The following is a 57,226-nucleotide window of genomic DNA, read 5'->3' on the forward strand; positions in this document are numbered from 1 at the left end:
TTTCGGTGGTCATTGCGGTTGGGGAACACCCGGTCCCATTCCGAACCCGGTAGTTAAGCCTTCCAGCGCCGATGGTACTGCACTCGTGAGGGTGTGGGAGAGTAGGACGCCGCCGAACATTCTTCCCTGAAAGGGCTTGTGGTTGGGGGCACATTGATTTGTGCTCCAAACCGCAAGCCCTTTCGGCGTGTCCACAGTAGGAGGAGCTAGTGTCCAGGTTCGGGGATCGACCCGGCGACCGTCAGCGTGGCCAGGGAGACCGACCGCGCCGATCCGAAGACGGTGGCCGTGCCCAGGGAAGCCACAAGCCGAGCACTGGTGGCGGCCGCGACGCCCGCGGGGGTGAACGGTCGACCGGTGGTGGTTACCCGCGCCGCGACGACCGACCGAGCTACGACAAGCCTCGCGGTTCCGACCGTCGAGATGACAACCGAGGCGAGCGTCCTCGCTACGACAAGCCCCGTGACGACCGTGGCGCTTCCCCGCGCCGGGACGACAATCGGGGTAGCGGTGCTCGCCGGGATTCCGGTGACCGCCCCCGCTATGACAAGCCTCGCGATGACCGCGGTGGCGAGCGCAGCAGTTACCCGCGTCGCGACGACCGCACCGGTGACCGGGGCGGGTTCCGGCGCGACGACAGCCGTGGTGAGCGCAGCAGCTATCCCCGCCGCGACGACCGCTCCAGCACTGACCGTTCCAGCAGTGACCGTGGTGGCTACCCGCGTCGTGATGACCGTGGTGGCGAGCGGACCAGTTACCCGCGTCGGGATGACCGGCCGTCTGGTGACCGTGGCGGTTACCAGCGCCGCGATGACCGGCCCAGTGGTGACCGTGGCGGGTTCCGCAAGGACGACCGTGGCGGTGAGCGCAGCAGCTACCCGCGCCGGGATGACCGGCCGAGCGGTGACCGTGGTGGGTTCCGCAAGGACGATCGCGGTGGCGAGCGCAGCAGCTACCCCCGTCGCGACGACCGTGGTGGCGAGCGCAGCAGCTACCCGCGTCGCGATGACCGGCCGTCTGGTGACCGTGGCGGTTACCAGCGCCGGGACGATCGACCGAGCGGTGACCGTGGCGGTTACCCGCGCCGCGATGACCGTGGTGGTGCGGGTGGCGGTGAGCGGCGCGAGTTCCGACCGCGTGACGACCGCTCCGGCACGGACCGCTCCAGCAGTCGCCCCAGCAGTGACCGTGGTGGCTACCCACGTCGCGACGATCGTGGTGGCGAGCGGACCAGTTACCCGCGTCGGGATGACCGGCCGTCTGGTGACCGTGGCGGTTACCAGCGCCGCGATGACCGGCCCAGTGGTGACCGTGGCGGGTTCCGCAAGGACGACCGTGGCGGTGAGCGCAGCAGCTACCCCCGTCGTGACGATCGTGGTGGTGCGGGTGGCGGTGAGCGGCGCGAGTTCCGACCGCGTGACGACCGCTCCGGCACGGACCGCTCCAGCAGCCGTCCCAGCAGTGACCGTGGTGGCTACCCGCGTCGGGATGACCGGCCCAGTGGTGACCGTGGCGGGTTCCGCAAGGACGACCGTGGTGGCGAGCGCAGCAGCTACCCCCGTCGGGACGACCGGCCCCGCTACGACAAGCCGGCTCACGACAAGCCGGCTCACGACCGTCGGGACGAGCGCAGCCGTGACCGGGCCGCGCGGTTCCAGGAGCGGACCGCGCAGACCGACGACCAGCAGGTCACCGAGGACACGTCGGCTGATGTCGAGGCGACCGCAGTCGACGCGGTTGACGTGGTCGACGTGGACACCCCTGACACCGACGGTCACGAGATCGCGGTCGCGCCGGTCACCGATGAGCCGGTGACGGCGGAGGCCGAGGCTGAGCAGGACGAGGCTGAGCAGGACGAGGCCGACGTCGAGGACGCGGAGGGCGAGGCGCCCGAGGTCGACACCGACGGTGCGGTTGAGAGCGCTGTTGAGGCTGTTGAGGCTGTCGAGAGTGCCGATGAAGCTGAGCCGGCCGTCGACCGGCCTGCGGCGGCTGCCGAGGCTGTAGACGCCGATGAGCGGGTGTTCACTCGTGCTCGCACGCCTGAGCTGCCCGACGACGCCGACATCTCCATCCTCGACCCCGAGGTGAAGCAGGAGCTGCGCGGCCTGCCCAAGGGCCTGGCCGACATCGTCGGTCGGCACCTGGCGGCGGCGGGGATGCTCATCGACAGCGAGCCGGAATTGGCGCTGGAGCACGCGCGGTACGCGCGGTCGAAGGCGGCACGGGTCGCGGTGGTTCGTGAGGCCGCTGGGTTGACCGCGTACCACGCCGGTGAGTGGGCCGAGGCGTTGTCCGAGCTGCGTGCCGCGCGGCGGATGTCGCACGGCACCGGGCACGTCGCGGTGATGGCCGACTGCGAGCGGGCGCTGGGGCGTCCGGAGCGGGCCATCGAGCTGGCGCGTGAGGCGCAGGTCGCGCTGCTGCCCCCGGACGAGGCGGTGGAGCTGCGGATCGTCGCGGCCGGCGCCCGTCGGGACATGGGGCAGTTGGAGGCGGCCGTGGTGGCGCTCCAGGGTGATGACCTGGACGCGAAGCGGCGTGAGCCGTGGAGTGCCCGCCTGTTCTACGCCTACGCGGACAACCTGGCCGCCGCCGGCCGCACCGAGGAAGCCGTCAAGTGGTTCCTCAACGCCGCGCAGGCCGACGACGACAACGAGACCGACGCCGCCGAGCGGGCGTTCGACCTCAGCCCGCAGGACTGAGACCCGCTAGACAGGACCGAAGTCACGTCTGAAGGCTCGGCACCACCCGGTGCCGAGCCTTCAGACTGTGTGTACCGGACACGATCGGAGACGCCTGTGCTGCTGGCCCGCTATGACGCCCTCCTCCTGGATCTCGACGGCACGGTCTACCGGGGCCGGGAAGTCGTGCCCGGCGCGGTCGAGGCCGTCGCCGCCGCCCGCGAACACGGCACCGGCATCCGGTTCGTCACCAACAACGCGTCCCGTTCGCCGGAGACCGTCGCGGAGCACCTGAACGAACTCGGCTTCCACGCCGCGCTGGACGAGGTGAGCACGAGCGCCCAGGCGGGCGCGGCGATGCTGCTGGACCTGGTGCCGCAGGGCTCGAACGTGCTGGTCCTCGGCACGGACGCGTTGGCCGAGCAGGTGCGGCTGCGAGGGTTCCAGCCGACCGACAGCGGTGACCACGCCCAAGCCGTCGTCCAAGGCCTGTCGCAGGACTTGGGGTGGCGTGAGCTGGCCGAGGCGTGTGTGGCGATCCGGAATGGCGCGCACTGGGTCGCGTGCAACGTGGACGCGACGCTGCCCACCGAACGCGGTCTGCTGCCCGGCAACGGTGCCCTCGTCGCCGCGCTGAAGACGGCGACCGGCGTGGAACCGCTGGTGGCGGGCAAGCCGGCGACGCCGCTGCTGGAGCAGGCCGCGAAGTCCGCCGGCGCGCAACGGCCGCTGGTCGTGGGCGATCGGCTGGACACCGACATCGCGGGCGCGGTCAACGCGGGCATGGACTCGTTGCTGGTACTCACGGGCGTGTCCACGGAGGCCGAGGCACGCGGCCTGCCCGAGGACCGGCGTCCGACGTACGTGGCCGCCGACCTGTCCGTGCTGCATCGGCTACCTTGAATCACGTGAGCTTCGAGGTTCCCCTCCCCGGCCCGCCGCGTGATCCCGTGGCCGGGATCGACGACGCCCTGGCCGGTCTCGACGGGCTGGATCAGCTCGACGTGGTCGAGCACGTGGCCCGGTTCGACGACGCGCACACCGCGTTGACGGCCGCGTTGTCCACCATCGACAAGGTCTGACCGGTGCCGCGCAGGGCACGGCTGGATGCCGAACTGGTCCGCCGCGGGCTGGCCAGGTCACGTGAGCACGCCACTCAACTCGTCGCCGAGGGCCGGGTGACCATCCGCGGCACGGTGGCCACGAAACCGGCCACCGCCGTCGAAACGGACACCGCGCTGGTCGTCCGCGACACCGACGACCCGAACTACGCCTCACGCGGCGCGCACAAGCTCGTCGGCGCGCTGGAGGCGTTCGACACGATCACCGTCAAGGGCAGGCGGTGCCTGGACGCGGGCGCGTCCACCGGCGGGTTCACCGACGTGCTGCTGCGCGAGGGCGCCCGGCAGGTCGTCGCGGCCGACGTCGGCCGGGGTTTGTTGGACTGGCGGTTGCGCACGGACGACCGGGTCGTGGTCAAGGACAAGACGAACGTCCGGTCGTTGACGCCCGAAGACATCGGTGGTCCGGTTGAACTCGTGGTGGCCGATCTTTCGTTTATCTCGTTGAGGCTGGTGCTTCCGGCGCTGGCCGCGTGCCTCGACGAGGAGGGCGATTTGCTGCCGATGGTGAAACCCCAGTTCGAGGTCGGTAAGGAACGTCTCGGTTCGGGCGGTGTGGTGCGGGACCCGGAACTGCGGGCCGAGGCAGTGCTGGACGTCGTCACGTCCGCGACCGGGCTCGGCCTGCGGCTGCACGGCGTCACCGCGAGCCCGTTGCCGGGACCGTCGGGCAATGTCGAGTTCTTCGTCTGGCTGCGTCGGGGCGAAGCCCTCGACGCCGCGGACGCCACCGCGCTCGTGCGCGCCGCCGTAGCGGAAGGACCGCAGTGACCAGGGAGATCCTGTTGGTCGTCCACACCGGACGGCGCAGCAACGTGCTGGTGGCCCAGGAAGTCGCGGCGCGGTTCTCGGCGGGTGGGGTGAAGCTGCGGGTGCTGGAGGACGAGGCGCCCGAGCTGGACCCGTCGTGCTTCACGCAGGTCGTGTTGGCCGACGAGAAGGCCGCCGAGGGCGCCGAGTTGGTGTTCGTGCTCGGCGGTGACGGCACGCTGCTGCGCGCGGCGGAGTTGGCGCGGGCGGCGGGTGTGCCGGTGCTCGGGGTGAACCTGGGCCGGGTCGGCTTCCTGGCCGAGGCCGACTCCGACGCGCTGTACGAGGCGATCACGCACGTCATCGACCGGGACTACGAGGTCGAGGAGCGGATGACGCTCGACATCACCGCGTCGGTGGACGGCGAGGTGCTGGAGGGCACGTGGGCGCTCAACGAGGCCAGCGTGGAGAAGAGCACCCGGGAACGCATCCTGGACGTCGTGGTGGAGGTGGACGGCCGGCCGGTGTCGGCGTTCGGCTGCGACGGAGTGCTGGTGGCGACTCCGACCGGGTCGACGGCGTACGCGTTCTCCGCCGGCGGGCCGGTGGTGTGGCCGGACGTGCAGGCGCTGCTGGTGGTGCCGAGCAACGCGCACGCGCTGTTCGCCCGGCCCCTGGTCGTGTCGCCGGCGTCCGTGGTGGCGTTGGAGGTCGATCCGGAGGGCCACCCGGCGGTGTTGTGCGCGGACGGTCGCCGCACGGTGAACCTGCCGCCGGGGGCGCGGGTCGAGGTCGTCGGCGGCAGCACCCCGTTGCGGCTGATCCGGTTGCGGCAGGGCCCGTTCACCGACCGGTTGGTGGAGAAGTTCGAGCTGCCGGTGCAGGGGTGGCGTGGTCCGGCCGCCGGATACCCGATCAGCTAGATCAACAGGAGAACACCCGCCCCCGAACACACGCTTTGTCCGCGTCGCCCAGTAGTGTTCGGCACGTGCTGGCCGAGATGCGCATCCAGGGCCTCGGTGTGATCGACGAGGCCACCCTTGAACTCGACGCCGGTTTCACCGTGGTGACGGGCGAGACCGGCGCGGGTAAGACGATGGTGGTGACCGGGCTCCACCTGTTGGGGGGTGGTCGCGCCGAAGCGTCCCGTGTGCGCAACGGTGCGGACAAAGCGGTGGTGGAGGGGCGGTTCCAGGCTCCCGCGGGCAGCCCGGCGGCGAAGGTCGCCGAGGAGGTCGGCGGTGAGCCGGACGACGACGGCAGCGTGATCGCGATCCGCACCGTCGGCGCCGACGGCCGCTCACGGGCCCACCTGGGCGGCCGGTCCGTGCCGGTGGGCGTGCTGGCCGAGCTGGCCGAGCAGCTGCTCGCGGTGCACGGCCAGAACGACCAGCTGCGGCTGCTGCGGCCCGGTGAGCAGCGGGCGGTGCTCGACCGGTTCGCCGGTGACGAAGTCGCCGACCCGTTGCGGTCGTACCGGAAGGTCCGCGACGAGTGGCTGCGGGTGGCGACGGAGCTGACCGAGCGGACCGCGCGGTCGCACGAGCTGGCCCGTGAGGCCGAGATGCTGCGGCACGGTCTGACCGAGATCACCTCGGTCGACCCGAAGCCGGGCGAGGACGAGGAGCTGGTCGCCGAGGCGCGCCGGCTCGCCGACGCCGACCAGTTGCGCGAGGCGGCGTCCGGCGCGCAGTACGCGGTGGCGGGCTCGCCGGACGGTGACCCGGACGTCCCCGGCGCGCTGGGGTTGATCGGCGAGGCGCGGCGGCGGCTGGTGGCTTCCGACGACCCGAAGCTGCGTGACCTGGAGTCCCGGCTGGTGGAGGCGGAGACGCTGCTGGCCGACGTGGGCGCGGAGATCGCGTCGTACCTGGAGCACCTGGACGCCGACCCGGCGCGGTTGGAGCAGGTGCTCGCCCGCCAGGCCGAGCTGAAGTCGTTGACCCGCAAGTACGCGGCGGACGTGGACGGCGTGATCGCGTGGGCGCAGGACGCGTCGTCGCGGCTGGCCGGGCTGGACACGTCGGACGAGGCGTTGGCGGCGTTGGCCGCGCGGCGCGACGAGCTGGCGGTGGAGCTGGCCGGGTACGCGCAGCGGGTGACCGCCGAGCGGTCCGCCGCGGCCGAGGAGCTGGGCCGGGCGGTGTCGGAGGAGTTGACGGGCCTGGCCATGCCGCACGCCACGGTCGAGGTCGTGGTGCGGCCACGGGTGGCCGAGGCGGGCGACGCGCAGGCGTTGCAGGTCGGCGGGCAGCGGCTGCACGCGGGCGCCAGCGGCGTGGACGACGTGGAGCTGCGGCTGATCGCGCACCCCGGCGCGCCCGCGCTGCCGGTGCACAAGGGCGCGTCCGGTGGTGAGCTGTCGCGGGTGATGCTGGCGCTGGAGGTGGTGCTGTCGCACTCCGACCCGGTGCCCACGCTGGTGTTCGACGAGGTCGACGCCGGTGTCGGCGGACGGGCGGCGGTGGAGGTCGGCCGGCGGCTGGCCCGGTTGGCGCGCAGCCACCAGGTCATCGTGGTCACGCACCTGCCGCAGGTCGCCGCGTTCGCCGACCGGCACCTGGTGGTGGACAAGACCGCGGACGGCGTGCTGACCCGCAGCGGTGTGCGGCGGCTGGACGAGTCGCAGCGGGTGGTGGAGCTGGCCCGGATGCTGGCGGGCATGGACTCGACCGACACGGGTCGCGCGCACGCCGAGGAGCTGCTGGCGGCGGCGAAGGCCGACAAGGAGAGCGTCCCTGTGGTGCGGCGCAAAGCGAAGAAGAAATGAGACGGCGGCTGCTCGGCGCGGCCTTGCTGGTGGTGGCCGGCGTCGCGGCCGTGGTCGGCACGTTCCTGCCGTTGTTCTGGGAGGGCAGCGACTTCGGACAGACCCGGCTCGGGTTCACCACGACGTCGTGGGAGATCACCACCGACAGCGATGAGCTGGACGTGGACCTCATGCTCGGGCAGAGCCCCCAGTTCGGGGTGCCGATCGTGGTGTCGGCGGTGCTGCTGGCGGTCGCGGCGGCGCTGGTGTTCCTGCCCGAGTCGCAGCGCCTGGCCGCCCGCTACACCGCGATCGCCGGGACGGGTCTGCTGGCCGGCGCGGTGTCGGCGACCGGCTCGGTCGTCGTGTCGGCGGTCGCCGACGTGTCTGCGACCGACCTCCGCAGCTTCACCCAGGAAGCCGGGGCAGGCATCCTGGTGCTGGGCGCGTCGGTGGTGGTCGCGGTGGTGGGTGTGGTGCTGCTGCACGCCCGGCGCGCGCAGCCGCTTCCCGACGGGCCGGTGGTGTACCGGGTGGACGACACCGGGGGCGACGACGACACGGACACCCCGCCGTTCGGGATTCCGGTCCAGGGCGTCGAGGTCGCGCAGATCCCGCAGACCGAGTACGAGCGGCCCTCCGACGCCTCGGGCAGCGACCGGTGACGCGGCTGGTCGGCGTGGTCGCGCTGGTGATCGGCGCGGCGCTGACCCTGGTCGGCACGTTCCTCCCGCTGTACACGCAGGTCTTCGAGTTCGGCGGCGTCATGTCCGGCGAGACGGTGGAGATGGGCCAGGACTCCTGGGGCGTCCTCGACTCGGAGCCGTGGCGCGAACGTGAGGCCCGGTACGGCGTGCCGATGGTCGTCGCGGTCGTCCTGATCGTGCTGGGGGCGGCGTTCACCGGCCGGATGTGGGGCAGGCTCGCCGCGATCAGCGGCGCGATGCTGCTGACCGGGAGCGTGTGGCTGGTCGGCCAGCAGCTGCTGGCCCTGTTCGCGCTCGGCGGCCCCGGCATCACGATCACCACCGAACTCGGGCTGGGCAGTTTCACGCTCGCCGCCGCGACCCTGGTCGTGCTGGTGGGCGCGCTGCTGGTGCAGGACTGGCCGCCGCGCGCGCCGAAGCCGGACCCCGGTGTGGCGGTGGTGTACCGGCTGGACGACGACGACACCGATACCCCGCCGTTCGGCTTCCCGGTCGTGCTGGAGGAGGAGCCACGGTGGCAGCCGGAGCGCGGTAGCGCCCCGGACACCGAGGAGAAGGCCCCGTGAGCCGCCGCGCGATCGCCGTCGTCAGCATCGGCGCGGGCGCGCTGTTCGTGGTGCTGGGGTCGTTGTTCCCGCTGTACGGGACGGAGATCTACACGCGGTTCGTGCCGCCGGGCGGGCAGCCGTCCGGCGCCCGCGGCACGATCGCGCTCACCGCGTGGGAGCTGATCCGGGACCCGGTGCCGCCGGCGGACGTGCGGGGCGACGGCGACAGCTTTCCCACCTACGGCCACAGCCTCGTCGTCGCTGCCGTTCTGGCCGCCATCGGTGCGGGTCTGCAACTGCGCTCGCCGCTGCTCGCGGCGATCGGCCGGTTCGGTGTGCTCGTCGGTTTCGGGCTGGTCGTCGGCACGCTGTGGACGGCGTTGGAGACGCTGCGACAGCTGTTGGGCGACGGCGGCTCGGTCAACGGCGGCTCGGAGCAGTTCGTCGGCACGGGCACGTGGATGATCGGCGGCGCGGTGCTGGTGATGTTGGTCGGTGTGGTGCTGGCGCAGGACTGGCCGGCACGGCTACCGCGGCCCACCGGCGTGTCGGTGTACCAGGTGGACGACGACGACACGCCGCCGTTCGGCATCGCCATCCCGGTCTCGGAGCTGGAGGTGCCCGCGACCGATCCCTCGACGCCCGTGCCGCCCGTGCCGCCCGCCGCCGAGCCCGAGCTGTCGGGCGACGATCGTCACCCTACCGGGGGTAATCCGTCCACTGTGGAGCCGTGACGGTACTGACCAGCCCGGACCACTCGGCGTGTTGGCCGCCTAACCTCGTGCGACGTGAGTCACCATCGGTTCATGAAGCTCTCCGGGTTGCTCGGCCGCACGAACCACGCACTGCCAGGCGTCACCGGCGTGGCGCGGGTCGATCGGCGCTCGGGTGACCTGCTGCGCCGGCTCAGTCCCGGTGACGTCGCGGTCCTCGACCACGTCGACATCGACCGCCGCACGGCCGAGGCCCTGGTGCACGCCGAGGTGGTGGGCGTGGTCAACGCCTCGCGGTCCATCTCCGGCCGGTTCCCGAACCTCGGCCCGGAGCTGCTGGTCGAGGCGGGCATCCCGCTGATCGACGACGTCGGCACGTCGGTGCTGCGGGAGCTCAAGGACGGCACGAAGGTGCGGCTGCACGAGGGCTCGGTGTTCGTCGGCGAACGGGAGGTGGCGCGCGGCGTCGAGCAAAATGCCGAGTCGATCGCCGACGCGATGATCGAGGCCAAGGCGGGCATGGCCGCGCAGTTGGAGGCGTTCTCCGCGAACACCATCGAGTTCCTGCGCCGGGAACGGGCGCTGATCCTCGACGGTGTCGGCGTGCCGGAGCTGTACGTGCCGATCCGCGACCGGCAGGTGCTGGTCGTCGCGGGCGGCCCCCGGCACGCCGAGGAGCTGCGCAGACTGCGCAAGTACATCCGCGAGCACCGGCCGGTGCTGATCGGCGTGGAGGCGGGCGCGGACACCCTGCACGACGCCGGGTTCAAGCCGGACATCATCGTCGGCGACCCGGACGGCATCGGCACCGAGACGCTGAAGTCCGGCTCCGAGGTCGTGGTGCCGGCCCAGGTCGACGGTCACGCGCCCGGCCTGGAGCGCATCCAGGACCTGGGCATCGGCGCGGTGACGTTCCCCGCGTCCGGCAACGCCGAGGACCTGGCGCTGCTGCTGGCCGACGTGCACGGCGCGACGCTCGTGGTGACCGTGGGCCTCCAGGCCGGGCTGCGGGAGTTCCTGGACCGCGGGAACGGTGGGTCCACCCCCTCGACGTTCCTCACCCGGCTCAAGCTGGGCAACAAGCTCGTGGACTCCCACGCGGTCGCGACGCTGTACCGCAGCCGGGTGTCGTTGGGCCTGATAGCGCTGTTGGTGTTGGCCGCGGTCGTGGCGATGGCGGCCGCGCTGGCGGTGTCCGGGGTCGGGCAGGTCTACGTGGACCTGGCCGCCGACGCGTTCCGATCCGTCGTCGACTGGTTCAAGGGGTTGTTCGCGTGATTTCGCTGCGCTACCACATCGTCTCCATCACCGCGGTGTTCCTGGCGCTGGCCGTCGGGGTGGTGATGGGCTCCACCGCGATCAGCGGCCGGCTGCTGTCCGGGCTCAGTGACGACAACAGCGCGCTGGGCCGGGAGGTGGCCGCACTGCAAGCGCAGCGCAACGGCCTGGACGCCCGGCTCGCCGACGCGGACCGGTTCGCCACCTCCGTCGGCCCGCTGGCCGTGAAGGGGCAGCTGGCCGAGCGGACCGTCGTGCTGGTGACCACCGCCGACGCCAAGCCGAACGACCGGGACGCGCTGGCCGAGCTGCTGCGCGCGGCCGGCGCCACGGTCACCGGCGAACTGCAGCTCACCGAGTCGTTCGCCGACCCGGACAAGGCCGACCAGCTGCTCAACCTGGTCGCCCGGCTCCAGCCCGCGGGCACCAAGCTGCCCACCGCCGCCGACCCCGGCACCCGGGCGGGCGGTCTGCTGGGCACGCTGCTGCTGCTCCGCAAGGACGACAACCAGCCGCAGGCCACCGCGGACGAGCTGGCGGCGGGGTTGGGCGGGCTGTCCAGCGCCGGGTTCGTCAAGCCGGGGGAGGGTCTGCGGCCCGCGCAGCTGGCCGTGGTGCTCACCGGCGGCGCGGTGGCCGGCGACTCGGCGGCCGACCGGGCGGCGGTGGTGGCGCGCTTCGCCACCCAGCTGGACCGGTCCGGCGCGGGCGCGGTGCTGGCGGGCGGTGACCGGTCGGCCGAGGGGACCGGCCCGGTCGGCGTCGTGCGGGCGGACACGGCGGCGACATCGGTGCTGTCCACCGTGGACAACCTCGACACCGCGGCCGGGCGCGTGGTGACCGTGCTGGCGCTGCGTGAGCAGGTGGAGGGCAAGGCCGGGCGGTACGGGGTGGCGGGCAACGCGGAGGCGCCCGCGCCGGGCACGGCGGGCTGACACGCGGGCCGACACGCGGGCTGGAACGCGGGCCGAAACCGGGTGTTTTCGCTCGGTTCCCGAGCCTGTGGACTCTTGTTCGGATGGCCCTAGGCCATCCGAGTGACACGCCACCGGACCCACCAGCGCGCTGGGTGACCGGTGGCGTGTTAGCGTTAGGGCCCGTGGACAGGGCGCTGAGCTGTGCGGAACCACCGCAGCCGGCCCCTAGCGGAAATCCAGACCACGGGGAGCCTCCTTGGTGCAGCAGGCACGTACGACCAAGCACGTTTTCGTCACCGGGGGTGTCGCGTCCTCCCTCGGCAAGGGGTTGACCGCGTCGAGCCTCGGTCAGCTGCTCACCGCTCGTGGTCTCCGGGTGACCATGCAGAAGCTGGATCCGTACCTCAACGTGGATCCGGGCACGATGAACCCGTTCCAGCACGGCGAGGTGTTCGTCACCGACGACGGCGCGGAGACCGACCTCGACATCGGGCACTACGAGCGGTTCCTGGCGCGCGACCTGTCAGGTGACGCGAACGTCACCACCGGGCAGGTGTACTCCGAGGTCATCGCCAAGGAGCGGCGCGGCGAGTACCTGGGCGATACCGTCCAGGTGATCCCGCACATCACCGACGAGATCAAGCGGCGCATCCGGGCCATGGCCGAGCCGGGACCCGACGGTGTCACCCCCGATGTGGTGATCACGGAGGTCGGCGGCACGGTCGGCGACATCGAGTCGCTGCCGTTCCTGGAGGCGTGCCGGCAGGTGCGCCACGACGTGGGCCGGGACAACGTGTTCTTCCTGCACGTGTCGCTGGTGCCCTACCTGGCGCCGTCGGGTGAGCTGAAGACCAAGCCGACGCAGCACTCCGTCGCGGCGCTGCGCAACATCGGCATCCAGCCCGACGCCATCGTGTGCCGGGCCGACCGGGAGATCCCGGACGCGTTGAAGCGCAAGATCGGCCTGATGTGCGACGTGGACAACGACGCCGTGGTGGCGGCGGTGGACGCGCGGTCGATCTACGACATCCCCAAGGTGCTGCACGGCGAAGGCCTGGACGCGTACGTGGTGCGGCGGCTCGACCTGCCGTTCCGCGACGTCGACTGGACCGTGTGGGGCGATCTGCTCGACCGGGTGCACAACCCGTCCGAGAAGGTGCGCATCGCCCTGGTCGGCAAGTACGTCGACCTGCCCGACGCGTACCTGTCGGTGACCGAGGCGCTGCGCGCGGGCGGGTTCGCGCACCGCACCAAGGTCGAGATCGTGTGGGTGCCGTCCGACGAGTGCCAGACGCCGTCCGGCGCGGTGCACGCACTGGGCGGGCTCGACGCGGTCCTCATCCCCGGCGGGTTCGGGGTGCGCGGCATCGAGGGCAAGATCGGCGCGATCACCTACGCGCGGACCCGCGGCATCCCGCTGCTGGGCCTGTGCCTGGGGTTGCAGTGCCTGGTCATCGAGGCGGCGCGGAACCTGGCGGGTATCGCGGACGCGAACTCGTCGGAGTTCGAGGACACCGGGTCGCCGGTGATCAGCACCATGGCCGACCAGGAGGACGTCGTCTCCGGGCAGCGGGACATGGGCGGCACGATGCGGCTCGGCGCGTACCCGGCCTCGCTGGTGCCGGGGTCGCAGGTGGCGAAGGCTTACGGGTCGCTGGAGGTGTCCGAGCGGCACCGGCACCGGTACGAGGTCAACAACGCCTATCGCTCGCAGTTGTCGTCGGCGGGGTTGGTGTTCTCCGGGACGTCGCCGGACGGGCGGTTGGTGGAGTTCGTGGAGCTGCCGGCCGACGTGCACCCGTTCTTCGTGGCCACGCAGGCGCACCCGGAGCTGAAGTCGCGTCCGACGCGTCCGCACCCGCTGTTCGCGGCGTTCGTGAAGGCGGCGTTGGACTACCGGCTGGCCGACCGGCTGCCGTTGCCCGAGACGGCGGGGGCCGCGCAGTGACGGCTCGGCACGAGTTCGAAGCGGTGTCGTCCCGGGACGTCCACGTCGGGCGGGTCGTGGCGTTGCGGGTGGACGAGGTCGCCATGCCTGGTGGCGGAACCGCGTCGCGCGAGGTGGTGGAACACCTCGGTGCGGTGGCGGTGGTGGCCTTGGACGAGGCCGGTGCGGTGACGTTGATCCACCAGTACCGGCACCCGTTGGGGCGTCGGCTGTGGGAGCTGCCCGCCGGGTTGTTGGACGGGGGTGACGAGACGCCGTTGACGGCCGCCCGACGCGAGTTGGCCGAGGAGGTCGGGCTGGCGGCGTCGGACTGGGTGACGTTGGTGGACGTCGCCGTGTCCCCCGGGTTCACCGACGAGGTGGTGCGGGTGTTCCTGGCCCGTGGGCTCACCGTGGTGGACCGCGACGTGCAGGGCGAGGAGGAGGCCGACTTGGAGGCGAAGAGCTTCCCGTTGGCCGAGGCGGTGGACATGGCATTGGCGGGGGAGATCGTGAACGGCCCCGCCGTGTCCGGCCTCCTCGCCGCGCACGCCGTGATCACCTGCGGTGCCCAAGCCCGCCCGTCCGACACCCCCTTCCCCGACCGCCCCACCCGCTTCGCCGCCCGCCACCCCTGACCCACCCCCGGCCGCGCGTGTCCTACGTCTGGAATGCGCGTGTCCTACGTTCAGAACGTGCATGTCCTACGCTCGGAACGCGTGAGTTGAACGTTCAGGTTCGCCGTGCCGGAGGCCTGCGGTGTTCTGAGTGTTCAACTCGGCTGTTCTGAACGTTGGACACGCGCGTTCTGAACGTTGGACACGCGTGTTCTGGAGGTTGGACACGCGGGGGGAGGTTTGGTGGGGTTGCGCGGGCCGTTGGCGGTGGCTGGGGCGGCGGTGGTCGGCTGTGGGGTGTTGATGTTCGTGGACCCCAACCAGCCGGGGTCGCTGTTGCCGCCTTGTCCGCTTTATGCGTTGACCGGGATCCAGTGTCCGGCGTGCGGGTCTACGCGGATGGTGCACGCGTTGTTGCACGGTGACCTGGTCGGCGCGTGGCAGTTCAACGCCGTCATGCTGGTCGCCGGGCTGCCGTTGCTGGCCTGGCTGTGGGTGCGGTGGCTCCGGGCGGCCAGGGACGGCAGGCCGACGCCTCCGGTGTCGCGGAAGGTCGGCCTGCCGGTGGTGGTCCTCGCCGTCACGTGGATGCTCGTGCGGAATCTGGTGTCCTGACGAAGCGGTCGTTCAGCCCGTCACGAGGTGGATGCCGTTGAGCGCCTTCCACAGCGGTTCGCCGGACCGGCCGCGGTTGATGGTGAGGCCGCCGTAGAGGTCGGTCGCGAGCGCCCGCGCCGGGCCGGCGGCCTGCCGGACGACTACGGCGTCGCCGTAGTCGCGGCCCGGGGTGAACGCCGTGCCGACCGGCAGCTCCACCACCACGGCGTCGGCCTGGGGGTCGACGCCCCAGGAGCTGCCGCGCGGCAGGCCGCCCTGCCCCAACTCGGTGGAGATCCGCTGGAGATCGCCGGTGGTGTGCCGCACCTTCCGTGCACGTGCGCCGGCGCTCTGCACGGTCTGCGCATCCTGGTCGTTGACAACGTTGACCACGAGCGCGCCGTCGGCCGGGTCCACGCTGGAACCCGCCTGCCGGTCGCCGAGCTTGCCTGCCAGGTCCTCGGCGAGTGCGGTCAACCCCCGGCTGGGCGTCGAATCGCCGGCGCGCTTCGGCGTCCGACAGCCCCAGGTCACGGCGCAGGCTGGCGACCGAGGCCTCGGTCAGCTCCCGGCTCTGCGCTTCAGTCGTTCGTGCGCGCCGACCGCGGATGCTCGTGTTCGCCGGTCGCGGTGCGCCAGGTCCCTGGACGAGCTTCTGGTTACAGATGAACAGCTTCCGCACAACGCGGTGCGCCGCCGCCGGGCTAGTCGCGCAGCTTGCGGCCTTGGCCGTCGGTGCCGCCGTTGACCAGCAGGATGATCCCGTCGACCAGCGACCAGATGCCGCAGCCGCCGCACGTGAGCAGCTGCGCGATGCCGATCGCGGTGTCGCCGATGTAGAACCGGCCGATGCCGAACGGCAGCGCCAGTTGCAGCACGCCCGCCGCGATGCGCGACTTGTCCGACAGCGGCTGGCCGGTGAGCGGGTCCACGCCGTACGGGGCGTTCGGGTTGAAGCCGGGCGGGTAGCCGTACGCCTGGGCCCGGGTCGGGTCCGCGTAACCGGGGGGCGGCGCGTAGCCGGGAGGGGGCGCGTAGCCGGGAGGCGGGTAGCCGGCGGTGCCGTGGCCGGGGGTCGCGGGGTAGCCGGGCATCGGCGGCGGCGGGTACGCGGCGGTCGGCGGGTACGAGGGCGGCAGGAACACCGGGTGCGGCTGCGGCAGGTCGTGGAAGAGGGCGGCCAGCTCCTGCGCGGACTGGGCCGCGGACGCGTAGCCGACGCGCTGCTCGTACTCGCCGATCTCCAGCCGACCGGCCGCGAAGTGGTCGTTCAGGGCGTTGATCGCCTCTTCGCGCTGCTGGTCGCTGATGCGCACCTGGTGTGGTTCTGACACAGCTGAAACGCTAACAGCCGCGCGCGCTGATCGAGCCGGAACTCGCAGGTCGACCTACGCTGCACAAGTGCTGGTCGGAATTCCACGAGAGGTGAAGAACCACGAGTACCGGGTCGCCATCACCCCGGCGGGTGTGGTGGAGCTGGTGCGGCGGGGACACGGGGTTCTGATCGAGGCCGGTGCGGGTGACGGGTCCTCGATCCCGGACGACGAGTTCGTCGCGGCCGGTGCGCGCATCGCCCCGCACGCCGACGACGTGTGGGGCGACGCCGAACTGGTGCTCAAGGTGAAGGAGCCGGTCACCGAGGAGTTCCACCGGATGCGACCGGGCCAGACCCTGTTCACCTACCTGCACCTGGCCGCCAACGCCCAGTGCACGCGCGCGATCGTCGCCTCCGGGATCGACGCCATCGCCTACGAGACCGTGCAATTGGCCGACGGTTCGCTGCCGTTGCTCGCGCCGATGAGCGAGGTCGCGGGACGGATGGCCGCCCAGGTGGGCGCGCACTGCCTGGAACGCAACCAGGGCGGGCGCGGTGTGCTGCTCGGCGGCGTGCCGGGGGTGCCGGCGGGGAAGGTCGTGGTGATCGGCGCGGGCGTGGCCGGGATGAACGCCGCCGCGGTGGCGTTGGGCATGCAGGCCGAGGTGATGGTGCTGGACACCAACGTCAACCGGTTGCGGCAGATCGACTTCGGCTACCGCGGTCACCTCCAGACGGTGGCCAGCAACTCCTACGAGGTGGAGAAGGCCTGCCGCTGGGCGGACCTGGTGATCGGCGCGGTGCTGGTGCCGGGCGCGAAGGCGCCGACGTTGGTGGACAACCACCTGGTGGCGACCATGCGGTCCGGGTCGGTGCTGGTGGACGTCGCCATCGACCAGGGCGGGTGCTTCGCCGACTCGCGGCCCACCACGCACGACGATCCGACGTACCGGGTGCACGACTCCGTCTTCTACTGCGTGGCCAACATGCCGGGCGCGGTGCCGCACACCTCGACGTGGGCGCTCACGAACGTCACACTGCCCTACGTGACTGCGTTGGCGGACAAGGGTTTCAGGCGTGCGATCAGTGACGACCCGGCGCTGGCGAGAGGTGTGAACGCGGTGCGCGGCGCCATCGTGCAGGCCGAGGTGGCCAAGGCCCACCACATGCGCCACGTCCCACTGGCCCAGCTGTGAGCGGCGCGGCTGCGGGCGGCCCGGCTGCGGGCGGCCCGGTGGGGGATGGCCCGGCTGCGAGCGGCGCGGTGGGGGATGGCGCGGTGGGGGGTCGTTTGGCTGTGGATGGTTCGGTGGTGAGCGGTGGCGGCGGGCCGGAATTGTCGGACCCCGTCGGTAAGGTAAAAGCAGGGGTCCCCCTGGGGGGGACTCCTGCGGGGCGTGCGATGGGTGCGTACATGGACCACCTGGCGGTGGAGCGTGGTACGGCGCGTAACACGTTGGACTCGTACGGTCGGGACTTGCGTCGGTACGCCGAGCACCTGGTGGGCAAGGGTGTCGACGATCTGGCCGACGTCACCGAGGCTCTGGTCGGTGATTTTCTGGCCTCGCTGCGCGAAGCGGGACTGGCCGCCTCCTCCGCCGCGCGCACCCTGGTCGCGGTGCGTGGTCTGCACCGGTTCGCCCATCTCGAAGGCCTCACCGGGCACGATCCGGCCCGGGCCGTCCACCCGCCGACGCCGCCGCGTCGCCTGCCCAAAGCGCTGCCGGTGGACGACGTGCTGAAGCTGCTCGACGGTCCCGGCGAGACCCCCGCGCACCTGCGCGACCGCGCCCTGCTGGAACTGCTGTACTCCAGTGGCGCGCGGATCTCCGAGATCGTCGGGCTCGACGTGGACGACGTGGACTCCGCCGAACGGACCGTCCTGCTCGACGGCAAGGGCGGCAAGCAGCGCATCGTGCCCGTCGGCCGACCGGCGCTCGAAGCACTGGACGCCTACCTGGTGCGGGCCCGGCCCGCCTTCGTCAAACGCGGCACGCCGGCGCTGTTCCTCAACGCGCGCGGCGGCAGGCTGTCCCGGCAGACCGCGTGGCACGTGCTCAAGACGGCCGCGGACCGGGCGGGTATCGAAGCCGAAGTCTCTCCGCACACGCTGCGGCACTCGTTCGCCACCCACCTGCTGGAGGGCGGCGCGGATGTGCGCGTCGTGCAGGAGCTGCTGGGGCACGCCTCCGTGACGACGACCCAGGTCTACACGTTGGTCACGGTCAACACCTTGCGCGAGGTCTACGCGACCGCTCATCCTCGCGCTTCGGGTGGAACATGAGCGCGCCGCGGGTACCGTGGGCGCACACCTGACCGGGTACCCACCCACGATTCGAAAGTCCGACGAGCTGGAGGTGCCGACCAGGTGCCGAACTTGGACGAGCCCGAGCGCGACGCCATCGAGCTGAGCGCGGTGCTGCACGCGTTGAGCGACCCCACCCGGCTGGCGGTGGTGCGGCAGATCGAAGTCGACGGCGAGCGCCTGTGCGGCGCATTGATGGTGGACGTGGCCAAGTCCACCCTGTCGCAGCACCTGCGCGTGCTGCGGGAGGCGGGTATCACCCGGACCAGGGCGTGCGGCAACCAGCGGTGGGTGTCGCTGCGGCGTGACGACCTCGACGAGCTGTTCCCCGGACTGCTCGACGTGGTGCTCCGCGCGGCCGACCGGACCGGCACGGCGACCGACCGGGCGGGCGCGACCCACTGAGGCCCGCCGAGACCGCCGAGACCGCCGAGACCGCCGAGACCGCCGAGACCGCCGAGACCGCCGAGACCCACTGAACACCTACTGACACCCACTGAGACGCGCCAGGACGCGTCAGGACGTGGTGATAACGGCTTCGGGCGCTACGGCGAGGCGCGTTGCTGGTGGACCTCTGTGTGCCTAGGCTGCGCCCAGGCAGAGGACTAGGAATCGGGAAGGCGATGTCGACACCGGAGCACGCGGGCCAGACGTGGGGCGCGCCCCCACCGCCCCCGTCACCGTCCGGTGTGCCGCGCGCCTCGGTCGAGCTGAGCCTCGCCCCGCACGCCGCACCCGCGGACGAGGACCACACCGAGCAGGTTGCGGGCGAGATGGGGCCGACCGGCCGCCCATTGCGCTTCGTCGCCGATCCACCGCTGATCGCCGGGCACGGTCCGGCGAAGATCCTCGCGGTGTGCAACCAGAAGGGCGGGGTCGGCAAGACCACGTCCACCATCAACCTCGGCGCCGCTCTCAGCGAGTACGGCCGGAAGGTGCTGCTGGTCGACTTCGACCCGCAGGGCGCGCTGTCGGTCGGCTTGGGCGTGCACCCGCACCAGCTCGACCAGACGATCTACAACGTGATCATGGAACGCGATGTCGGCGTCGGCGACGTGATCATGCGCACCCCGGTAGAGGGCATGGACCTGCTGCCGAGCAACATCGACCTGTCCGCCGCGGAGATCCAGCTGGTGTCCGAGGTGGGCCGGGAGCACACGCTGGTCCGCACGCTGCGGCCGGTCATCGAGCACTACGACTACGTGCTGGTGGACTGCCAGCCGTCGCTCGGCCTGCTGACGGTCAACGCCCTCGCGGCGGCTGACGGCGTCCTCATCCCGCTGGAGTGCGAGTTCTTCAGCCTGCGCGGGGTCGCCTTGTTGATAGACACCATCGAGAAGGTCAGGGAGCGGTTGAACCCGAAGCTGGAGATCACCGGAATCCTCGCCACCATGTACGACCCGCGCACGCTGCACTCCCGCGAGGTGATGGCGCGCGTGGTCGAGGCGTTCGGCGACGTCGTGTTCGACACGGTGATCAACCGCACGGTCCGGTTCCCGGAGACGACCGTCGCCGGTGAGCCGATCACCAGCTGGGCGCCGCGCTCGGCCGGGGCCAAGGCGTACCGCGCGCTGGCGCGTGAGGTGATCGCCCGGTGACCCGACGCCCATCACTGCCGGGCGCGTCGGAGCTGTTCCGCCTCACGACCAGTTCCGCTTCCACCGGCCTGCCCGGCGTGCCGGAGATCCCGGACGCGCCCGACGTCCCGGCGCAGGAGCCGTCCGCGCAGCGGCGCGGGACCGGGCGGCAGAAGCACTCGACGAAGATCACCGTGTACGTGTCCGACGAGGAACTGCTGGCCTTGGAGCACGCGCGGCTGGCGTTGCGCGGCGACCACGGCCTGGCGGTGGACCGGGGACGCGTGGTGCGCGAGGCCATCGCGATCGTGCTGGACGACCTCGAAGGGCACGGCGAGGACTCGCTGCTGGTGCGTAGGTTGCGCGAGCAGTGAGCAGTGACGCACCAGAGATCCGACCCGAAACCGAACCCGCAGTGCCGGTTGAGGCGGTAGCGGCGGAGTCTGTCCTGGTCGAGCCCGTGCCGGACGAGTCCGCGCCGCCGGGCGACGGCCGGTTCAAGGTCAAGCTGACCAACTTCGAGGGCCCGTTCGACCTGCTGCTGCAGCTGATCTCGCAGCACACGCTGGACGTGACCGAGGTGGCGTTGCACACGGTCACCGACGATTTCATCGCCTACATCCGGGCGTTGGGCGACCAGTGGGACCTGGACGAGACGACCGAGTTCCTGGTCATCGCGGCGACCCTGCTCGACCTCAAGGCGGCCCGCCTGCTGCCCTCGGGTGACGTGGACGACGAGGACGACCTGGCGTTGCTGGAGGCGCGGGACCTGCTGTTCGCGCGGCTGTTGCAGTACCGGGCGTACAAGCAGGTCGCGGCGCTGTTCGCGGAGCTGGAGCGGGGCGCGTTCCGGCGCTACCCGCGGTCGGTGGCGTTGGAGCAGCGGTACGAGGGGCTGTTGCCCGAGGTGATGCTGGGTGTGGACGCCCGGCGGTTCGCCGAGATCGCGGCGGTCGTGTTCCGGCCCAAGCCACCGCCGACGGTGTCGACATCGCACATCCACCAGCACCGGGTGTCGGTGCGGGAGCACGCCGACGTGCTGCGCGCGCTGCTGGTGGCGGCGGGCACGGCGACGTTCGCCGAGCTGACCGCCGAGTGCACGGACACGATGGAGGTCGTCGCCCGGTTCCTGGCGCTGCTGGAGCTGTACCGCGAGCGGTCGCTGGCCTTCGACCAGCCCGACCCGCTGGGCGAGCTGCGCATCACGTGGATCGGCGGGACGATCGAGGAGGCGCAGGCCGAGGCCCGCGACGAGGACGAGGAGTACGGGTGACCGACCACCGAGCAACCGGGCCCGAGCCCGGCGACCAGGCGGCGCGGGTCGAGCCGGACAGGCTGGGTGACCAGGCCGAACGGGCCGTGCCGGTGGTCGGACCCGACAACGGCATGGAGTCCTTCGCGGCCGGCTTCGAGCCCGGCGCGGAACCGGGACTGCCGGAACCGGGACAGCCGGAACCGGGGCTGCCCGGGGCGGAATTGCCGGACGAGGTGCCCGGGGCGGTCGCGGATGAGGAGGGTGGGCTGCCGGACTTGGCTGACGAGGCCGAGTTCGAGGGTGCGTTGGAGTCCATCCTGCTCGTCGTGGACACCCCGATCGCCGAGGAGCAGCTCGCCGGAGTGCTCGAACAGTCCGTGAAGCGGGTCACGGCAGCGCTGCACCGGCTGGCCGCCCGGTACTCCGAGCAGGGCAGTGGCATCGACCTGCGTAGAATCGGGGACGGCTGGCGGTTCTACACGCGGGACCGCTTCGCGCCATTCGTGGAAAAGCTGCTGCTCGACGGGCAGCGCGCCAAGCTCACCCGGGCCGCGTTGGAAACCCTCGCGGTCATCGCCTACCGGCAGCCCGTGACCAGGGCCCGGATCGCGGCGGTGCGCGGGGTGAACGTCGACGGGGTCATCCGCACGCTCGTCGCGCGCGGCCTGATCGCCGAGACGGGCACGGACTCCGACACGGGTGGCATCCTTTACCGCACGACCGAACTGTTCCTGGAGCGGTTGGGGCTGTCGTCGTTGGGCGACCTGCCGCCGATCGCTCCCCTGCTGCCCGAAGTGGATGCGATCGACGATGTCTGACCGAGCCGTGCCGAATCCCTCAGAAAACGCCGAGGGGATCCGGCTCCAGAAGGTGCTCGCCAAGGCGGGCATCGCCTCGCGGCGCGTCGCCGAGGAGCTGATCGAACTCGGCCGCGTCCAGGTCGACGGCGAGGTGGTCACCGAGCAGGGCCGCCGCGTCGACCCGGACACCGCGGTCGTGCACGTGGACGGTGTGCGCGTGGTGCTCAAGGAGGACGTGGTCACCATCGCGTTCAACAAGCCGCGCGGTGTGCTGTCCACCATGCACGACGACGCGCACCGGCCGTGCGTCGGCGACTACCTGCACAACCGCAAGGAACGGCTGTTCCACGTCGGCAGGCTGGACGCCGACACCGAGGGCCTGTTGCTGCTGACCAACGACGGCGACCTGTCCCACCGGCTGATGCACCCGTCCTACGAGATCTCCAAGACCTACCTGGCCGAGGTGCCCGGCCCGATCCCGAAGGACCTCGGCAAGCGCCTGCGCGCGGGTGTCGAGCTGGAGGACGGCCCGATCCAGGTCGACTCGTTCAAGCTGGTGTCCTCCATGCCGGGCAAGGCGCTGGTCGAGGTGGTCCTGCACGAGGGCCGCAAGCACATCGTGCGCCGCCTGCTGGACCACGTCGGCCACCCCGTGGAGCACCTGGTCCGCACCGCCGTCGGCGAGGTCCGGCTGGGCAACCAGCGCCCCGGCTCGATGCGGGTCCTCAACCGCCAGGAAGTCGGCTCCCTCTACAAGGCCGTCGGCCTGTAGCCCTTCACCGAGTCCGGGGGCAGGCGCTTGGTGGAGCCCCCTCCACCACCAAGCGCCTCTCCCAGGGCGGGCACTTCGCCACCGGCGGGGACGACGGCTGGACGCACCTGTGGGACGTGCGGACCCTGTCGCAGGTGTCGGTGTTCGCCGACCAGGTCTCCCGGGACCAGCCGATCAGCGCGATGGCGTTCGACGAGATGGGCGACTACCTGGTGGTCGCCAAGACCGACGGGTGGACCGGGTGGTGGACCGCATCTGCGCCGTCGCGCACCCTCGCATCACCGCCGAGCAGTGGGCGGGCTACTTCCCCGACCTGCCCTACGATCCGCCCTGCGCCAACCCCTGATCCCACTCAGCGGAAGGGGTTTGGCTACTCCGGTGTGAGCCGACGGACAGTGCAAGATCACATGCTGAAGTTTCACGGCCACTCATTGTGGCGAACCGCTTCACTCTCTAGATTGAGCCGGGTTGGCTGGCGTTGATCAACTGGGAAGTAGGCGTTGCGCGTGCGTGCGCTCACGCGAGGATTGCTCGGCGTGGCCGGGTTCCTCGTCATCTGGGAGCTGTTCGGCCGGTCCCGGCTGGTTCCCGCGGAGTACCTGCCACCGCCGTCCGTAGTAGCGGTGGAACTGGTGAAGTTGTTGGGCGATGAGGCCTTCCTGAGGGACGTCATCGCGACGGTCCTCGCGTTGCTCATCGCCGTGGGGTTGTCGGTCGGCATCGCCGTGCCGCTCGGCCTGGTGCTCGGCAGCGTGACCTCGGTCCGCCACGCCACCCGCGCCGTGGTCGAGTTCCTGCGCCCCATCCCGTCGGTGGCACTGATCCCGTTGGCGATCGTGCTGCTCGGTATCGGGCCGGAAACCAAGATCACCCTCGCGGTGTACGCGGCCATCTGGCCCATCCTGTTCAACACCATCTACGCGCTCGACGAACTCGACCCGCTGCTGGTCGAGACGGCGCGCGCGTTCGGCTCCGGCCGGGTGCGCGTGCTGGTGTCCGTGGCGCTGCCCAGCGCGTTGCCGTTCGTGCTGACCGGCATCCGGCTGGCCGCCACGACCAGCCTGGTGGTGCTGGTCAGCGTCGAACTGCTCGCGGGCGGCTCCGGCGGCATCGGGCAGTTCATCATGGAAGCGCGCAGCGGCGCGGGTCGGATGGACCTGGTCCTCGCCGGGACCGTGGTCGCGGGCGTGATCGGCTACCTCGTCAACGAGGGGCTGGAACGCGCGCAGCGCCGCTGGGTCGGCTGGAGCTCGGTCACGGGAGGCAGGTCGTGACTCGTTTCGTCCAGCGGTGGGGTGTGTTCGCGGGCCTCGTCGTGGTCTGGGAGCTGCTCACCTGGCTCGCCGACGACCCGTTCTTCCCCCGCCCGTCCGAGATCGTCATGGCGGCGCAGGGGTTGTGGTTCTCCGGTCCCCCCGGGGACCTGTTCCTGACCGACGCGGTGTTCGAGCACCTGTTCCCCAGCGTCGGTCGGCTGCTCGCCGGGTGGGTGATCGCCGCCGTGATCGGCATCTCGCTCGGGGTGGCACTGGGCCGTTCCACGGCGGCCATGCAGTACGCCGGGCCACTGCTGACGTTCATGCGCTCGATCCCGCCGCCGGCCCTGGTGCCGGTGTTCCTGCTCGTGTTCAGCGCCGGCACCCAGATGCAGCTCGCCACGATCGTCTTCGGCGTGCTGTGGCCCATCCTGCTCAACAGCGTCGACGGCGCCCGTTCCGTCGACGCCACGAAGTTCGAGACCTCGGCGGTGTTCCGCATCCCCAAGGCGCAGTGGATCCTCGGTGTCGTCCTCCCCTCGGCGGCACCGAAGATCTTCGCCGGGCTGCGGGTGTCCCTGTCGCTGTCGCTGGTGCTCATGGTCGTGTCCGAACTGGTCGGGACCGACAACGGGATCGGGTCGCAACTCCTCGTCGCACAGCGGGAGTTCGACTTCCCCGACATGTGGGCCGGGATCGTCCTGTTGGGAGTCCTCGGCTACGCCCTCAACACCGTGCTCCTCGCGTTCGAACGCAAAGCCCTTGCGTGGCAACCGAAGCAGGAGCGCACCCCCGCGACGGTGGAGGAAAAAGTATGACCGCGATGCTCGAAGTGGCCGAACTCGGCCACACGTACCAGGCGAAGGACGGCGCGTACACCGCGATCGCCGACCTGTCGTTCACCGTCGGAACCGGCGAGCTGGTCTGCGTGGTCGGCCCGTCCGGCTGCGGCAAGTCCACGCTGCTGCGCACGATCTCCGGCCTGATCCGCCCCACCCGCGGCCAGATCAGCCTGCACGGCAACGAGGTCAACGGCGTGCCGGACGACCTGGCCGTGGTGTTCCAGGACTACAGCCGCTCGCTGTTCCCCTGGCTGACGGTGCAGAAGAACGTGGAGTTCCCGCTGCGCCGCAACCTGGGCCGCGCCGAACGCCGTGCCCGCGCGGCCGAGGCGCTGGAGTGGGTCGGCCTGGCCGACGCCGGCCGCAAGTACCCGTGGCAGCTGTCGGGTGGAATGCAGCAGCGGGTCGCGATCGCCCGGGCGCTGGCCTACCGGCCCGCGTTGCTGCTGATGGACGAGCCGTTCGCCTCGGTGGACGCGCAGACCCGGTTCGAGTTGGAAGACCTGCTGCTGAAGGTGCGGACCGAGCAGGACACCACGGTCCTCGTGGTGACGCACGACATCGACGAGAGCGTCTACCTGGGCGACCGGATCCTGGTGCTCTCCACGTCGCCCGCGTCCGTGGTGGCCGACCTGAAGGTCGACCTGCCCGCGCAGCGCGACCAGATCACCACCCGCGAGTCCGAGGCGTTCGTCGCGCTGCGGGGCGAGGTGGCGCGGCTGCTCAACGTCGGCAAGACCTCCGAGGAGGTCAAGGCGCGGCGCAAGGCGAACGAGCAGCAGGCGGCGAAGTGGGCCGAGGCCGAACGAGCGGAGTCGGAGCGCGCCGACGTCTCGCGGGACGAGGCTGAGGAGCGCGCTACGACGTGAAAGGCCTTCACGTAGGTTAGGAGAGTCCAGCGGGCGATCCGCGGCTTGTCGGCCCTCTCAGGGGCGACGCCGGGGGTCGCCCGTTTGTCGTGTCCGGGGATCGCTCAGGGACGGTTCGAGGGTGGTTCGAGGGTGGTTCTGGGGGGGGGGGCGGTTGGAGCACGGTCGCGGGGTGGTCGGCGAGGCGGTCCGAAGGCTGGGATTCGACGCGGATCGTTCGCAACGATTCGACATCTTTCGCTCGGCGGGGCCTTCGGCGGACAACTGCGGACGGTGACGAATGTGCGATGAATTGATCATCACGCGGTGGTGGCTTGATCACGTTCCGTGGACATCGACGGCTATTCATCGTGGCCGTGGCGCGGTATTCCATTGCCGATTCCCTTGGGTTGAGAATACGGCGGAGGAGGTGTCGCGGGGCAAGTGCGACCGTCCGGGGAGTGGAATCGGCGGCGAATGCATCCGGTCGGCCCGAAAGATACCGCGTTTAGCGGGATCTCGAATGTGGTCGGCGGTTGTGCCGAGCCCTCGCCTTGTTCTCCACCGAAGCACCCCGATGTGCTTCGGTGGAGAACAAGGCGGCGACATCCTCGGCTTTGCAGTGCGTTCACCCGGATAACGGCGCCGCTGTTCACGAGATGTTCCTTCAGGGGCCGACGTAATTTTGCGCGAAATAGCCGGCGGACCCCCCGGAGCCGATGAGGTGTTCGAGTCTGGCTTGACCCAACCGGCTCAGGAACGGCTCCGGCGACCGGTGGATCATGAACACCATCCACTGCGAGAACTCCTGCGCACGCCACACGCGCCGGAGGCACACCTCGGAGTAGCTCCGCAGACCCGTCTCGTCACCCGTTCGGTGGTAGCTCGTCAGGGCGGCGGCCAGGACCTCGGCGTCGTGCAACGCGAGGTTCATTCCCTTCGCCCCCACCGGGGTGATGATGTGGGCGGCGTCGCCGAGCAGGTACAGGCTGCCGTGGTTCATCGGTTCGACCACGTGGCTGCGCATGTCCAGGATGCGCTTCTCCACGATGCGGCCCTCGGTGAGCTTCCAGTCCGAGTCCCGCAGCGCCAGCCGCTTGTGCAGTTCGGTCCACACCCGCTCGTCCGGCCAGTTGTCCACGGTGTCGTCCACCGGCACCTGGAGGTAGTAGCGCGAAACCGTAGAACTGCGGAGCATATGACCCGCGAATCCGTCCGGGTGAAGTGCGTAAATCACCTTGTGGGTGGATGGCGGGGCCTCGGCCAGGATGCTCAGCCACTCGATGCCGTGCTGGTGGCTGAACTCCTGGATCGCCCCGGCCGGGATGCTGCGCCGCGTCACGCCGTGGAACCCGTCCGCGCCGGCGATGAACGAGCAGTCCAGCCGCTCCCGGGTGCCGTCGGCGTTCGTCCAGGTCAGAGCCGGTTCTGCGGACTCGATGTCGTGCAGTTCGACGTCCGTGACGGACCACCGCACGGCGCCGCCGCGCTCGTCCGCGTAGTGCCGCACGAGGTCTTGGACGACCTCCTGCTGCGGGTATATGTAGTGCGTCTGGCCGTCGTACAACGTGGCGTAGTCGACCTCGTACGCCTGACCGTTCACCCGGAATTCGCAGGCGCCGTGCCTATCCGCCTCTTGGAGTAACCGGTTCGCAAGCCCGTGCTCGGTCAACATTTGCACCGCGCGGTGCTCCAGCACCCCCGCGCGGGGCCGCGTCTCGATGTACTCCCGGGTGCCTTTTTCCAGCACAACGCAGGGGATTCCGGCTTGGTGGAGCAGGTTCCCCAAGGTCAATCCCGCCGGGCCCGCTCCGACGATACCCACCGGACGTCGGTTGCTCTGTACGGCCCATTCCGCGTCAACATCGCTCACCGCATACCCCAACCTCTGGACAGCCTGTGCAAAGATGCTCACCGAAGGTAGTGGATCAGCCTTCAAGTGTCGGTCGACCGGGGTCTTGCCCAACCACTTGCACCACTCAGAGTGGTTCCGCAGCCCTCCGTCGCTCGTGCATCCTGCCCCCGCAAAGTCGCCACTCCAACCAGGAGATGCCCCCCATGACGCGAAGAGTCGGCCTCTCGGCTCGAAGGATCTTCGGCGCAGTGTCCGCAGTCGCGATGCTCGCCGTGGTCTCCGGCTGCGGTCTTCTCGGTGGTTCCACGGCCGAGACCACCACGGCCGCCGCACCGGGCAAGGTCGAAAAGGCCAAGATCACCCTGGGCCTGCTCCCCATCCTCGACGTCGCGTCGGTCCACGTCGCGATCAAGAAGGGTTACTTCCAGGAGGAGGGTCTGGAGGTCGAGCCCAAGATCATCCAGGGTGGCGCCGCGGCCATCCCGGGTCTGATCGAGGGCAGCCTCGACATCACCTTCGGCAACTGGGTCTCGTTCATCACCGCGGAGTCCAAGCAGGCGGCCAAGGCCGTCGACGGGCTCAAGCTGATCAACGACGGCTACCAGGCCAAGCCGGAGATGTTCCTGATCCTCGCCAAGGCGGACTCCTCGATCAAGTCGCCGAAGGACTTGGAGGGCAAGACCATCGCCATCAACACCTTCAAGAACATCGCCGAGCTGACCGCGAAGGCCACGTTGCAAGCCAACGACGTGGACCCCGCCAAGGTGACGTTCAAGGAGTTCCCGTTCCCGGACATGGAAGCCGCGGTCCAGAACGGCACGGTGGACGCCGCCTTCATGGTGGAGCCGTTCATCAGCAAGGCGCAGCGGGTCAGTGGCCAGATCACCGTGCTCGACGCGGCGTCCGGCCCGACCGCCGCCATCCCGATCGCGGGCTACGGCACGACCGGCAAGTTCGTGAAGGAGAACCCGAACACCGTCGCCGCCTTCCAGCGCGCGATGGCCAAGGGTCAGCGTGACGCGGCCGACCGCCCCTTCGTCGAGCCCCTGCTGGTGGAATACGCCAAGGTGGACAAGGAAACCGCCAGCCTGGTGCACTTCGGCGAGTTCCCGACGACCCTGGACGCCACCCGCCTGCAGCGGGTCGCGACGCTGATGCGAACCTACGGGTTGCTGGAGAACGACTTCGACGTCAAGCCGATGTTGGTCAACGCGTCAGGTAGCTGATCCGACGGGGAGCCCGGCTACGGGCTCCCCCTCGGATGTTTCCCGTTCGGGTCGAGGGCATGAAAAAACCATGAACGCCGGTTAGCGATCGTTTAGCGCGTCCCGTAGTGATGTGCGCGACAATGGTTGATTTGCAAACTACCGGCTACCTCGTCCGAACGGCGGTATGACTCGGCGGGATTTTCCACCAAGATCCACCGGGTTTGTAGGGATGTGTCGTTCCACCGGGCTGGGGAGTGTGCTGACGGTGCGCGGTCACGACGACCACGCCTCCGGGAGAGATCCGGAGCGGATTCAACTCGACGCGGGTGCCGCAGGAAGCGGTCCGCCCGATTCGGGACCCAGCACAGGGGCCGTGCCCGCCGACCGGGGAGTCACCCGGTGGCGTCTGCGGAACTGGCGCCTGCGCAGCAAGCTGGCCGTGGTGCTCCTGGTACCCGCGCTGAGCACGCTGACGCTCGCCGGGCTGAGACTGAACACCCAGCTGGACGACGTGGAGTTGTTCGGCCAGGTCCAGCGGGAGCTCCAGCTGTCCGCCCAGGTGGCGGCGGTCGCCGACGCGCTCCAGCTGGAGCGCGACGCGGCGGTCTGGTACGTCGCGGGCGGTCGGGAGGAGAACAAGCCCGAGTTCGAGACGCGCGCCAGCAAGGTCGACGCCGAGGTGCGCCGGGTGCGTGACGTCGCCGCGTCCACGACCGGCATCGACGAGACCGTGCGCGACTCGTTCCAGCGCGCGTTGCAGTCGATCGACGGGCTCAGCGCGCTGCGCAACACGGTGACCACCACCAAGTACCCCGACATCTCGGTGCACAGCGCCTACGGTCAGATCCTGGCCACGCTCGCCCAGGTGCACCGCGCCACCGTGAGCAGCCTGAGCGACGAGACGATCACCCCGCTGTCCGGCGCCAACCTCGCGCTCTACGCCGCGAAGGAGCAGCTGTACCAGCAGAACTCGATCCTGCTGTCCACGGCGAAGCGCGGCGAGTTCGCGCCCGGTCAGGTCAACGCGCTGCTCGCGGCCCAGTCCCGATTGGACGCCGCGCTCACCGACTTCGCCTCCACCTCCGGCCAGGAGAACCGCCAGCTGTTGTCGGACACCGTGTCCGGCGCCTCGGTGGACGGCCGCAACTTCCTGGTGCAGCTGGCTTTGGTGCAGCAGGCCGACAGCGGCTCGGTGTCCATTTCCGACGCCGACGTCCTGCGCATGGGCGAGGAGACCGCGGCGCTGCTGCGGGCGGTGTCGCAGAACATCGAGGGACAGGCCGACCGTGCGGCGGGCCAACTCACCGAGGACGCCCGCGCGTCCGCGTGGCGTGACGCGGCACTGGTCGCCGCGGCGCTGGTGATCGCGTTCGCCCTCATGGCCTTCGTCGCCCGCTCGATGCTGACGCCGCTGCGCGTGCTGCGCCGCACCGCGTTGGACGTGGCCCGCAACCGGCTGCCGGACGCGATCAAGCGAATCCGGACCCACCGCGACCCGGCGCGTGCCGCGGAAGAGGCGCTGGTGCCGGTGCCCATCCACACGACCGAAGAGGTCGGCCAGGTGGCGCGGGCGTTCGACGCCGTGCAGCGCGAAGCCGTCCGCCTCGCGGTCGAGCAGGTGGCGCTGCGCGCGAACGTCAACGACATGTTCATCAACCTGTCCCGGCGCTCGCAGGCGCTGGTCGAGCGGCAGATCACCGTCATCGACCGGCTGGAGCAGGACGAGCAGGACCCCGACCAGCTGGCCAGCCTGTTCGAGCTGGACCACCTGGCCACCCAGATGCGCCGCAACAGCGAGAACCTGCTGGTGCTCTCCGGCACCACGGTCAACCGCCGGGTGACCCGGCCGGTGCCGATCTCCGAGGTGCTGGGCGCCGCGGTCTCCGAGGTGGAGAAGTACGCCCGCATCCAGATCGCGCCCGCGCCGGAGCTCAAGGTCCAGGGCCGCGTGGTCAACGACCTCGCGCACCTCATCGCCGAGCTGCTGGACAACGCGACCGCGTTCTCCAAGCCCACCACCAAGGTGACCGTGCGGGCCATCGAGACCCGGCGCGGCGAGGTGTCCATCCGCATCCACGACCGCGGTGTCGGCATGCAGGAGCAGGACGTCATCGACGCCAACACCAAGCTCGCCGACCCGCCCGAGGTCGACGTGTCGGTGGCCCGCGAGATGGGTCTGTACGTGGTCGGCCAGCTGGCCAAGCGGCACGAGATCCGGGTCACGTTGAGCAACAACGATGACATAGAGGGTGGGGTTACGGCTCAGGTCGTGCTGCCCGTCGGACTGCTGCACCGCGGTCCCGAGCCGCTCGCGGCCCGTCCGGTGCAGGCCGCGTTGCCGCAGCGCCAGGCCAACCCGCAGCTGGAGGAGAGCGGTGTCGGCGTGCTGGCCGGCGTGCCCAAGTGGACGCCGGAGATCGCGCCCGGCGGCTACGCGCCGCTGGAACTGACGCCCGCGCCGTTCCCTCAGGTGGTGCAGACGCACGAGGCCGAGCCGGGTGGCTACTTCGAGATCGAGCAGACCCCGGCGGCCGACCTGTTCACCGCCACGGTCACCGAGACCGTGCCGCCGAGCGGTGACGAGGTGCCGGACTACTCGTACCCGCCGTCCGCCGCGCAGCCGGAGCCGGTTGTGGTGGTGGAGGACGACGACGCCGCCTCCACCCAGCGGCTGCCGATCTACGAGGACGTGCTGTCCCGCTGGTTCCAGGGCGGTGAGGCCGAGGCCGCCGTGCACGGCGACCTGGGTGGCAACCAGCAGGCGCTCGTCGCGCCGCCGGAGACCGCTTCGGAGAAGACGATGTTCGCCGACCGTGCCGAGCTGATGGGCACGGACAACTTTGGTGGCACGGACAACGCCGGTAGCAGGGACCATGTCGGTGGTACCAACGGTCACGAGCGCACGGAGTCGGAGCAGACGGTCTACACCAACAGCTCCGACCTGATCACGCCGCCGTCGGCACCGGCACCGGCCAAGCCGACGCCGCCCGCGCCGCGCGGCTCCACCCCGGCGGGTCTGCCCAAGCGTGAGCCCGCGCCGTCCGCGATCCCCTCCTCCGGTGCGACGTCGCCGGGCTGGGGTGCGGACGACAGCTGGTCGGCGGCCAGCAACGCGCTCAAGGCGCCGGTGGACGACACCACGACCGCGGGTCTGCCCAAGCGCGTTCCCAAGGCGCGCCTGATGCCCGGCTCGCTCACCGCGCCCGCGTCGTCGCGCGGTTCGGCGCCGGCGGCTGCTCAGGGCCAGGGCCAGGCTTCCGCGAACGGCACGGCGTCGTCCGGTATCGCCACCGCCACACCTCCGCGCCGGTCGGCCGACCGGCTGCGCCAGCGTTTCGCCACCTACCAGCGTGGCGTGGAGCTCGGCCGCAAGTCCGGCGACGACGCCGGAATGCCGTGGGAAGGCCCGCAGTTCGGTACTGAAGACAACGCCGCCGCCAGGGGCGGCAATCAGACCAAGGAGCAGAAGTGACCACCGCAACCGAGGAACTCGACAACTTCAGTTGGCTGGTCGATGACTTCGTCGCCCGGGTCGCGGGCGTCGCGCACGCGATCGTGGTCTCCGCGGACGGCCTGTTGCTCGCGTCCTCGGAGCGGTTGCCGATCGACCGCGCCGAACAGCTCGCGGCGGTCGCGTCCGGTCTGGTCAGCCTGAACCTCGGCGCGGCGCGCTGCTTCGAGGCGGGCGACGTCAAGCAGACCGTGGTGGAGATGGAACGGGGCTACCTGTTCCTGATGTCGATCAGCGACGGCTCGTGCCTGGCGGTGCTGGCGGCGCCCAACTGCGATATCGGGCTCATCGGGTACGCGATGACGCGGCTGGTCGAGCGGGTCGGCGTCCAGCTCACCCCGGAGATCCGTTCGCAGCTGCACGTCGCCATGCGCGGCTGAGGTCCCACCACCACCCGGCGAGGGTCCTACTACTAAGGGAAAGCAGAGCAACATGAGCGGTGGCGCTCCCGGCCGGCCGGGGTCATCCGCGGCGAGCACGTCCGTCACGTCGACCAAGATCGTGGTCGCGGGCGGGTTCGGTGTCGGCAAGACGACGTTCGTCGGGTCGGTGTCGGAGATCGTGCCGCTGACCACCGAGGCGGTGATGACCGAGGCCAGCATCGGCGTGGACGACCTGTCGGCCACACCGAACAAGATGACCACCACGGTGGCCATGGACTTCGGCCGGGTCTCACTGGACAGCGACCTGATCCTGTACCTGTTCGGCACACCCGGCCAGCACCGCTTCTGGTTCATGTGGGACGACCTGGTGAAGGGCGCGATCGGCGCGGTCGTGCTGGTCGACACCCGGCGACTCTCGGACGCGTTCGCCTCGATCGACTTCTTCGAGGACCGCGAGCTGCCGTACGTGGTGGGCGTGAACTGCTTCGACGGACTGCTGCACCACCGCATCGAGGACATCCGGGAGGCGCTGACGATCGACGAGTCGGTGCCGATCGTGCCCTGCGACGCGCGTAACCGGCAGTCCACCAAGCAGACGCTGATCACGTTGGTGCAGCACGCGATGATGCAGCCGACGTTCGCCTGAGGCGGTTTGCGCGGTCGAGGGGCCGCGGCCGGAAATTCGGTCGCGGCCCCTTTGGCGTGTAGGCCAGACTCGGGCGGATGTCCGATGCCTACGAAGACGAAGATCTGGCCGCCTACTACGACGTGATCAACCATCAGCGGGCGGATACCGACTTCTACCTGGAGCTGGTGCTGGCCGCCGATGCGGTGCTCGACGTCGGCTGCGGCACGGGCGTGTTGCTCAAAGAGGCACGCGCTGCCGGGCACTCCGGCCGGCTGGTGGGGTTGGACCCGGCTGAGGGGATGCTGGTCCAGGCACGTCGCGGTGACGGCGTGGACTGGGTGCGCGGTGATCTCGGCACGGTCGCGTTCGACGGCGAGTTCGACCTGGTCGTGATGACGGGGCACGTGTTCCAGGTCTTCCTCACCGATGACGAGGTGCGGGCGCAGTTCGCCGCCGTGCGTCGGGCGCTCAAGGCGGGTGGGCGATTCGCGTTCGAGACCCGGAACCCGGCGGTGAAGGCGTGGGAGAGGTGGATGCCCGAGTACGGGACGGACATCGTCGGTCCCGAGGGTGAGCGGGTGCGGGTGGAGCACTTCGTGGAGAGCGTGGAGAACGGGCTGGTGCGGATGAGCGAGACGTACAGCAGCCCGGACTGGCCGGAACCCCGTGTCGATCGGGGGACGTTGCGGTTCATGGAGGTGCGCGAACTCGACGCGTTGTTGGGCGAGACCGGGTTCGAGGTGGCCGAGCGCTATGGCTTGTGGGACCGCAGCGCGCTTACCGACACCAGTCGCGAGATCATCACGATCGCACGACCAGGTCCGCACCCGGCAGCTCGTCGTCGCTGATCACCAGCACGCCGGTTGCTTGCAGCAACGGTAGAATCGCGGCCAACGCCTTGCGCGCCAATGGTTCCGTCGGTGGTTTCGCCGGTTCTACGCCGTGCAGCACGTGACGCTCCACAACGGACAGTTCCGGTAGGGCGAACGTGATGCCGTGCAGCAGGCGGCGGACTCCCATGTCGGCCAACGTGGCGAGGTTGTCCTCCAGCGCGTCCAGGTCCCCGGCCAGGGTTCGCGCGGCCAGGCTGAGCCACAGCCACTGCGGCGGCAGCTCCGCGGTGCGCAACGCCTCCGCGACCTGCGCGGTCAGGTCCGGGTCGCGTGACTGGTCCGCGGACAGCCGCACCAGCACCGGCAGCTGTTCGGTGGCCGCGAACGCGCACGCCTCCTCCAGCACCCAGTCGGCCAGCTGACCGCTCAGGCCGAGGTCGTCGGCGAACCGCAGGCAGTCTTCGTGGGACACCGGGCCGGTCTCCGCCTCGTGCCACCGCAGCCGGACCGCCGACGCGACCTGCTCGCCGTCCTGTTCCACGGGCAGGTAGTCCAGCGCGATCTCGCCGTTCTGCAACGCGCCCGGCATCGTTGCGATCAGCGACAACCGGCTGCGGTCGCGGGCGTCCTGGCCGGCGTCGTAGATGCCCCACTGGCCCTTGCCGCCGCTCTCCGCGCGGCGCAGCGTGCTGTGCGCCTGGCGCAGCAACGCCATCGCGTCCGACCCGCGCGCCGACGTGCGGACGAAACCCATGCCCGCCGACACGCCCACGCCGTGCCCGGCCAGGAGCACCGGCTCGGTGAGCGCGGCCTCGATCGCCTTGGCCAGCGCGGAGATCCCCGGTGTGGTGGGGGAATCCTCGATCAGGACGACGAATTCGTCACCGCCGATGCGCGCGACCGTGGCGTTCTCGTCGGCCACCACGGCGGTCAGCCGCTGCGCCACCACCTTCAGCAGCTCGTCGCCGGACTCGTAGCCCAGGCCGTCGTTGACGATCGCGACGCTGTCCACGTCCAGGTAGCACAACGTGATCGAGCCCGGGCGGCTCAACACCTGCTCCAGCTTCGGCAGGAAGCTCTGCCGGTTCGGCAGGCCGGTCAGCACGTCGTGCAGGGCCTGGTGGCGCAGGTAGTCGCGCAGGACGCGCTGCTCGGTGGTGTCCTCGACCACGGCGACGTGCCACTGGGGCTGCCCGTCCAGGCCGCGTACGACGGACTGCGTGACGGTGGTCCACACCGGATCACCGTCGGCGTTGGCGAACTGCCGTTGCACGCGGCCGGGCTCGGTGGAGAACAACGTGGTCAGATCGGCGGCGGGCAGCATCGCTGTGACGGCCGGGTTGGCCCCCGCCAGTGCGCCGTTCACGTCGAAGACCGCGATTCCCGCGCGGGAATCGAGGAAGACCTGTTGGAACAGGGCCGGCAGTGCGGTTGTCCACGTTTCGTCGTCCGGGCGTGCGTCAGCGGCCGTAGAAGCGCTTCCATCGGCTGGGGTGGTGCGGCCGGGCTCGGTCATGTGGTGGGTCCGGCAGTGGGGAGGGAAGATCGGGTCAGGCGCATCTTCCGGACCCATGGCCACTGCCGTCAAGGCTTGCGGCGACCAGAAGTCCCGCCGCAGCGCTGAACGGCCGCGAAACGGCGGCGACGGGGGCTGTGGCGGGGGTGCGGCGGGGGTGCGGCAGGTTGCGGCAGGGTTGCGGCAGGGTCAGACCGCGATCCAGTCGGTCACCACGGTTGTGCCGTCCACCTCGAACCGGAACCGCACCGGACCCGAGGGGGGTGCGCCGAGCAGGAACATGCCGAGTTCGTCCAGGTCCGTCTCCTCCGCCGGTCCGGTCGGGGTGATCAGGAGCACCCGGCCCGGCCGTGCGGGCAGCACCTGGCCGGCGATACCCGCTTCGGTCACCTCCACCTGCACGGACACGCCCTCGGCGTCGAACACGAGCTGCCGCGCGGTCTGCGCCGCTCGCGCGCGGGCCGCCAGTTCCGTGTCCAGGACCGAGTCGTAGCTGGTCAACGCCATCAGTTCGGCGTCGACCGTGCGCCAGGTGAACGCGGCACGCGCGGCTTCGAGGATGTGCTCGGGCACGTTGTGTTCCTCGGCCAGCGCCTCCCGCAACTCCCGCAGCAGCACCTCATCGCTTTCCCACCCCGGATCGTCCCTCAACACCGAGCACACCTCCTCCGCCAACCGGTCGCGGGTCGACCAGCCGCAGCACCGCGGGAGTTTTCCGCAACTTGTCCAGGCACCTGATCCGGGTGGGCCCGATGCTGCCCACCGGCATCGCCAACTGCTCGCTGACTGCCGCGTAACTGGGCGGCGGGTCGGCCATGAGTTTGGTCAACAACACCTGGCACTGTTGTGAGAGCGATCGGAAGCCCTCGCGCAGCGCCTGCCGCCGTTCGGCGGCCTCCATCTCCTCGTCCAGGTCCGCGACCGCGTCGTCCGGGCTCACCGGCTCGTCCGCGGACAGCGGGTCGAACGGTTGGGTGCGCTGCTGGATACGCAGCATCCGCAGGCACTCGTTGCGGGTCGTCGTGGCGATCCAGCCGGGCAGCGCGTCCGCCTCGCGGAGCTTGCCGACCTGCTCCACCAGCCGCAACCACACCGTCTGGTTCACGTCCGCCGCGTCCGCGGGGCGCAACCGGTGCCGGTAGATCACCGCCAATACCAAGGGCGTGTAGCGCTCCACGATCTCGTTCCAGGCGCGCTGGTCGCCCTCCGCCGCCGCGGCCACCAGTGCGGCGATCGGGGATGCAGGGGTCACGTCCCCTCCTCTTGTCCAGGGGATGCTGCGCCTCCGCCCCGGTCTTCGCCGGCACGGACCCCAGCCGGGTCACGGACTTCGGATTCGTTGCTGCCACACACTACGGAGCGGCGACCCGGCCGGTAGATACACGCGGTGGGCAAGTACCGGCTATTCGACCAGAACGCCGTAGCCGGGGAAGAACTCGGGTTGGCCGCTGAGCAGTTTGTCCCGTGCGTCGATCGCGGACAGGCCGTGTTCGGTCATCGTGGCGGCGATGCGGCCGGCGACGTGAGGTGCGGCGAAGGAGGTGCCCAGCCAGTAGGCGAAGCGGTCGTAGAAGTCCGTGGGCAGGCCCGGCAGTTCCCAGCGGCCCTTGAGGAACGTGCTGGTTCGGTTGCCGACGGCGCACGCGTCCACCCAGTGGCCGTGGTTGGAGTAGCAGGCGGGGGTGCGGGTGCCGTCGCGTTCCTCGGCGACGGCGGCTACCGCGACGACGCCGTAGAGGGCGGCGGGCCAGCTGGGTCTGGTGGTGCCCTGGTTGCCGGCCGAGGCGACCACCACGATGTCGTCGGGGAGGTCGGCCAGCGCCCTGCGGATCGGTTCAGAGGCGGTGTCGTCCTGGGTGAAGCAGCCCATCGAGATGTTGATGATCCGGACCTTCTCGTCGAAGGTCGACAGGGCTCGGACGAAGTCCTCCTCGGTGCCCATGCCGTTGGGGTCGAGTGCCTTCTCCGGGTCGAAACGGACACCCGGCGCGGCTTGGCGGACCACGCCCGCGACGAACGTGCCGTGGCCGCCTTCGAGGGCGAACACGTCGTCGTGGGTGTAGGCGGCGTCGACCTCGTCGGTCTGGGGGATGAACGCGTCGCGCAGCCACAGGGGGTGGTCGGTCTCGGCGGTTCGGGAGATGCCCGTGTCGAGGATGCCGACGACTACGCCCTTGCCGTGCTCGGACGTGCTCTTGTCCGGGTCCGCCAGCGGTGTGCCGACGTGTGGGGGCTGGCCGGGGTGGCCGTGCATGTTGCCGCCGTGGCCGACCAGGACGTGGTGCGGTTGAACGAACGGGGTGCGCTGGCCGGGCCACTGCTTCGGGTCGCGCAGCAGGCGGACGATGTCGGGGATGTCGTCGGAATTGCGCGGCAGGATCAGCCGGCTCATGCCGGCGACGTCCTTGCCGCGGATGTTGTCGATGGTGTTCGCCCGCAGTTTCTGGCTCACCCGGTCGACGTCCTCGCGAATGGTCAGCAGCTCGCCGGCGACGAAGACGAATTCGCGTCCGCGCTCGGCGTGCAGCCGGTAGGTCTTGTGCTCGCGGATCGCCTGGTGGAAGGCACTTTGGTACAGCTCGGAGCGATTCGATGGTTCGGACACCGAGGCCTCGCAGCAACGTCGACGGGTGCTGAGCCCGAGCAAGCTACCACGGCGATCCTGGTAATAAGGTGGGTTCGTGGCAGGGGTTTCCGCCGCCGCAGCGCTGGAAGCCCGGCAACGGGATCCGCACGCGGCGATCGAGATGGGCCGTTCGGCGCTCAAAGCGGCCCGGGCGGTGGGTGACGCGGGGGAGGCGTCGATCGCGGAGCGCGCGATCGGGCTGTCGCTGCGCGAGTTGCACGACTTCGACGGCGCGCTGAGGCACCTGCGCCGGTCGATCCGGATCGCGGAGGGCGCGGGTTCGGCGCGGCTGGCGGCGTTGGCGCGGGTGAGCCTGGCGTTCGTGCTGTCCAACACCGGGCGGCACGCGCAGGCGCTGCGCACGGTCAACGCGGCGCTGCCCGAGCTGCGCGGCGGCGACGCGGACATCGCCCGCATGCAGCGCGGGCTGGTGCTGCACTACCTGTGCCGGTACGACGAGGCGCGGCGTGAGTACAACTGGGCCATCGACGCGGCCCGGCGCAGTGGCGACAAGCTCGGCGAGGCGCGTGCCCGCAACAACCGCGGACTGCTGCGCGCCTACACCGGGGGCCTGCGTGCGGCGGACGAGGACTTCGACCGGGCGGCCGTGCTCTACCGGGAGCTCGATCTCGAACTGGCCGTGGCGGACGTGCGGTGGAACGCGGGCATCTCCGCGTCACGGGCGGGTGACGTGCCGCGGGCGTTGACCATGTTCGCCGAGGCGGAGCACGAGTACCGGCGGCTGGAGGTGCCGCGGCCCGCGTTGCTGATCAACCGGCTGGAGCTGCTGGTGTCCGTGCCGTTGTTGGAGGAGGCACGGGCGGCGGCCGACCGGGCGTTGGAGGAGCTGGGCGGCGATCTGGTGCTGGCCCGGTCGGAGGCGTTGTTCTACCGGGCCCGGATCGCCCTGCTGGAGGGTGACCTGGAGCGGGCCGTGGAGATGGCGGTGGCGGCGCGCAAGGGGTTCCGTCGGGAGAAGCGCGAGGTGTGGGAGGCGGGCGCGCGGCACCTGGAGCTGCGTGCGGCGTACCTGAGCGGGCAGCGGACCAGGGCGTTGGTGACGGCGTTGACGCGGGTGGCGTCCCGGTTGGACGCGCTCGGCTGGCCGATGGCGGGGTTGGAGGCGCGGGTCGACGCGGCGCTGATCGCCCGGGAACTCGGCGACCGGGCACGTGCGGTGGCGGAGTTGACGACGGCGGGCGCGGCCCGGCGCGGCGGACCGGCGGCGCACCGGGTGCAGGGCTGGTACGCCGAGGCGTTGCGGCGTGGCCTGCTCGGCAACGCGCGTGGCGCGCAGATCGCGTTGCGGCGCGGGCTGGTGCTGCTGGACGAGTACCGGGTGTCGCTGGGTGCGTTGGAGCTGCGGGCGTTGAGCGGCGCCCAGGGCAAGGCGTTGGCGTTGGAAGGCCTGCGGACGGCGGTGGCCGGCGGACAGGCGGGGCGGGTGTTGTCGTGGGCCGAGGCGTGGCGGGCGGGCGCGCTGCGGATGACGCCGGCCCGGCCTCCGGAGGACTCCGGGCTGGCCGACGCGCTGGCGGAGCTGCGGGCGGTGACGGCGGACCTGGAGGCGGCGTCCACGGCGGGCCGGCCTGCGGCGGCGTTGCGGCAGCGGCAGGTGCGCGGTGAGCAGCGGGTGCGCGAGCTGACCCGGCAGACCAGCGGCGGCGGCGCGGTGTTCAAGCCGCCGGCCGTGGGGGACCTGGCGCGGGCGTTGGGCTCGTCGGCGTTGGTGGAGTACATCGACCACGACGGTGCGCTGCTGGCCGTGGTGGTGGCGGGCGGCCGGGCGTCGCTGCACCGGCTCGGGCCGTTGGACGGCGCGCTGCGCGAGGTGCGGTTGCTGCGGTTCGCCCTGCACCGGCTCGTGACGCTGCCTGAACACCTCGACCGGACGGCGGTGCGCGCGGGCGCGGAACACGCGGCCGGGCTGTTGCAGATCAGACTGCTGGACCCGCTGCGCCGCCGCCTCGACGACCGGCCGCTGGTGATCGCGCCGACCGGGCGACTGGGCGGCCTGCCGTGGTCGGCGCTGCCCGCGTGCCGGGGCCGTTCGGTGACGGTGGTGCCGTCGGCCACGGTGTGGCTGCGTGCTGCGACATCCACCCTCGTTTCACACGACCGGGCGGTCTTGGCCGCAGGACCGCGATTGCCGGCCGCGCCGACGGAGATCTCCGCCATCTCGCCATTGGCCGGTTCGGCGTCGGTGCTGGTGGGCGCGGAGGCGACCGTCGACGCCGTGGCGTCCGCGATGGACGGCGCACCCCTGGCGCACGTGGCCGCACACGGCTCGTTCCGCGCGGACAACCCGCTGTTCTCGGCGTTGGAACTGGCCGACGGCCCGCTGACGGTCTACGACCTGGAACGCCTCCGCACCCCGCCCGCGCGGGTCGTGCTGTCGGCGTGCGACACGGGCCTGTCCGCGGTGCGACCGGGCGACGAACTCATGGGCTTCACCGCCGCACTGCTAGGACTGGGCACCCGGACCCTGGTTGCGCCGGTTGTTCCGGTTCCCGCCGAGATCACCACACCCCTGATGGTCGACCTGCACCGCAGACTGGGCAAAGGCGACTCGCCCGCGGTGGCGTTGGCGGGCGCGCAGGAGGCACACCGGGAGAACGGCGACGCCGCGTTCGCCGCCGGCGCCGGCTTTCTGTGCTTCGGCGCCTGATTGCTCCGGCGATGACCCTCGTCAGAGCGTGGCTGTTTGCCGGACCCACCCTCGGGCGCTGAAGGCGGTTTCGGTGACGTAGGCGCGGATGCCTGCGGCCGGGTAGTCGATGAGCCGGTCGGGGAGCGCGTCGAGCGGGAACCAGCGCACCGCCGAGCACTTGTCGGGTTCCCGGTTGGTGGGCGTGCCGGTCCAGCGCCGGGCTTCGAAGAAGAGGCCAAGGCGAGGTTCGGGCCCGGAGCCGTTGACGTGGAGGGTGTGGACCAGGCGCAGGTCGGCGGGATCGAGGTGGACGCCGACTTCCTCCTCGGCTTCGCGGACGGCGGCGTCGAGGACCGACTCGCCCGCGTCGAGCTTGCCGGAGGGCAGGTGCCAGAGGCCGTCGAAGATCGGGTTGGTGTCCCGGCGCCGGGTGAGCAACACGTCGTTGTCGCGCACCAGGAGCACGTGGACGTCGATCAGGTGGCGGTCGGCCATGGGTCCTCACGGGCGTGTTCACGTGGTCTGGGACCCGGCGCAGCTTACGCGGTGGGTGATTCGTCCGTCGGGGTGGCCGCCAGTTGGACTACTCGCCTGATGATCAAGTCGTTGACCTGCGATGTTGTGTTCTTCGCCGTGTCGATCGCGAGTATCGGATAACCGCGTTCGGTCAGGCGACGGGTGGTGTCGGTGTACAGCTCTGCTTCCGCCTGACTGGTGGTGACGCCGGCCTCGAAGCGGCTGTGCGCGCCGCGTCTGTCGATTCGGCGGGCGGTGACCTCGGGGTCGGCGGTGAGGATGACGGCGAGGTCCGGCGTCTCGGCTGCGGTGTTGATGGCCTCGATGAAGGCGATCGGGACGCCGTCCATGCGTTGCAGCCCATAGGAGGATGCGACGTAGCGGTCGCACAGCACGATCCGGCCTGCGGCCAGCTGTGGGCGGATCTCGGTGGCGAGGTGGTGATAGCGGTCGGCCGCCACCAGACAGGCGAGGGCATGGCCGGAATAGGTGTCGGTGCCGTGGCGGGCGATTTCACCGAGTTGGGCGCGGGACGGCTCAGTGGTGGTGTGCACGGCGTAGCCCCGTCGCGTGAGCTGGTGGTGCAGGTCTCGTGTGGTTGTGGTCTTGCCCGCGCCACCGGGGCCATCGATGGTCACGAAGACGCCGTGGCGGCCGGTCATGCTGCGGGTTTCCGAGCGTGCTGTTCGCGGGCGAGGGCGACGAGTTGGGTGCGGACGTGGTCGATGGGTGCCTCGGAGAGTTGCAGGTTGATCGAGAAGTTGAACTCGTCGCGTTCGCGCATGGACTCGTCGATGCCTTCGCTGGTGAGGTCGACGGGGCTGTAGTCGAGCAGTTGGTCGGTGGTGTAGCGGCCGGTGGCCATGAGGCGGTGCCAGTCGGGCGTGCCGGGGTAGGGGCGGTACTCGAAGGCGGGATCGCGTTCCTGCTCAACGGCAACATGCTGGTCGGGGTGCGTGGTGACGACATGATCGCCCGGGTGGGGCCGGACGCGGCGGAGGTGTGCCTTGCGCTGCCGGGGACCAGGGTCTTCGACATGACAGGGAAGGTGATGCGGGGGTGGGTGGTGGTGGACGGGGCGGTGTTGGACGAGGACTCGGGGTTGGCGGACTGGATCGGTCGGGCGCGGGAGTTCGTGGAGACGCTGCCGCCCAAGTAGGTTTGTCGGATGGACGAGGTCGATCGCGGGGACGACGTTCGGCGCGTGGACGCGCGGGACATGCTGGCCGTGGCGGTGGCCGAAGCGCGGGCCGGGCTGGCCGAGGGCGGGATTCCGATCGGTGCGGCGCTGTTCGCGGCCGACGGGACGCTGCTGGGGCGCGGGCACAACCGGCGGGTGCAGGACGGGGACGCGTCCACCCATGCGGAGACGGCCGCGTTCCGCAATGCGGGGCGTCGGGCGGGCTACCGGGGCACGGTCATGGTCACCACGTTGTCGCCCTGCTGGTATTGCAGCGGGCTCGTTCGCCAGTTCGGGATACCCCATGTGGTGATCGGGGAAGCGCGGACGTTCCACGGCGGTCACGACTGGTTGGCCGAGCACGGGGTGCAAATCACCCTTCTGGACGACCCCGAGTGTGCCCGGATGATGACGGACTTCATCGCCGCCAAGCCGGAACTGTGGTTCGAGGACATCGGCAAGGATTAGGGGTCGGCGCCCAGCGTTAACGCGGCGGGCCGCACGCGGAAATGATTCCGACACGGGGCGTGGCCAATATCAGCGGGCATGGAACGTTGGCACGTCGACGAATCCCTGGATTCCCTGGTGCTGGACGAAGGCGCGGTGGCGGTGGAGGTGCCCGCCAGCTGGGGCGCCGAGGTCAGTCACCAACTGCGCTCGGCCGGCCCGCTCGGACCGATCCTGGCCATCCCCGGACCGCGGCTGCGCTGGCTGTTCCTGGCCAGACCCGACCCCGAACCCGCGCCGCGGTACGTGCTGCCACCGGACGTTCGCTACTGGCACGGCCCCGGCCGCGTCCCGGCGGCCGAGTCGAGGTGGGTCGTCCCCCCGGCGGGCGCACTGCCCCCGGTGGGGGCCGTGCGCTGCGCCATCAGGACGGTCCGCCGGTTCTTGTAGAACACCGGTTCTCGTAGAACGGGGTCCCTGGAACCGGGGGTCCCTGGAACCGGGTCCCTGGAACCGGGTCCCTAGAACCGGGTCCCTAGAACCGGGTCAACGCCTCGTCGACGGAACCGACGACGGTGAACACCGAGTTCAGGCCGGTTGCCTCGATCGGCCGCTGGGTCGCCCGACTCGTCGCCACCAGCACCAGCGCGATGCCGAGGTCTCGCGCCCGCTGACTGCCGACGACCAGCGACTCCAGTCCGGCCGAGCCGAGGAAGCGCACCCCGCCCAGGTCCACCACCACGGCCCGCACGTTCTCGACCAGGTGCTCCTTGAGCGGCCTGGCCAACTCCTCCGCGCTGCTCGTGTCCAACTCACCGGACACGTGCAGCACCACCACGCCGTCCGAGGGTCTGTCGACCCGCACGGAAGCGAGCGTTGCCGCGGGTTCTGGCACGCCGGTTCTCCTCTCACTCAGCGACGCCGGCGCGGCGTCGACACTTCACGGTAGTCCTCAACGGGCGTCGTCGACCGTTTCGGCCAGCACCAGATCCACCAGGTCACGGGCGTCGGACGAGGCCCCGAACGCCCGGCGCTGACGGGCCGCGCCGCTGCCGTGCGCGTCCAGCCACGCCACATGATCCTCCACAGTGGACAGAGCAGCGGCGTCGCCGAGCGCGTCCGCGCACCACGCCACCAGTTCGGCCACGCGTTCCCGCGCCTGCACCAGGTGGCCGGTGTACGGGTCCGCGGCCAAGCCGTCCACGCCGTCGCGCGCGGCACGCCAGTAGGCGGCGCGCAGCAATACGTCGTCCACCCGTTCAGGTTCACCCGATTCGGCGGCGGTGCGGGCGAACGCCCGGATGATCTCGGCGATGACGACGGCCTCGCGCGCCGTCATCGGGATGTCCGCCACCCGCACCTCGACCGTCGGGTGCTGCTCGGACGGGCGGACGTCCCAGTAGACCATCCCGGTGTCGAGCAGCACCTCGGTCGATTCCAGGGCGCTGACCAGCCGGTCGTACTCGTCGGCGGAGTCCAGGTGCGGCGGCGGGCCGCTGATCGGCCAGCGCGACCACACGATCGAACGCCAACTCGCGTACCCGGTGTCCTCGGCCTGCTCGATCGGGGAGTTCACGCTCAACGCGAGCAGCGTCGGCAGCCACGGCCGCAGGGCGTTCGAGATGCGCACCGCGACGTCCCGGTCCGGCACGCCGACGTGGACGTGCATTCCGCACACGCCCTGACCGCCGATGATCTTGCGGTGCGTGTGCTCCATCAGTCGGTAGCGGCGGTCGTCGGTGCCCGGCGGCGGTCCGAGCGTGCCGATCGGGGGGATCGCGGCGGCCATCAGCCGGCAGCCCGCCGCGTGCGCGGCCTTCGCCAGCTGGGTGCGGCCGAGCATCACCTGTTCGGCCAACTCCTCGGCCGTCGAGCACACCGGGGTGGCGACCTCGATCTGGAACGGCGTCAACTCGCGCTGCACGTCGAGGCCGGCTCCCGCGTGCTGCGCGACCGACTCGGCCAGCGGCACGGGTCGGCGCGACTCCGGGTCGACGAGCAGGAACTCCTGTTCGACACCCACGGTCCACGGTTCCCTCATGCCGGTCCCATACCCACTCGGCGGCGGGTTCAACCACGGTGTTGCGGTTGGTTTGCCGAACGGGTTTCCCGATCGAGGTGTCCGGGAATCTGCCCGCCGTGAGACTGCGCCGCAGCGACCCGTCCGGCCCCGGCTGGCACCGCCGTGCCCGCGGGCGGGGGTTCAGCTACACCGACGCCGAGGGCGCGCCGGTGGACGCCGAGGCGGTGGAGCGCATCAAAGCCCTGGTCATCCCGCCCGCGTGGCGCGACGTGTGGGTGTGCCCGTACTCGAACGGCCACATCCAGGCGGTGGGTACGGACGCGGCGGGGCGTCGCCAGTACCTGTACCACGAGCGGTGGCGGCAGGACCGGGACGAGGAGAAGCACGACCGGGTGCTGGCGTTGGCGCCCGCGCTGCCCGCGTTCCGGGCGGAGGTGGCGCGCGAGTTGGGCGGGCGGGGGCGGTCGCGGGAACGGGTGCTCGCGGTGGCGTTGGCGGTGCTCGACCGGGGCGTGTTCCGGGTGGGTGGGGAGACGTACGCGGCGGACAACGGGACGCACGGCGTGGCCACGCTGCTGTGCTCGCACGTGACCGTGCGCGGTTCCATTGTGGACTTCTGCTATCCGGCGAAGGGCGGTATCGAGTTCACCACGTCGGTGGAGGACGCGGCGGTGGCGCGGGCGGCGAAGTCGTTGCTGCGCGGGCGATCCGGTGAGGACCGGCTGCTGGCGGATGCCGGTGGGCACCAGATCGGGTCGGATGATGTGAACGAGCGGTTCAAGGAGTTGGTGGGCGCGGAGTTCTCGGTGAAGGACCTGCGGACGTGGCACGCGACGGTGTTGGCCGCGGCGGCGTTCGCGCGCGAGGGGCGGCCGGAATCGCAGCGCGGGCGCAAGCGCGTGGAGGCCGTGGTGATGCGGGAAGTGGCCGAGCACTTGGGAAACACGCCCGCGGTGGCGCGGAAGTCCTACGTCGATCCGAGGGTGGTGCGGCTGTTCCACGAGGGGGTGATGATCAAACCGAAGTCGGCCGATCGTGAGACAGTGGAACGCGCGGTCTTGCGGATGCTCCGGAAGTCCCGCAACACGCCCACCCGCAACACGATCGGGTGATCATAACCCGACAACCTAAGGAAACGCTGTTATTTTACTTTTGAAACGTCGGTCAAAACCAAGAGGAGCCCCGAGGCCACCACCCCACGTCCACCGCCCACCACCACCCCCTCGCGAAGCAGCCCAAGAACCCGCGAAGCCCGCCACTCACCCACTGAACAGCTCGCCCGCCTACTGAGCAGCTCGCTCACCGGTTGAGCAGCCCGCCCGCCCACTGACCAGCTCGCTCACCCGATGACCAGCCCACCCGCCGGTTGAGCAGCCCACCGGCTGAGTAGCTCGCTCACCCGGGAAGCAGCCCACTCACGCGCGAAGCAGTGCCCCGACGTCCTCGTGCAGCCGGACCGCCCCGCCCACGAGCACGATCTCGGCCCCGCACTCCACCGCCCGCAACGGCAGCACCTCGTCTGCCCGGCCGCCGTCGACCTCGCGTGAGCCGACCAGGGTGTCGGTGAGCAGCAACGTCTCGACCCGGCCGGCCTTCAGTTCTCGCTCCACGGCCTCCAGGCCGTGCACCGCGCGTCCGGTGAGCCGGGTGGACTCGTCCCGGAACCGCTCGACCACCACGCGTCGCGCGTCCTGGTTCGCTCGGCCGGCCAGGTGCAGGACCGCGCGGTCGGGTGGTCCCTCCACCTCGACCACCAAGTGGTGGTAGCGGGTTGGCAGCGCTACGCGCAGGGACCGGCGGCCGGCCAGTGGGCCGGCGAGCACCAGTAGTGGCGCGCCTAGTCGGTCTACCAGTGCGGTGGCTTCCTCGGCGACGTCTGCCAGTTCCTCCGCGTCCAGTCGCCGGCCGGGTCGGCGTGCGCCTACTGATGCCACGGCTACTGGTCGGCCGGTGGGGTCTACGCCGCGCAGGTCTGCACCGTGCTCGCCGACTTGGACGACCACGTGCGGCAGCAGGGGTTCGGACAGCTCGATCAGTGGCAGGAAGTAGGGGAGTGGGCCGGTGCGTGCGGTGTAGCCGGTGGGGGGTACGGGGACGTACCGGTCCACCAGGACCTGTCCGCCGCCCACGATCAGGCTGCGGCCAGCTAGGCCGCGTGGTGTCACGCCGGAGGTGATCGCCCTGTGTGCCAAGGCCATTAGGTACGGGTCGGCCGCCATTGCCTGTAGTTGGTCGCGCATCGCCCGCCACCGCAGGTCCACGTGGTCGCCCACGTCGAGGAACACAGAGATGAAAGGGCCCTCGATGTCGACCAGGTTGTGCAGGCTCGCCGTGTGCATCGATCCTCCCCGCTCGGGTCACTGGGGAGATACCCGAAAGGGGAGTGGTGCAACCGCCTTCACCTCGGTGACAGTGCGTCGGCGTGGCGGGAAACGCGGCAGGGGAAGTGGTAGGGGAGTGGCTGGGGAGTGGCTGAGAAGTGCTTTGGTGCGATATCGGGGAAGTGCTCGATGAGGTCGGAAGGGGGGCGGTGCAACGCTGAGGGGGTGGTGTGGCAGGGCTGAGGGGGTGTGGTGTGGGAGGGCTGAGGGGGTGGTGTGGGAGGAAGGCTGGTCAGCGGGAGCCGGCGCGGCGGGCTTGCTGTTCGCACCACGCGCAGCTCTCGGCCACCGCGACGGACGCGAAGCCGACCAGCAGGTGCACCACGTTGCCCACGATGCCGGCGTCCATCGCGCTGCCGGCCTCACCCACGCCGAACGCGAAAACGATCAGGAACACCACGCCCATCAACGTCGCCACGAGCCGGGCCACGCGGGTGCGCACCGCGGCCGCGCCGATCACCAACCCGGTCACCACGTGCAGCACCCCCAACGGCGTCTCGCTGCGCGCGAAGTCGGCCAACCCCCACAGCACCAGCATCGTCCCCAGGAGCAGGGCCGTCCGCTGCGGCCACGCGAGTCCCGTCAGGCTTGTCACCACCGCGACCACCTCTTCGCCTCGCCGGATGACCGTCCGGTCACCGTCCGCCAACCGTCCGCCAACCGTCACTGAGCGCTCGTTACGAGTGCTGCTCATCATCGAGCAGAGACCGCAAACGGGCCAGAGATCGGCTCAGCAATCGTGAGACGTGCATCTGCGACACGCCGACCGAGTCCGCGATCTGGCTCTGCGTCATGTTCCGGAAGAACCGCAGCACGACGATCCGTCTTTCCCGCTTGGGCAGCCCGCGGAGCATCGGGTCCAACGCGTGGTGCAGTTCGACGACCTCCAACGCCGGGTCGTCGCTGATCAGCCGGTCGGCGTGGTTGAGCTCGTCGCTGATGGCCTGCTCGTCCAACGACAGCAGGTGGTACGCCGAGGTCGCGTGCAGCCCCTCGTACACCTCGTCCACCCCGATGCCGAGGTGCCGGGCGACCTCGCTGGGCGTGGGCGTGCGGCCGGTGTGCCGGGACAGCTCCACCCGGGCGGTGTCGATGGCGACGCACAGTTCCTTCAGCCGGCGCGGCACGCGCACCGCCCAGCCCTGGTCGCGCAGGTACCGCCGGACCTCGCCGGTGATGGTCGGCACCGCGAACGCGAGGAAGTCGATACCGCGGGTGACGTCGAACCGGTCCACCGCGTTGATCAGCCCGACCGCCGCGACCTGCCGCAGGTCCTCGACCGACTCGCCGCGTTCGGCGAACCGGTCGGCGATGTGCCTGGCCATGGGCAGGTGCTCGGTCACCAGGCGGTCCCGCAGCGCCTGGTACCGCGCACCGTCCCGTTCGGCCTCCGCCAGCTCGTGGAACAACGGCTGGTAGTCCACCGCGTTCATGCCCGACACCTCAGCTCGACCCGCAACCGGCCCTCCCCGTCAACCCAGGTGGCCACCGCGTCGGTCACGGAGCTGACGACCCTCCAGTACAACGAGTCATGATCGGGGACGGTGACGGCCGATGACCGGACCTCCGCACGGAAGAGCACGGAATCACCTTCCCGGGCGAACCTGCACCGCAATTCGGCGGACGGTTCCAGCGACCGGGCGATGAGCGCGGTGCACGCCTCGTCGACCGCGATGACCAGGTCGATCGCCAGCTCGGGCGTGGACCGGCCGATCACCCCCGCGACCGCGCGGACGGTGGAGAGGTGGTCCGGCCTCGCCGCCACCCTGAGCTCCACCTCCGAGCCGTCCATCAGTGGCGAACGCTCCTCACACACCTCGTCGTCGTCGCCGCGGGCATACCCGCGAACCCCGCCGGCTACACCCGTCCACACAGGACTGAGCAACAGAATCGTGAAAGCCGAACATGCCGTGCGTGTGTTCATCACGGTTTGCGAACGGTGGTAGGTAACCGTGTGATCGGAGTCATACTGATCGCCTCCCCGACCCCAACGGAGGCGCCGGTGCTCGAGGCGAACAACCTTGAGGTGGTCTACGACGACGTGATGTTGGTGCTCCGCGGCGTGAGCCTGAGGGTTCCCGAGGGGCGGATCGTCGCCCTGCTGGGAGCGAACGGCGCGGGCAAGACGACCCTGCTGCGAGCGCTGTCCGGCCTGCTCGACGTGCACGACGGCAAGATCACCCGCGGCCGGATCACCTTGGACGGCACGCCGATCCACCGCTCGTCGCCGACGCGCATCGCCTCCCTCGGCGTGAAGCAGGCGCTGGAGGGCAGGCGCATCCTGGCCGAGCTGTCGGTCGAGGAGAACCTGCGCATCGGCGGGCACAGCAGGCCGCGCGGCATCAAGCAGAACCTGGAACGGATGTACGAGTTGTTCCCCCGGTTGCGGGAACGGCGGCGGCAGAGCGCCGGGTACCTGTCCGGCGGCGAGCAGCAGATGCTGTCCATCGGCCGGGCGCTCATGTCCGAGCCGCGCTACCTGCTGCTGGACGAGCCGAGCCTGGGCCTCGCACCGCTCATGGTGCAGCAGATCCGCGACTTGATCGTGAAGATCAACGCTGCGGGCACGACCGTGCTGCTGGTCGAGCAGAACGCGACCATGGCGCTGTCCATCGCCGACCACGGCTACGTGCTGGAGACCGGCAAGGTCGTGATGGACAAGCCGGCCGCCGCGCTGCTGGCCGACGAGGACGTGCGCGAGTTCTACCTGGGCCTGCGCGGTGAGGCCACCGCGCAGTCGTTCCGCGACGTGAAGCACTACAAGCGGCGGAAGCGGTGGTTGTCGTGAGCCTCCCCGGCCCTGGGAACCCCGACCCTGGGAACCCCGACCCTGGGAACAACGTGCTGGAAGTCGAGGACGTGACGTTGGCGTTCGACGGCGTCACCGCCGTGGACGGCGTGTCGTTCCACGTCGCCGCGGGCGAGCTGTTCGCCATCATCGGGCCCAACGGCGCGGGTAAGACGTCGATCTTCAACGTGCTGTCCGGCGTCTACCGGCCGCAGTCCGGCTCGGTCCGGTTCCTGGGTCAGGACGTGCTGGGCAAGCGCCCGCACAAGATCGCCGCCATGGGCGTCGCCCGGACGTTCCAGAACATCGAGCTGTTCGCGCACCTCACCGTGGTCGAGAACCTGATGTTGGGGCGGCACAACCACATGCGCTACGGCGCGCTGGCCGCGTTCGCGTGGGTCGGCCGGGCCCGGCGCGAGGAGTTGGCCAACCGGGCGGCGGTGGAGGAGGTCGTCGACTTCCTCGAACTGGAGCAGTGGCGGCGCCTGCCGGTGGGCCTGCTGCCGTACGGGGTGCAGAAGCGGGTGGAGTTGGGGCGTGCGTTGGCGATGGAGCCGAAGGTGCTGCTGCTGGACGAGCCGGTCGCGGGCATGAACGTCGAAGAGACCGAGGACATGGCGCGGTTCGTGCTCGACGTCCGCGACGAACTCGGCATCGCGATGGTGATGGTGGAGCACGACATGGGCCTGGTGATGGACCTCGCGGACCGGGTGATGGTGCTCGACTTCGGCAAGCCGATCCGCACCGGCACGCCCGCCGAGGTGCAGCAGGACCCGGACGTCGTGCGCGCCTACCTGGGTGAACAGCACCAGACCGTGGGAGGCTCCGCGTGACCACCCTGACCACGACCGGGCTCACCACCATCGTCACCCGCGTCCGGGACCGGGCGGCGGCCACGCCGGACGCGGTGGCGTTGCGCGCCAAGGACTTCGGTATCTGGCAGGAGGTCACCTGGGCGCAGTACTGGGCGCAGGCCGAACTCGTCGGGCACGCCCTGCTGGCGCTCGGGATCGACGTCGGTGACCGGGTCGCGATCCACTCGGAGAACCGCCGCGAATGGCTGTACGCCGACATCGGCACGGTGGCCGTGCGCGCGATCACCGTGGGCCTGTACCCGACGAATCCGGCCAGCGAGGTCGCCTACCTGCTGTCGCACTCCGGCGCCCGCGTGCTCATCGCCGAGGACCAGGAGCAGGTGGACAAGGCACTGGCCGTGCTGGACGCCCTGCCCGACCTGGAGCGGATCGTCTACCTGGAGCCGCGCGGCATCCGGCACCGCTACGACAACCCCAAGCTGATGGCCTGGGACGACTTCCTGGCCCTGGGCGCGGAACACCGGGACGCACACCCGGACGCGGTGGAGCGCCGGATGCGCGAGGTCGAGCCGGACGACGTGATGACGTTGATCTACACCTCCGGCACCACCGGGCCGCCCAAGGGCGCGATGCTGACCGTGGCCAACGTCGAGTTCGCCATCGAGGCGCTGGTGGAGGGCGGTGGGTTCACCTCTCCGCCGCCGTCGCCGAAGGACGTCATGCTCTCCTACCTGCCGCTGTGCCACGTCGCCGAACGCATCTTCACCACGTGGTTCAGCGCGTCGGCGGGCGTGCAGGTGCACTTCGCCGAGTCCATCGAGACCGTGCAGGCGAACCTGCGCGAGGTGCAGCCGACGATCCTGTTCGGCGTGCCGCGCATCTGGGAGAAGGTGTTGGCCGCCATCACGATCAGCGCGTCCAGCGCCACCTGGGTCAAGCGCGTGACGACCAGGTTCTGGCTGGGCGTGGCCGACGGGCTCGGCGCGCAGCTGGTGCGCCACGGCGGCCGGCACACGTTCGCCACCCGGCTGAAGTACGGCGTGGGCTGGCTGTTCTGCTTCCGCGCGTTGAAGGCGCGGATCGGGATGCGGCACGTGCGCTACGCCGCGTCGGGCGCCGCGCCCATCTCGCCCGAGGTGCTGCGGTTCTTCATGGGCATCGGCGTGCCGATGCACGAGGTGTACGGGATGACCGAGAACAGCGCCATCGCCACCGGCAACCGGCCCGGCCGGGTGAAGGTCGGCACGGTCGGCGAGCCGCACCCCGGCGTGGAACTGCGGATCGCCGAGGACGGCGAGATCCAGACCCGGCACGCGGGCGTGTTCGCGGGCTACTGGCGCGACGAGGACGCCACCCGGCGGGCGATGACCCCGGACGGGTGGCTGCGCACCGGTGACGTCGGCGAGTGGGTGGACGGCACGCACGTGCGGATCACCGACCGGATGAAGGACATCATCATCACCGCGGGCGGCAAGAACGTGGCGCCGTCGGAGATCGAGAACGCGCTGAAGACCTCGCCGTACATCAAGGAAGCCATCGTGGTCGGCGACCAGCGCCCGTACCTGGTGGCGTTGATCGGCATCGAGTACGACACCGTCGGCCACTGGGCCAGGCAGCGCCGGCTCTCCTACACCACCTACCGCGACCTGGCGGAGAAGGACGAGGTGCGCGAGTTGGTGCAGGGCATCGTGAACGGGGTCAACGAGCGGTTCGCCACCGTGGAGCAGGTCAAGAAGTTCCGGATGCTGCCCAAGGAACTCGACCACGAGGACGGCGAGCTGACCGCGACGCAGAAGGTGAAGCGGTCCGCGCTGGCCAAGGTGTTCGGTGAACTCGTGGAGGACATGTACCTCGGGGGGCGCGGATGACCGAGTTCCTGCAATCGCTGATCCGGGGTCTGGGGTCCGGTTCGATCTACGCGCTGCTGGCGCTGGGTTTCGTGATCATCTACAAGTCGACGCGGGTGATCAGCTTCGCCCAGCCGGCGTTCATGCTCGCGGGCGCGGTGCTGGTCAGCTACCTGGCCGCGGAGGTCGGGTTCTTCGTGGCCGTGCCGGTGGCGGCGGTGCTGATCGCGGTGCTGGCGCTGGGCGTGGAGCGGACCGTGCTGCGGCCGATGATCGGCAAGCCGGTGTTCGTGGTCGCGATCATCACCATCGGCGTGGACGTGGTGGTGCGGGTGGTGACCAACGCGTTCATCGGGCTGGACGTGCGCCAGGTCGGTGACCCGTGGGGGCTGTCCACGGTGGTGCTGCTCGGCGTCGAGGTGCAGCAGCGGTACCTGGTGATGTTCGGGACGACGGTGGCCGTGGTCGCGGTGCTGTTCTCGTTCTTCCGGTTCTCCCGGGTCGGGCTGGCCATGCGCGCGGTCGCCTACGACCAGGAGGTCGCGCTGGCGCAGGGCATCTCGGTCGGCTCGGTGTTCGCGCTGTCGTGGGCGATCGCGGGCGGGCTGGCGGCGTTGGCCGGGGTGTTCGTGGCCACCGGCGCCGGTGTCGACCAGCAGCTGTGGGTGATCGCGCTGAAGGCGTTGCCCGCGATCATCCTCGGCGGGCTGGACTCGCTGGGCGGCGCGGTCGTCGGCGGGCTGGCGGTGGGGGTCGTGGAATCGCTGGTCGGCACCTACCAGGGTGACGTCGCGCCGTGGCTCGGGCCGAACTTCGCGCTGGTCGCGCCGTACGTGCTGATGCTGGTCGTGCTGCTCGTGCGGCCTTATGGGCTGTTCGGCAGCAAGGAGGTGGAGAGGCTTTGAAGGGTCGTCCGGAGCTGTACACCTCTTACGCGCAGGACACGGCATTCCTGAACACGCGGCCCAAGCGGACGTGGACCGGGGCGTTGCTGGTGGTCGCGCTGCTGATGCCGTTCGCCGTCACCGACGACCTGCTGATGCTGCTGGCCACCGGGTTCGTGGCGGCGATCGGCGCGATCGGGCTCAACATCGTGACCGGGTACGCGGGGCAGGTGTCGTTGGGGCACGCGTTCTTCCTCGCCATCGGCGCGTACACGGGCGCGGCGCTGTCGGGTGATCCGGACGGGCGGGTGCTCGGGTTCGGTGTGACGTCGCTGCCGGTGTGGCTGCTGGCGTCCGGGCTGGTGGCGGGGCTCGCCGGGCTGATCGTGGCGCCGTTGGCGGTGCGGCTGCGCGGGCTGTACCTGGCGATCGTGACGCTGGGCCTGGTGTTCCTGGGCGAGCACATCTTCCGGGAGTGGACGTCGTTGACCGGTGGTCCCGGGGTGGGGCGGCCGGCGGCGGTGCCGGAGCTGTTCGGCGTGCGGTTGGACCGGGCGTCGGCGTTGTTCACCGGGCCGCAGCAGCTGTACCTGCTGATGTTCGTGCTGCTGGTGATCTTCGCGGTACTGGCGCGCAACCTGGTGCGGTCGCGGATCGGGCGGGCGTTCGCGGCGGTGCGGGACCGTGACCTGGCGGCGGCCGTGATCGGGGTGGACCTGGCCCGGTACAAGGCGCTGGCGTTCGCCGTGTCCTCGTTCTACGCCGGGGTGGCGGGCTCGTTGTTGTTCGTGGTCAACGGGTTCTTCGACCCGGGCTCGTTCGGCCTGCTGCTGTCGGTGCAGTACATCGCCATGGTGCTCATCGGCGGCGCGGGCACGATCTCCGGCGCGATCATGGGCGCGCTGTTCATCACGTTGCTGCCGCGCATCACCAGGGAACTGCCCACGGTGTTGCCGTTCATCAGCGCTGATGCGACCGGAGCGGTCACGGTGTTCCAGGTCGAGGCGGTCCTCTACGGGCTGCTGATCGTGGTGTTCCTGATCGTGGAGCCACGGGGCCTGTTCGGTATCTGGGTGCGCGTGCGCAACTACTGGCGCACTTGGCCTTTCTCGTACTGAAAGGGTGGATGGGATGGCAAGGCACAGAGCGGTGCTCGCGTTGTTCTCCGTGGTGGCGCTGGCCGCCGTCGCTTGTCGCGGCGGTGACGGTGCGGCGCCGCAGGAGGGCAAGGGCGGTATCAAGGTCGATTTCGGCGTGACCAGCGAACCGTGCCCGGGCACCGGCCACAGTGACCGGGGCTGCATCTACCTCGGGTCGATCTCGGACCTGACCGAAGGGCCGTTCAAGACGCTCGCGGTGCCGATCACCGAGGCGCAGAAGGCGTACTGGAAGCGCGTCAACGACCAGGGCGGCATCGGCGGCTACGACGTGGACGTCACGTCGTACGTGAAGGACAACAAGTACAACCCGCAGATCCACAACCAGGTGTACCAGGAGATCAAGGGCAAGGTGCTCGCCTTGGCCCAGACCCTCGGCTCGCCCACGACCGCCGCGATCCTGCCCGACTTGGAGAGCACGCAGATGGTCAGCGTGCCCGCGTCGTGGACGTCGCTGTGGGGCGTGGAGGAGGTCATCCTGGAGTCCGGCGCGAACTACTGCATCGAGTCGATGAACTCGGTGGACTACGCGGCGGACGAGCTGGGCGCGAAGAGTGTCATGGCCGTGCACCTGCCGGGTGACTACGGCGACGACGCGGCGGCGGGCGCGAAGCTCGCGGCGGAGAAGCGCGGGTTGACGTTCACGAACGCGGTCACCCAGACCGGCCAGGACAACCAGGGCGGCGCGATCGACGCGGTGCTGGCGAACAAGCCGGACGTGGTCATCCTGACCACCGGGCCGACCGACGCGGCGGTGATCATCGGCCAGACCGCGGCGCGTGGCTTCACCGGCAAGTTCATCGGCACGTCGCCGACGTGGAACCCCGGTCTGATGGCCAGCCCCGCGGCGCCCGCGATCAAGGCGCTGTACATGCAGTCGGCGCCGTGGAAGGCGTGGGAGACCGACACGCCGGGGCACAACGCGATGCGTGCGGCCCTGCCGGACGTGACGCCGAACGACGGCTACACGGCCGGGTGGGTGTGGTCCTACCCGTTGAAGGCGGCGCTGATGAAGGCGGCCGAGAACAAGGACCTGACCAGGGCCGGGCTGCTGGGCGCGGTGCGGGAACTGGACTCGGTGGACTACGAGGGCATGCTGCCGTCCGGTGCGGGCAACTTCTCCGGGAACTCGAACGACGCCACGTTCCGGCAGACGTTGATCTACAAGCCGGACGACGCGGCGGCCACCAAGGTGACCCTGGTGGAGGACTTCTTCACCGGACCGACGGCGACGGACTTCAAGTTCGAGAAGCCCTGCTACACCTGATCGATCGACAGCGTCCCGGCCACCGTTCGGAGGTGGCCGGGACGCCGCGCGTCAGGTGTTCCAGAGGACGCAGTGGTGTGTCGTCTTCACGTCGAACGTTCGGGTGGCGTCCGGGGCGAGGACGAGTGCCCGGTTGCCGGCGCCGAGGCGGGGCCACGGCGGGCTGCTCGTGCCGTTGGGGTCGCCGGTCCGGGTGAACCGGGTCCAGTAGCCGACCAGCTGGTCGGCCAGGCGGCGTTGGTCGGTGGTGAGGTCCGGGCCGTCGGGGAAGTCGAAGAGGTAGAAGACCTCGGCCCCGTGCGCGATGAGCGGGAACCACGTCGTGTGCGGCAGCAGTTCGTCGGCGGTCTTCGCGCGCAGGCAGGCCAGGTCGGCGCACGACAGCCGCTCGGCCAGGGCCTGGCCGGTGCCCTGGATCGTGCTGACCGGGTGCCACGTGGAGATCGCGCCGACGCCCTCGCCGAACGCGCCGGCCGGGTGACCGGTCAGGCACGACCCGCTCTGCACGATCGCGCGGTGGAACAGGCCTCGGGCGGTCGGCGAGGTCATCAGGGTGCAGGCGCTCATGCCACCGGCCGATGCCCCGGCCAGGGTGACTTCGGCGGGGTCGCCGCCGAACGCGGCGATGTTGGCGCGGACCCAGCGCAGTGCCGCCACCTGGTCGTGCAGGCCGAAGTTGCTGTCGCCGAGCCGCGGGTGGGCGAAGAAGCCGAACACGCCGAGCCGGTAGTTGACCGTCACGACCACGACGTCCCCGGCCCGCACCAGCCTGGCCGGGTCGTAGATCGAACCGGCGCCGGTGACGAAGCCGCCACCGGGGATCCAGACCATGACCGGCCGGCCGGCGCCGGGGCGTGCGGGTGTGGTCACGTCCAGGGTCAGGCAGTCCTCGCTCTGCGGTGGTGGATCTCTTCGGGTGCCGTCCGGCATGTCCGGTGCCTCCGGCTGCACGCACACCGGGCCCGATCCGGTCGCGTCGCGCACGCCTGTCCAAGGGGTGACCGGTTGTGGTGTCCGCCAGCGGCGTTCGCCGACTGGCGGTGCGGCGTACGGGATGCCCCGGAACCGGCGCACCCCGTTCCCGTCCGTTCCCCGGACGTCACCCGACGCGGTCGTGACGATGAGGTCCGTGA

59 protein-coding genes and 1 rRNA gene (1 of these 60 cut by a window edge) are annotated in these 57,226 nt (G+C 70.5%); 42 read left to right on the plus strand and 18 right to left on the minus strand.

Annotated features, from left to right (window positions below):
* Position 1 precedes the first annotated feature (1 nt).
* A 5S ribosomal RNA gene (rrf, locus tag ALI22I_RS16200) occupies positions 2-118 on the plus strand.
* An 88-nt stretch (positions 119-206) separates the two neighbouring features.
* On the opposite strand, the gene ALI22I_RS49235 is transcribed toward rrf, so the two are convergent.
* On the minus strand, positions 207-1,778 hold the full coding sequence (locus ALI22I_RS49235) for a hypothetical protein (RefSeq protein ID WP_143532239.1): 1,572 nt from the start codon (positions 1,776-1,778) through the stop codon (positions 207-209).
* Here ALI22I_RS49235 and ALI22I_RS49240 point away from each other — a divergent pair.
* From ALI22I_RS49240 to ALI22I_RS16270, 14 genes are all read left to right on the plus strand, one after another.
* Positions 1,752-2,705: a hypothetical protein gene (locus ALI22I_RS49240; RefSeq protein ID WP_238598394.1), complete on the plus strand. Its 954-nt coding sequence runs from the start codon at positions 1,752-1,754 to the stop codon at positions 2,703-2,705. The genes ALI22I_RS49235 and ALI22I_RS49240 overlap by 27 nt on opposite strands.
* 69 nt (positions 2,706-2,774) lie before the next feature.
* On the plus strand, positions 2,775-3,587 hold the full coding sequence (locus tag ALI22I_RS16210; protein ID WP_338013495.1) for an HAD-IIA family hydrolase: 813 nt from the start codon (positions 2,775-2,777) through the stop codon (positions 3,585-3,587).
* A gap of 5 nt (positions 3,588-3,592) precedes the next feature.
* The gene (locus ALI22I_RS50890; RefSeq protein WP_179118254.1) at positions 3,593-3,766 is read left to right on the plus strand and encodes a hypothetical protein; all 174 of its coding nucleotides are present in this window, start codon (positions 3,593-3,595) and stop codon (positions 3,764-3,766) included.
* A 3-nt stretch (positions 3,767-3,769) separates the two neighbouring features.
* Entirely contained in the window at positions 3,770-4,576 is an 807-nt protein-coding gene (locus ALI22I_RS16220) for a TlyA family RNA methyltransferase (protein ID WP_077006341.1), read from the plus strand.
* Complete coding sequence (locus tag ALI22I_RS16225; protein ID WP_077006342.1) at positions 4,573-5,478, plus strand: NAD kinase; 906 nt, start codon at positions 4,573-4,575, stop codon at positions 5,476-5,478. The genes ALI22I_RS16220 and ALI22I_RS16225 overlap by 4 nt, the downstream gene beginning before the upstream one ends.
* A gap of 65 nt (positions 5,479-5,543) precedes the next feature.
* Positions 5,544-7,325 (plus strand): DNA repair protein RecN, encoded by a 1,782-nt coding sequence (recN, locus tag ALI22I_RS16230; protein ID WP_077006343.1) that lies wholly within the window; start codon positions 5,544-5,546, stop codon positions 7,323-7,325.
* Positions 7,322-7,969 (plus strand): hypothetical protein, encoded by a 648-nt coding sequence (locus ALI22I_RS16235; RefSeq protein ID WP_077006344.1) that lies wholly within the window; start codon positions 7,322-7,324, stop codon positions 7,967-7,969. The genes recN and ALI22I_RS16235 overlap by 4 nt, the downstream gene beginning before the upstream one ends.
* Complete coding sequence (locus ALI22I_RS16240; protein ID WP_077006345.1) at positions 7,966-8,577, plus strand: hypothetical protein; 612 nt, start codon at positions 7,966-7,968, stop codon at positions 8,575-8,577. The genes ALI22I_RS16235 and ALI22I_RS16240 overlap by 4 nt, the downstream gene beginning before the upstream one ends.
* Complete coding sequence (locus ALI22I_RS16245) at positions 8,574-9,293, plus strand: hypothetical protein (protein ID WP_077006346.1); 720 nt, start codon at positions 8,574-8,576, stop codon at positions 9,291-9,293. The genes ALI22I_RS16240 and ALI22I_RS16245 overlap by 4 nt, the downstream gene beginning before the upstream one ends.
* Before the next feature lie 72 nt (positions 9,294-9,365).
* Entirely contained in the window at positions 9,366-10,550 is a 1,185-nt protein-coding gene (gene steA / locus ALI22I_RS16250) for a putative cytokinetic ring protein SteA (RefSeq protein ID WP_077006347.1), read from the plus strand.
* The gene (locus ALI22I_RS16255) at positions 10,547-11,485 is read left to right on the plus strand and encodes a copper transporter (RefSeq protein WP_077006348.1); all 939 of its coding nucleotides are present in this window, start codon (positions 10,547-10,549) and stop codon (positions 11,483-11,485) included. Before steA ends, ALI22I_RS16255 begins: the two co-directional genes overlap by 4 nt.
* 241 nt (positions 11,486-11,726) lie before the next feature.
* Positions 11,727-13,415 carry a CTP synthase gene (locus ALI22I_RS16260; RefSeq protein WP_077006349.1) on the plus strand — a complete coding sequence of 563 codons (1,689 nt, stop codon included), beginning with the start codon at positions 11,727-11,729 and terminating at the stop codon, positions 13,413-13,415.
* On the plus strand, positions 13,412-14,032 hold the full coding sequence (locus tag ALI22I_RS16265; protein WP_077006350.1) for an NUDIX domain-containing protein: 621 nt from the start codon (positions 13,412-13,414) through the stop codon (positions 14,030-14,032). The genes ALI22I_RS16260 and ALI22I_RS16265 overlap by 4 nt, the downstream gene beginning before the upstream one ends.
* 222 nt (positions 14,033-14,254) lie before the next feature.
* Positions 14,255-14,626, plus strand: a complete 372-nt coding sequence (locus ALI22I_RS16270) for a DUF2752 domain-containing protein (RefSeq protein WP_083751785.1) — start codon at positions 14,255-14,257, stop codon at positions 14,624-14,626.
* A 12-nt stretch (positions 14,627-14,638) separates the two neighbouring features.
* On the opposite strand, the gene ALI22I_RS16275 is transcribed toward ALI22I_RS16270, so the two are convergent.
* Both ALI22I_RS16275 and ALI22I_RS16280 read right to left on the minus strand, forming a co-directional pair.
* Complete coding sequence (locus ALI22I_RS16275; protein WP_077006351.1) at positions 14,639-15,085, minus strand: hypothetical protein; 447 nt, start codon at positions 15,083-15,085, stop codon at positions 14,639-14,641.
* Positions 15,086-15,312: 227 nt separating this feature from the next.
* On the minus strand, positions 15,313-15,942 hold the full coding sequence (locus ALI22I_RS16280) for a DUF1707 domain-containing protein (protein ID WP_077006352.1): 630 nt from the start codon (positions 15,940-15,942) through the stop codon (positions 15,313-15,315).
* A gap of 67 nt (positions 15,943-16,009) precedes the next feature.
* Here ALI22I_RS16280 and ald point away from each other — a divergent pair, with 67 nt between their 5' ends.
* The 11 genes from ald (at position 16,010) to ALI22I_RS16335 (ending at position 25,599) form a co-directional block, all read left to right on the plus strand.
* A complete protein-coding gene (gene ald, locus ALI22I_RS16285) occupies positions 16,010-17,119 on the plus strand; it encodes an alanine dehydrogenase (RefSeq protein ID WP_077006353.1) in 1,110 nt (369 codons plus the stop codon).
* 206 nt (positions 17,120-17,325) lie between these two features.
* Positions 17,326-18,207 (plus strand): site-specific tyrosine recombinase XerD, encoded by an 882-nt coding sequence (xerD, locus tag ALI22I_RS16290; protein ID WP_077006354.1) that lies wholly within the window; start codon positions 17,326-17,328, stop codon positions 18,205-18,207.
* An 84-nt stretch (positions 18,208-18,291) separates the two neighbouring features.
* The gene (locus ALI22I_RS16295) at positions 18,292-18,633 is read left to right on the plus strand and encodes an ArsR/SmtB family transcription factor (protein WP_077006355.1); all 342 of its coding nucleotides are present in this window, start codon (positions 18,292-18,294) and stop codon (positions 18,631-18,633) included.
* Between the two features lie 218 nt (positions 18,634-18,851).
* Complete coding sequence (locus ALI22I_RS16300; protein WP_077006356.1) at positions 18,852-19,826, plus strand: ParA family protein; 975 nt, start codon at positions 18,852-18,854, stop codon at positions 19,824-19,826.
* Complete coding sequence (locus tag ALI22I_RS16305) at positions 19,823-20,179, plus strand: hypothetical protein (protein ID WP_077006357.1); 357 nt, start codon at positions 19,823-19,825, stop codon at positions 20,177-20,179. Before ALI22I_RS16300 ends, ALI22I_RS16305 begins: the two co-directional genes overlap by 4 nt.
* Before the next feature lie 41 nt (positions 20,180-20,220).
* Positions 20,221-21,078, plus strand: a complete 858-nt coding sequence (locus ALI22I_RS16310; RefSeq protein ID WP_083751762.1) for a segregation/condensation protein A — start codon at positions 20,221-20,223, stop codon at positions 21,076-21,078.
* Positions 21,075-21,878 (plus strand): SMC-Scp complex subunit ScpB, encoded by an 804-nt coding sequence (scpB, locus tag ALI22I_RS16315; protein WP_238598395.1) that lies wholly within the window; start codon positions 21,075-21,077, stop codon positions 21,876-21,878. Before ALI22I_RS16310 ends, scpB begins: the two co-directional genes overlap by 4 nt.
* Complete coding sequence (locus ALI22I_RS16320; RefSeq protein WP_077006358.1) at positions 21,871-22,632, plus strand: pseudouridine synthase; 762 nt, start codon at positions 21,871-21,873, stop codon at positions 22,630-22,632. The genes scpB and ALI22I_RS16320 overlap by 8 nt, the downstream gene beginning before the upstream one ends.
* Positions 22,633-23,138: 506 nt before the next feature.
* Positions 23,139-23,906 (plus strand): ABC transporter permease, encoded by a 768-nt coding sequence (locus ALI22I_RS16325; RefSeq protein WP_083751763.1) that lies wholly within the window; start codon positions 23,139-23,141, stop codon positions 23,904-23,906.
* Entirely contained in the window at positions 23,903-24,706 is an 804-nt protein-coding gene (locus ALI22I_RS16330; protein ID WP_077006359.1) for an ABC transporter permease, read from the plus strand. The genes ALI22I_RS16325 and ALI22I_RS16330 overlap by 4 nt, the downstream gene beginning before the upstream one ends.
* A complete protein-coding gene (locus ALI22I_RS16335) occupies positions 24,703-25,599 on the plus strand; it encodes an ABC transporter ATP-binding protein (RefSeq protein ID WP_077006360.1) in 897 nt (298 codons plus the stop codon). Before ALI22I_RS16330 ends, ALI22I_RS16335 begins: the two co-directional genes overlap by 4 nt.
* A gap of 646 nt (positions 25,600-26,245) precedes the next feature.
* Here the strand turns inward: ALI22I_RS16335 and ALI22I_RS16340 are convergent.
* Entirely contained in the window at positions 26,246-27,493 is a 1,248-nt protein-coding gene (locus ALI22I_RS16340) for a 4-hydroxybenzoate 3-monooxygenase (RefSeq protein WP_338013496.1), read from the minus strand.
* Positions 27,494-27,681: 188 nt separating this feature from the next.
* Between ALI22I_RS16340 and ALI22I_RS16345 the strand changes: the two genes are divergently transcribed.
* The 5 genes from ALI22I_RS16345 to ALI22I_RS16365 all read left to right on the plus strand — a co-directional run bounded on the left by ALI22I_RS16345 (position 27,682) and on the right by ALI22I_RS16365 (position 34,011).
* Positions 27,682-28,659: an ABC transporter substrate-binding protein gene (locus tag ALI22I_RS16345; RefSeq protein WP_238598396.1), complete on the plus strand. Its 978-nt coding sequence runs from the start codon at positions 27,682-27,684 to the stop codon at positions 28,657-28,659.
* 355 nt (positions 28,660-29,014) lie between these two features.
* Positions 29,015-32,113, plus strand: coding sequence for a sensor histidine kinase (locus tag ALI22I_RS16350; RefSeq protein ID WP_238598397.1), 3,099 nt, complete (start codon positions 29,015-29,017; stop codon positions 32,111-32,113).
* A complete protein-coding gene (locus ALI22I_RS16355) occupies positions 32,110-32,532 on the plus strand; it encodes a roadblock/LC7 domain-containing protein (RefSeq protein WP_073890506.1) in 423 nt (140 codons plus the stop codon). Before ALI22I_RS16350 ends, ALI22I_RS16355 begins: the two co-directional genes overlap by 4 nt.
* A 52-nt stretch (positions 32,533-32,584) precedes the next feature.
* Positions 32,585-33,181, plus strand: a complete 597-nt coding sequence (locus tag ALI22I_RS16360; protein ID WP_077006363.1) for a GTP-binding protein — start codon at positions 32,585-32,587, stop codon at positions 33,179-33,181.
* 77 nt (positions 33,182-33,258) lie between these two features.
* Positions 33,259-34,011: a class I SAM-dependent methyltransferase gene (locus tag ALI22I_RS16365; protein ID WP_077006364.1), complete on the plus strand. Its 753-nt coding sequence runs from the start codon at positions 33,259-33,261 to the stop codon at positions 34,009-34,011.
* Here the strand turns inward: ALI22I_RS16365 and ALI22I_RS16370 are convergent.
* The 4 genes from ALI22I_RS16370 to ALI22I_RS16385 form a co-directional block, all read right to left on the minus strand.
* Positions 33,965-35,362 carry a diguanylate cyclase domain-containing protein gene (locus ALI22I_RS16370; protein ID WP_238598398.1) on the minus strand — a complete coding sequence of 466 codons (1,398 nt, stop codon included), beginning with the start codon at positions 35,360-35,362 and terminating at the stop codon, positions 33,965-33,967. The genes ALI22I_RS16365 and ALI22I_RS16370 overlap by 47 nt on opposite strands.
* A 339-nt stretch (positions 35,363-35,701) precedes the next feature.
* Positions 35,702-36,166 carry a hypothetical protein gene (locus ALI22I_RS16375; RefSeq protein ID WP_238598399.1) on the minus strand — a complete coding sequence of 155 codons (465 nt, stop codon included), beginning with the start codon at positions 36,164-36,166 and terminating at the stop codon, positions 35,702-35,704.
* Positions 36,132-36,764, minus strand: a complete 633-nt coding sequence (locus ALI22I_RS16380) for an RNA polymerase sigma factor (protein WP_077006366.1) — start codon at positions 36,762-36,764, stop codon at positions 36,132-36,134. Before ALI22I_RS16380 ends, ALI22I_RS16375 begins: the two co-directional genes overlap by 35 nt.
* A 150-nt stretch (positions 36,765-36,914) precedes the next feature.
* Positions 36,915-38,117, minus strand: coding sequence for a S8 family peptidase (locus tag ALI22I_RS16385; RefSeq protein WP_077006367.1), 1,203 nt, complete (start codon positions 38,115-38,117; stop codon positions 36,915-36,917).
* 76 nt (positions 38,118-38,193) lie between these two features.
* Here ALI22I_RS16385 and ALI22I_RS16390 point away from each other — a divergent pair, with 76 nt between their 5' ends.
* On the plus strand, positions 38,194-40,806 hold the full coding sequence (locus tag ALI22I_RS16390) for a CHAT domain-containing protein (protein ID WP_083751765.1): 2,613 nt from the start codon (positions 38,194-38,196) through the stop codon (positions 40,804-40,806).
* Between the two features lie 21 nt (positions 40,807-40,827).
* Here the strand turns inward: ALI22I_RS16390 and ALI22I_RS16395 are convergent, their stop codons facing one another.
* From ALI22I_RS16395 to ALI22I_RS16405, 3 genes are read right to left on the minus strand one after another with little or no spacing between them, the layout of a single operon-like run.
* A complete protein-coding gene (locus ALI22I_RS16395) occupies positions 40,828-41,283 on the minus strand; it encodes an NUDIX hydrolase (RefSeq protein WP_077006368.1) in 456 nt (151 codons plus the stop codon).
* Positions 41,284-41,327: 44 nt separating this feature from the next.
* Positions 41,328-41,942, minus strand: a complete 615-nt coding sequence (gene tmk / locus ALI22I_RS16400) for a dTMP kinase (RefSeq protein ID WP_238598400.1) — start codon at positions 41,940-41,942, stop codon at positions 41,328-41,330.
* Between the two features lie 20 nt (positions 41,943-41,962).
* On the minus strand, positions 41,963-42,169 hold the full coding sequence (locus tag ALI22I_RS16405) for a radical SAM protein (RefSeq protein ID WP_077006370.1): 207 nt from the start codon (positions 42,167-42,169) through the stop codon (positions 41,963-41,965).
* A 6-nt stretch (positions 42,170-42,175) separates the two neighbouring features.
* Between ALI22I_RS16405 and ALI22I_RS16410 the strand changes: the two genes are divergently transcribed.
* From ALI22I_RS16410 to ALI22I_RS16420, 3 genes are all read left to right on the plus strand, one after another.
* Complete coding sequence (locus tag ALI22I_RS16410) at positions 42,176-42,463, plus strand: TfoX/Sxy family protein (RefSeq protein ID WP_202970992.1); 288 nt, start codon at positions 42,176-42,178, stop codon at positions 42,461-42,463.
* A 9-nt stretch (positions 42,464-42,472) separates the two neighbouring features.
* Positions 42,473-42,952, plus strand: coding sequence for a nucleoside deaminase (locus tag ALI22I_RS16415; protein ID WP_238598401.1), 480 nt, complete (start codon positions 42,473-42,475; stop codon positions 42,950-42,952).
* A gap of 78 nt (positions 42,953-43,030) precedes the next feature.
* Entirely contained in the window at positions 43,031-43,381 is a 351-nt protein-coding gene (locus ALI22I_RS16420) for a hypothetical protein (RefSeq protein ID WP_077006371.1), read from the plus strand.
* Positions 43,382-43,466: 85 nt separating this feature from the next.
* Here the strand turns inward: ALI22I_RS16420 and ALI22I_RS16425 are convergent, their stop codons facing one another.
* Entirely contained in the window at positions 43,467-43,796 is a 330-nt protein-coding gene (locus ALI22I_RS16425) for an STAS domain-containing protein (RefSeq protein ID WP_077006529.1), read from the minus strand.
* A gap of 87 nt (positions 43,797-43,883) precedes the next feature.
* The gene (locus tag ALI22I_RS16430; protein WP_077006372.1) at positions 43,884-44,972 is read right to left on the minus strand and encodes a carboxylate-amine ligase; all 1,089 of its coding nucleotides are present in this window, start codon (positions 44,970-44,972) and stop codon (positions 43,884-43,886) included.
* 98 nt (positions 44,973-45,070) lie between these two features.
* Between ALI22I_RS16430 and ALI22I_RS16435 the strand changes: the two genes are divergently transcribed.
* The gene (locus ALI22I_RS16435) at positions 45,071-46,066 is read left to right on the plus strand and encodes a DNA topoisomerase IB (protein WP_077006373.1); all 996 of its coding nucleotides are present in this window, start codon (positions 45,071-45,073) and stop codon (positions 46,064-46,066) included.
* 303 nt (positions 46,067-46,369) lie between these two features.
* Here the strand turns inward: ALI22I_RS16435 and ALI22I_RS16440 are convergent, their stop codons facing one another.
* From ALI22I_RS16440 to ALI22I_RS16455, 4 genes are all read right to left on the minus strand, one after another.
* Complete coding sequence (locus tag ALI22I_RS16440; protein ID WP_077006374.1) at positions 46,370-47,293, minus strand: hypothetical protein; 924 nt, start codon at positions 47,291-47,293, stop codon at positions 46,370-46,372.
* 274 nt (positions 47,294-47,567) lie between these two features.
* Positions 47,568-48,002: a hypothetical protein gene (locus tag ALI22I_RS16445; protein WP_077006375.1), complete on the minus strand. Its 435-nt coding sequence runs from the start codon at positions 48,000-48,002 to the stop codon at positions 47,568-47,570.
* A 10-nt stretch (positions 48,003-48,012) separates the two neighbouring features.
* Positions 48,013-48,768: a SigB/SigF/SigG family RNA polymerase sigma factor gene (locus ALI22I_RS16450; protein ID WP_077006376.1), complete on the minus strand. Its 756-nt coding sequence runs from the start codon at positions 48,766-48,768 to the stop codon at positions 48,013-48,015.
* The gene (locus tag ALI22I_RS16455) at positions 48,765-49,127 is read right to left on the minus strand and encodes an ATP-binding protein (protein ID WP_077006377.1); all 363 of its coding nucleotides are present in this window, start codon (positions 49,125-49,127) and stop codon (positions 48,765-48,767) included. The genes ALI22I_RS16450 and ALI22I_RS16455 overlap by 4 nt, the downstream gene beginning before the upstream one ends.
* Before the next feature lie 210 nt (positions 49,128-49,337).
* On the opposite strand from ALI22I_RS16455, the gene ALI22I_RS16460 reads away from it, so the two are divergent.
* Genes ALI22I_RS16460 through ALI22I_RS16485 form a run of 6 tightly spaced genes read left to right on the plus strand, consistent with a single transcriptional unit; the run spans position 49,338 to position 56,093 of the window.
* Positions 49,338-50,123, plus strand: a complete 786-nt coding sequence (locus ALI22I_RS16460) for an ABC transporter ATP-binding protein (protein ID WP_077006530.1) — start codon at positions 49,338-49,340, stop codon at positions 50,121-50,123.
* Between the two features lie 53 nt (positions 50,124-50,176).
* On the plus strand, positions 50,177-50,956 hold the full coding sequence (locus ALI22I_RS16465) for an ABC transporter ATP-binding protein (RefSeq protein ID WP_077006378.1): 780 nt from the start codon (positions 50,177-50,179) through the stop codon (positions 50,954-50,956).
* Entirely contained in the window at positions 50,953-52,806 is a 1,854-nt protein-coding gene (locus ALI22I_RS16470; protein WP_077006379.1) for an AMP-dependent synthetase/ligase, read from the plus strand. The genes ALI22I_RS16465 and ALI22I_RS16470 overlap by 4 nt, the downstream gene beginning before the upstream one ends.
* Positions 52,803-53,690, plus strand: a complete 888-nt coding sequence (locus ALI22I_RS16475; protein WP_077006380.1) for a branched-chain amino acid ABC transporter permease — start codon at positions 52,803-52,805, stop codon at positions 53,688-53,690. The genes ALI22I_RS16470 and ALI22I_RS16475 overlap by 4 nt, the downstream gene beginning before the upstream one ends.
* On the plus strand, positions 53,687-54,787 hold the full coding sequence (locus tag ALI22I_RS16480) for a branched-chain amino acid ABC transporter permease (RefSeq protein ID WP_083751768.1): 1,101 nt from the start codon (positions 53,687-53,689) through the stop codon (positions 54,785-54,787). The genes ALI22I_RS16475 and ALI22I_RS16480 overlap by 4 nt, the downstream gene beginning before the upstream one ends.
* 13 nt (positions 54,788-54,800) lie before the next feature.
* Positions 54,801-56,093, plus strand: a complete 1,293-nt coding sequence (locus ALI22I_RS16485) for an ABC transporter substrate-binding protein (protein ID WP_077006382.1) — start codon at positions 54,801-54,803, stop codon at positions 56,091-56,093.
* Between the two features lie 51 nt (positions 56,094-56,144).
* On the opposite strand, the gene ALI22I_RS16490 is transcribed toward ALI22I_RS16485, so the two are convergent.
* Positions 56,145-57,226: the 3' portion of a carboxylesterase/lipase family protein gene (locus tag ALI22I_RS16490; protein WP_077006383.1), read on the minus strand. Its footprint extends 88 nt past the window's final position; 1,082 of the gene's 1,170 nt are visible here — the last part of the coding sequence; its start codon lies off the right edge, out of view — the gene reads right to left on this strand; the stop codon is at positions 56,145-56,147.

This window comes from Saccharothrix sp. ALI-22-I (assembly GCF_001984175.1).
Classification (GTDB): domain Bacteria; phylum Actinomycetota; class Actinomycetes; order Mycobacteriales; family Pseudonocardiaceae; genus Actinosynnema.

Coding starts and splice junctions, on each gene's coding strand:
- ALI22I_RS16235 (WP_077006344.1), top strand. CDS start 7,322: ATGAGACGGCGGCTGCTCGGCGCGGCCTTGCTGGTGGTGGCCGGCGTC.
- steA (WP_077006347.1), top strand. CDS start 9,366: ATGAAGCTCTCCGGGTTGCTCGGCCGCACGAACCACGCACTGCCAGGC.
- xerD (WP_077006354.1), top strand. CDS start 17,326: ATGGGTGCGTACATGGACCACCTGGCGGTGGAGCGTGGTACGGCGCGT.
- ALI22I_RS16300 (WP_077006356.1), top strand. CDS start 18,852: ATGTCGACACCGGAGCACGCGGGCCAGACGTGGGGCGCGCCCCCACCG.
- ALI22I_RS16320 (WP_077006358.1), top strand. CDS start 21,871: ATGTCTGACCGAGCCGTGCCGAATCCCTCAGAAAACGCCGAGGGGATC.
- ALI22I_RS16335 (WP_077006360.1), top strand. CDS start 24,703: ATGACCGCGATGCTCGAAGTGGCCGAACTCGGCCACACGTACCAGGCG.
- ALI22I_RS16360 (WP_077006363.1), top strand. CDS start 32,585: ATGAGCGGTGGCGCTCCCGGCCGGCCGGGGTCATCCGCGGCGAGCACG.
- ALI22I_RS16365 (WP_077006364.1), top strand. CDS start 33,259: ATGTCCGATGCCTACGAAGACGAAGATCTGGCCGCCTACTACGACGTG.
- ALI22I_RS16395 (WP_077006368.1), bottom strand. CDS start 41,283: ATGGCCGACCGCCACCTGATCGACGTCCACGTGCTCCTGGTGCGCGAC.
- ALI22I_RS16405 (WP_077006370.1), bottom strand. CDS start 42,169: ATGGCCACCGGCCGCTACACCACCGACCAACTGCTCGACTACAGCCCC.
- ALI22I_RS16415 (WP_238598401.1), top strand. CDS start 42,473: ATGGACGAGGTCGATCGCGGGGACGACGTTCGGCGCGTGGACGCGCGG.
- ALI22I_RS16420 (WP_077006371.1), top strand. CDS start 43,031: ATGGAACGTTGGCACGTCGACGAATCCCTGGATTCCCTGGTGCTGGAC.
- ALI22I_RS16430 (WP_077006372.1), bottom strand. CDS start 44,972: ATGAGGGAACCGTGGACCGTGGGTGTCGAACAGGAGTTCCTGCTCGTC.
- ALI22I_RS16440 (WP_077006374.1), bottom strand. CDS start 47,293: ATGCACACGGCGAGCCTGCACAACCTGGTCGACATCGAGGGCCCTTTC.
- ALI22I_RS16450 (WP_077006376.1), bottom strand. CDS start 48,768: ATGAACGCGGTGGACTACCAGCCGTTGTTCCACGAGCTGGCGGAGGCC.
- ALI22I_RS16455 (WP_077006377.1), bottom strand. CDS start 49,127: ATGGACGGCTCGGAGGTGGAGCTCAGGGTGGCGGCGAGGCCGGACCAC.
- ALI22I_RS16475 (WP_077006380.1), top strand. CDS start 52,803: ATGACCGAGTTCCTGCAATCGCTGATCCGGGGTCTGGGGTCCGGTTCG.
- ALI22I_RS16485 (WP_077006382.1), top strand. CDS start 54,801: ATGGCAAGGCACAGAGCGGTGCTCGCGTTGTTCTCCGTGGTGGCGCTG.